This is a genomic window from Amycolatopsis sp. NPDC059235, assembly GCF_042754125.1.
GTDB classification, from domain to species: Bacteria; Actinomycetota; Actinomycetes; order Mycobacteriales; family Pseudonocardiaceae; genus Amycolatopsis; species Amycolatopsis albidoflava.
The window spans coordinates 1-56048 of sequence record NZ_JBHZAG010000061.1 but is presented as its reverse complement, the minus strand read 5'-3'; the positions used below and the strand labels follow the sequence as shown (position 1 = coordinate 56048).

53 protein-coding genes (1 of these 53 running past the window's edge) are annotated in these 56048 nt (G+C 68.3%); 29 read left to right on the top strand and 24 right to left on the bottom strand.

The annotated features are described in order from the left end of the window. Positions 1-458 carry the 5' portion of a SigE family RNA polymerase sigma factor gene (locus ACFXI3_RS31945; RefSeq protein ID WP_354740876.1) on the bottom strand. Its footprint begins 52 nt before the window's first position, so only the first 458 of its 510 coding nucleotides appear in the window; it begins with the start codon at positions 456-458; the stop codon falls past the left edge of the window. Between the two features lie 141 nt (positions 459-599). Here ACFXI3_RS31945 and ACFXI3_RS31940 point away from each other — a divergent pair, with 141 nt between their 5' ends. Further along, the gene (locus tag ACFXI3_RS31940) at positions 600-1616 is read left to right on the top strand and encodes a threonine aldolase family protein (RefSeq protein ID WP_378404552.1); all 1017 of its coding nucleotides are present in this window, start codon (positions 600-602) and stop codon (positions 1614-1616) included. A gap of 16 nt (positions 1617-1632) precedes the next feature. After that, positions 1633-2214 (top strand): HAD family phosphatase, encoded by a 582-nt coding sequence (locus ACFXI3_RS31935; RefSeq protein ID WP_344266391.1) that lies wholly within the window; start codon positions 1633-1635, stop codon positions 2212-2214. Positions 2215-2281: 67 nt separating this feature from the next. Here ACFXI3_RS31935 and ACFXI3_RS31930 read toward each other — a convergent pair whose 3' ends face one another. Further along, a complete protein-coding gene (locus ACFXI3_RS31930; protein ID WP_344266394.1) occupies positions 2282-2467 on the bottom strand; it encodes a hypothetical protein in 186 nt (61 codons plus the stop codon). 362 nt (positions 2468-2829) lie between these two features. Here ACFXI3_RS31930 and ACFXI3_RS31925 point away from each other — a divergent pair, with 362 nt between their 5' ends. Together ACFXI3_RS31925 and ACFXI3_RS31920 are read left to right on the top strand one after the other, a co-directional pair. Next, positions 2830-4005: a peptidase S8 gene (locus ACFXI3_RS31925; protein WP_378404550.1), complete on the top strand. Its 1176-nt coding sequence runs from the start codon at positions 2830-2832 to the stop codon at positions 4003-4005. 184 nt (positions 4006-4189) lie between these two features. Continuing rightward, positions 4190-5167 carry a hypothetical protein gene (locus ACFXI3_RS31920; protein WP_378404549.1) on the top strand — a complete coding sequence of 326 codons (978 nt, stop codon included), beginning with the start codon at positions 4190-4192 and terminating at the stop codon, positions 5165-5167. Positions 5168-5265: 98 nt separating this feature from the next. Here ACFXI3_RS31920 and ACFXI3_RS31915 read toward each other — a convergent pair whose 3' ends face one another. The 8 genes from ACFXI3_RS31915 to purD form a co-directional block, all read right to left on the bottom strand. After that, a complete protein-coding gene (locus ACFXI3_RS31915; RefSeq protein ID WP_378404547.1) occupies positions 5266-6432 on the bottom strand; it encodes a pyridoxal phosphate-dependent aminotransferase in 1167 nt (388 codons plus the stop codon). A 41-nt stretch (positions 6433-6473) separates the two neighbouring features. Then, on the bottom strand, positions 6474-7628 hold the full coding sequence (locus ACFXI3_RS31910) for a transglycosylase SLT domain-containing protein (RefSeq protein ID WP_378404545.1): 1155 nt from the start codon (positions 7626-7628) through the stop codon (positions 6474-6476). A gap of 22 nt (positions 7629-7650) precedes the next feature. Next, entirely contained in the window at positions 7651-7962 is a 312-nt protein-coding gene (locus ACFXI3_RS31905) for a hypothetical protein (protein ID WP_370933142.1), read from the bottom strand. Between the two features lie 188 nt (positions 7963-8150). Then, positions 8151-8909 (bottom strand): ESX secretion-associated protein EspG, encoded by a 759-nt coding sequence (locus ACFXI3_RS31900; RefSeq protein ID WP_378404543.1) that lies wholly within the window; start codon positions 8907-8909, stop codon positions 8151-8153. Then, complete coding sequence (locus tag ACFXI3_RS31895) at positions 8906-10534, bottom strand: hypothetical protein (RefSeq protein ID WP_378404541.1); 1629 nt, start codon at positions 10532-10534, stop codon at positions 8906-8908. The genes ACFXI3_RS31900 and ACFXI3_RS31895 overlap by 4 nt, the downstream gene beginning before the upstream one ends. Before the next feature lie 9 nt (positions 10535-10543). Beyond that, a complete protein-coding gene (locus tag ACFXI3_RS31890; protein WP_344266421.1) occupies positions 10544-11146 on the bottom strand; it encodes a DUF3558 domain-containing protein in 603 nt (200 codons plus the stop codon). Next, entirely contained in the window at positions 11127-11516 is a 390-nt protein-coding gene (locus tag ACFXI3_RS31885) for a PE domain-containing protein (protein WP_344266423.1), read from the bottom strand. Before ACFXI3_RS31885 ends, ACFXI3_RS31890 begins: the two co-directional genes overlap by 20 nt. Before the next feature lie 100 nt (positions 11517-11616). Next, entirely contained in the window at positions 11617-12876 is a 1260-nt protein-coding gene (gene purD / locus ACFXI3_RS31880) for a phosphoribosylamine--glycine ligase (protein WP_344266427.1), read from the bottom strand. Between the two features lie 241 nt (positions 12877-13117). Between purD and ACFXI3_RS31875 the strand changes: the two genes are divergently transcribed. After that, on the top strand, positions 13118-14254 hold the full coding sequence (locus ACFXI3_RS31875) for a glycerophosphodiester phosphodiesterase (protein ID WP_378404538.1): 1137 nt from the start codon (positions 13118-13120) through the stop codon (positions 14252-14254). A 51-nt stretch (positions 14255-14305) separates the two neighbouring features. On the opposite strand, the gene ACFXI3_RS31870 is transcribed toward ACFXI3_RS31875, so the two are convergent. Further along, a complete protein-coding gene (locus tag ACFXI3_RS31870) occupies positions 14306-14752 on the bottom strand; it encodes a nitroreductase family deazaflavin-dependent oxidoreductase (RefSeq protein WP_378404536.1) in 447 nt (148 codons plus the stop codon). Between the two features lie 272 nt (positions 14753-15024). Here ACFXI3_RS31870 and ACFXI3_RS31865 point away from each other — a divergent pair, with 272 nt between their 5' ends. From ACFXI3_RS31865 to ACFXI3_RS31855, 3 genes are all read left to right on the top strand, one after another. Next, positions 15025-16368: an FtsX-like permease family protein gene (locus ACFXI3_RS31865; protein WP_378404534.1), complete on the top strand. Its 1344-nt coding sequence runs from the start codon at positions 15025-15027 to the stop codon at positions 16366-16368. A gap of 229 nt (positions 16369-16597) precedes the next feature. Then, positions 16598-18133 (top strand): amino acid permease, encoded by a 1536-nt coding sequence (locus ACFXI3_RS31860; RefSeq protein ID WP_344266439.1) that lies wholly within the window; start codon positions 16598-16600, stop codon positions 18131-18133. A gap of 569 nt (positions 18134-18702) precedes the next feature. Next, positions 18703-20340 carry a Na+/H+ antiporter gene (locus ACFXI3_RS31855; protein WP_344266442.1) on the top strand — a complete coding sequence of 546 codons (1638 nt, stop codon included), beginning with the start codon at positions 18703-18705 and terminating at the stop codon, positions 20338-20340. Here ACFXI3_RS31855 and ACFXI3_RS31850 read toward each other — a convergent pair. Further along, positions 20321-21223 (bottom strand): TIGR03564 family F420-dependent LLM class oxidoreductase, encoded by a 903-nt coding sequence (locus ACFXI3_RS31850; protein WP_344266445.1) that lies wholly within the window; start codon positions 21221-21223, stop codon positions 20321-20323. The two genes, ACFXI3_RS31855 and ACFXI3_RS31850, sit on opposite strands and share 20 nt — an antisense overlap. 149 nt (positions 21224-21372) lie before the next feature. On the opposite strand from ACFXI3_RS31850, the gene ACFXI3_RS31845 reads away from it, so the two are divergent. Next, positions 21373-21870, top strand: coding sequence for an OsmC family protein (locus ACFXI3_RS31845; protein WP_378404531.1), 498 nt, complete (start codon positions 21373-21375; stop codon positions 21868-21870). A gap of 52 nt (positions 21871-21922) precedes the next feature. Here ACFXI3_RS31845 and ACFXI3_RS31840 read toward each other — a convergent pair whose 3' ends face one another. Further along, a complete protein-coding gene (locus tag ACFXI3_RS31840) occupies positions 21923-23209 on the bottom strand; it encodes an adenylosuccinate synthase (RefSeq protein ID WP_037808782.1) in 1287 nt (428 codons plus the stop codon). Positions 23210-23285: 76 nt separating this feature from the next. On the opposite strand from ACFXI3_RS31840, the gene ACFXI3_RS31835 reads away from it, so the two are divergent. The 3 genes from ACFXI3_RS31835 to ACFXI3_RS31825 all read left to right on the top strand — a co-directional run bounded on the left by ACFXI3_RS31835 (position 23286) and on the right by ACFXI3_RS31825 (position 25696). Beyond that, positions 23286-23957: a hypothetical protein gene (locus ACFXI3_RS31835; RefSeq protein WP_378404529.1), complete on the top strand. Its 672-nt coding sequence runs from the start codon at positions 23286-23288 to the stop codon at positions 23955-23957. Between the two features lie 151 nt (positions 23958-24108). Beyond that, entirely contained in the window at positions 24109-24747 is a 639-nt protein-coding gene (locus ACFXI3_RS31830; RefSeq protein WP_344266455.1) for an HNH endonuclease family protein, read from the top strand. A gap of 49 nt (positions 24748-24796) precedes the next feature. After that, on the top strand, positions 24797-25696 hold the full coding sequence (locus ACFXI3_RS31825; protein ID WP_378404527.1) for a glycosyl hydrolase family 18 protein: 900 nt from the start codon (positions 24797-24799) through the stop codon (positions 25694-25696). On the opposite strand, the gene ACFXI3_RS31820 is transcribed toward ACFXI3_RS31825, so the two are convergent. After that, positions 25686-27563: an FAD/NAD(P)-binding protein gene (locus tag ACFXI3_RS31820; RefSeq protein ID WP_378404525.1), complete on the bottom strand. Its 1878-nt coding sequence runs from the start codon at positions 27561-27563 to the stop codon at positions 25686-25688. The genes ACFXI3_RS31825 and ACFXI3_RS31820 overlap by 11 nt on opposite strands. Before the next feature lie 317 nt (positions 27564-27880). On the opposite strand from ACFXI3_RS31820, the gene ACFXI3_RS31815 reads away from it, so the two are divergent. The 3 genes from ACFXI3_RS31815 (at position 27881) to ACFXI3_RS31805 (ending at position 31296) form a co-directional block, all read left to right on the top strand. Further along, complete coding sequence (locus ACFXI3_RS31815; protein ID WP_344266464.1) at positions 27881-29140, top strand: MFS transporter; 1260 nt, start codon at positions 27881-27883, stop codon at positions 29138-29140. A gap of 323 nt (positions 29141-29463) precedes the next feature. Beyond that, entirely contained in the window at positions 29464-30648 is a 1185-nt protein-coding gene (locus tag ACFXI3_RS31810; RefSeq protein ID WP_378404523.1) for a GGDEF domain-containing protein, read from the top strand. A gap of 141 nt (positions 30649-30789) precedes the next feature. Beyond that, the gene (locus ACFXI3_RS31805) at positions 30790-31296 is read left to right on the top strand and encodes a GNAT family N-acetyltransferase (protein WP_378404521.1); all 507 of its coding nucleotides are present in this window, start codon (positions 30790-30792) and stop codon (positions 31294-31296) included. Here the strand turns inward: ACFXI3_RS31805 and ACFXI3_RS31800 are convergent. Then, positions 31277-32170 (bottom strand): Scr1 family TA system antitoxin-like transcriptional regulator, encoded by an 894-nt coding sequence (locus tag ACFXI3_RS31800; protein WP_344266468.1) that lies wholly within the window; start codon positions 32168-32170, stop codon positions 31277-31279. The two genes, ACFXI3_RS31805 and ACFXI3_RS31800, sit on opposite strands and share 20 nt — an antisense overlap. A gap of 107 nt (positions 32171-32277) precedes the next feature. Further along, positions 32278-32688 (bottom strand): DUF3151 domain-containing protein, encoded by a 411-nt coding sequence (locus ACFXI3_RS31795; RefSeq protein ID WP_378404519.1) that lies wholly within the window; start codon positions 32686-32688, stop codon positions 32278-32280. 234 nt (positions 32689-32922) lie between these two features. Between ACFXI3_RS31795 and ACFXI3_RS31790 the strand changes: the two genes are divergently transcribed. Next, positions 32923-34092: a hypothetical protein gene (locus ACFXI3_RS31790; RefSeq protein WP_378404517.1), complete on the top strand. Its 1170-nt coding sequence runs from the start codon at positions 32923-32925 to the stop codon at positions 34090-34092. Positions 34093-34099: 7 nt separating this feature from the next. Continuing rightward, the gene (locus tag ACFXI3_RS31785) at positions 34100-36010 is read left to right on the top strand and encodes a UvrD-helicase domain-containing protein (protein WP_378404515.1); all 1911 of its coding nucleotides are present in this window, start codon (positions 34100-34102) and stop codon (positions 36008-36010) included. Here the strand turns inward: ACFXI3_RS31785 and ACFXI3_RS31780 are convergent. Then, the gene (locus ACFXI3_RS31780) at positions 36007-37758 is read right to left on the bottom strand and encodes a hypothetical protein (protein ID WP_378404513.1); all 1752 of its coding nucleotides are present in this window, start codon (positions 37756-37758) and stop codon (positions 36007-36009) included. The genes ACFXI3_RS31785 and ACFXI3_RS31780 overlap by 4 nt on opposite strands. Before the next feature lie 201 nt (positions 37759-37959). On the opposite strand from ACFXI3_RS31780, the gene ACFXI3_RS31775 reads away from it, so the two are divergent. Beyond that, complete coding sequence (locus ACFXI3_RS31775; protein WP_378404511.1) at positions 37960-39396, top strand: alpha-L-fucosidase; 1437 nt, start codon at positions 37960-37962, stop codon at positions 39394-39396. 215 nt (positions 39397-39611) lie between these two features. On the opposite strand, the gene ACFXI3_RS31770 is transcribed toward ACFXI3_RS31775, so the two are convergent. The 5 genes from ACFXI3_RS31770 to ACFXI3_RS31750 all read right to left on the bottom strand — a co-directional run bounded on the left by ACFXI3_RS31770 (position 39612) and on the right by ACFXI3_RS31750 (position 44407). After that, complete coding sequence (locus ACFXI3_RS31770) at positions 39612-40205, bottom strand: hypothetical protein (RefSeq protein ID WP_378404509.1); 594 nt, start codon at positions 40203-40205, stop codon at positions 39612-39614. Between the two features lie 98 nt (positions 40206-40303). Beyond that, positions 40304-41233, bottom strand: a complete 930-nt coding sequence (locus ACFXI3_RS31765) for an alpha/beta hydrolase (protein WP_378404573.1) — start codon at positions 41231-41233, stop codon at positions 40304-40306. 708 nt (positions 41234-41941) lie between these two features. Beyond that, a complete protein-coding gene (locus ACFXI3_RS31760) occupies positions 41942-42259 on the bottom strand; it encodes a type VII secretion target (protein ID WP_378404507.1) in 318 nt (105 codons plus the stop codon). 190 nt (positions 42260-42449) lie between these two features. Next, a complete protein-coding gene (gene fbaA / locus ACFXI3_RS31755; RefSeq protein WP_378404505.1) occupies positions 42450-43481 on the bottom strand; it encodes a class II fructose-bisphosphate aldolase in 1032 nt (343 codons plus the stop codon). Positions 43482-43585: 104 nt separating this feature from the next. After that, positions 43586-44407, bottom strand: coding sequence for an LLM class F420-dependent oxidoreductase (locus ACFXI3_RS31750; RefSeq protein WP_378404503.1), 822 nt, complete (start codon positions 44405-44407; stop codon positions 43586-43588). A 62-nt stretch (positions 44408-44469) separates the two neighbouring features. On the opposite strand from ACFXI3_RS31750, the gene ACFXI3_RS31745 reads away from it, so the two are divergent. The 3 genes from ACFXI3_RS31745 (at position 44470) to ACFXI3_RS31735 (ending at position 46838) form a co-directional block, all read left to right on the top strand. After that, entirely contained in the window at positions 44470-45384 is a 915-nt protein-coding gene (locus ACFXI3_RS31745) for an aldo/keto reductase (protein WP_344266506.1), read from the top strand. Between the two features lie 81 nt (positions 45385-45465). Further along, positions 45466-46356 carry an SDR family oxidoreductase gene (locus tag ACFXI3_RS31740; RefSeq protein ID WP_344266510.1) on the top strand — a complete coding sequence of 297 codons (891 nt, stop codon included), beginning with the start codon at positions 45466-45468 and terminating at the stop codon, positions 46354-46356. An 8-nt stretch (positions 46357-46364) separates the two neighbouring features. Beyond that, the gene (locus ACFXI3_RS31735; protein WP_378404501.1) at positions 46365-46838 is read left to right on the top strand and encodes a pyridoxamine 5'-phosphate oxidase family protein; all 474 of its coding nucleotides are present in this window, start codon (positions 46365-46367) and stop codon (positions 46836-46838) included. Here the strand turns inward: ACFXI3_RS31735 and ACFXI3_RS31730 are convergent. Then, a complete protein-coding gene (locus tag ACFXI3_RS31730) occupies positions 46835-47884 on the bottom strand; it encodes a zinc-binding dehydrogenase (RefSeq protein WP_378404499.1) in 1050 nt (349 codons plus the stop codon). The two genes, ACFXI3_RS31735 and ACFXI3_RS31730, sit on opposite strands and share 4 nt — an antisense overlap. Before the next feature lie 68 nt (positions 47885-47952). Between ACFXI3_RS31730 and ACFXI3_RS31725 the strand changes: the two genes are divergently transcribed. The 4 genes from ACFXI3_RS31725 to ACFXI3_RS31710 all read left to right on the top strand — a co-directional run bounded on the left by ACFXI3_RS31725 (position 47953) and on the right by ACFXI3_RS31710 (position 52117). Further along, entirely contained in the window at positions 47953-48720 is a 768-nt protein-coding gene (locus ACFXI3_RS31725; protein ID WP_378404497.1) for a helix-turn-helix transcriptional regulator, read from the top strand. Positions 48721-48795: 75 nt separating this feature from the next. Then, positions 48796-50265, top strand: a complete 1470-nt coding sequence (locus ACFXI3_RS31720) for a flavin-containing monooxygenase (RefSeq protein ID WP_378404495.1) — start codon at positions 48796-48798, stop codon at positions 50263-50265. Next, the gene (locus ACFXI3_RS31715) at positions 50262-51122 is read left to right on the top strand and encodes a metal-dependent hydrolase (RefSeq protein WP_378404493.1); all 861 of its coding nucleotides are present in this window, start codon (positions 50262-50264) and stop codon (positions 51120-51122) included. The genes ACFXI3_RS31720 and ACFXI3_RS31715 overlap by 4 nt, the downstream gene beginning before the upstream one ends. Beyond that, entirely contained in the window at positions 51119-52117 is a 999-nt protein-coding gene (locus ACFXI3_RS31710; RefSeq protein ID WP_378404491.1) for a PDR/VanB family oxidoreductase, read from the top strand. The genes ACFXI3_RS31715 and ACFXI3_RS31710 overlap by 4 nt, the downstream gene beginning before the upstream one ends. On the opposite strand, the gene ACFXI3_RS31705 is transcribed toward ACFXI3_RS31710, so the two are convergent. Then, entirely contained in the window at positions 52114-52398 is a 285-nt protein-coding gene (locus tag ACFXI3_RS31705) for a YciI family protein (protein WP_344266529.1), read from the bottom strand. The two genes, ACFXI3_RS31710 and ACFXI3_RS31705, sit on opposite strands and share 4 nt — an antisense overlap. Positions 52399-52595: 197 nt before the next feature. Here ACFXI3_RS31705 and ACFXI3_RS31700 point away from each other — a divergent pair, with 197 nt between their 5' ends. From ACFXI3_RS31700 to ACFXI3_RS31685, 4 genes are all read left to right on the top strand, one after another. Beyond that, entirely contained in the window at positions 52596-53171 is a 576-nt protein-coding gene (locus tag ACFXI3_RS31700) for a SigE family RNA polymerase sigma factor (protein WP_051172562.1), read from the top strand. Positions 53172-53223: 52 nt separating this feature from the next. Further along, complete coding sequence (gene nagA / locus ACFXI3_RS31695; RefSeq protein ID WP_378404488.1) at positions 53224-54414, top strand: N-acetylglucosamine-6-phosphate deacetylase; 1191 nt, start codon at positions 53224-53226, stop codon at positions 54412-54414. Between the two features lie 32 nt (positions 54415-54446). Further along, positions 54447-55058: a hypothetical protein gene (locus tag ACFXI3_RS31690; protein ID WP_344266542.1), complete on the top strand. Its 612-nt coding sequence runs from the start codon at positions 54447-54449 to the stop codon at positions 55056-55058. Between the two features lie 142 nt (positions 55059-55200). Beyond that, a complete protein-coding gene (locus tag ACFXI3_RS31685) occupies positions 55201-55905 on the top strand; it encodes a DedA family protein (RefSeq protein WP_378404486.1) in 705 nt (234 codons plus the stop codon). Positions 55906-56048: the final 143 nt, after the last annotated feature.

The following is a 56048-nucleotide window of genomic DNA, read 5'->3' as shown; positions in this document are numbered from 1 at the left end:
CCGCGCGCCGTTTGACTCTTCACGTTGCCTTCGCTGCAGCCCAGCGCCGTCGCCGCGGCCCCGACGTCCAGTCCGTCGAAGAACCGCAGCACCAGCACCGCCCGCTGCTTCGGCGGCACTTCCTTCAACGCCGCGAGCAGGTCCTCGCGCGTCGCGACGCGTTCGGCGAGCCCCGGTCCGTCGTCCACGGGCTCCGGCAGCACTTCGGTCTGCCGCTCCCGCCGCCACGGACGGCGAGACTCGTCGATGACCGCGCGCACCAGCGTCTTGCGCACGTACGCGTCGGTCGCCGCGCGGTCTCTGATCTTCTTCCACCTCCGGTGCAACGCGACGAACGCCGTCTGCGCGAGGTCGTCGGCTTTGTGCCAATCCCCGCACATCAAGTAGGCCGTCCGGCGCACGGCGTCCCTCCTCGCGGCGAAGTACTCCGCGAACTCCTGTTCGTCGCGCTGGTCCACGCGCTTTGCAGCTCCGCTCTGGCCATGTCCGGTGAAGGGACGGATCCGGGGGCGTCCACGGTTGCACGTCCGGCCGGAGACGTTCCACCCCCCGTCGCATTGATGCCGCGCCCACCTGTGTGATGTGATCGGACTGTGACCATGACTGGGCAGCTGATCGACTTCCGTTCCGACACCGTCACCCGCCCGGACGCGATCATGCGCGCGGCCATGGCCGAGGCCGAGGTCGACGACAACGTCATCGGCACCGACCCGACCATCGCCGAGCTGGAGCGCCGGGCCGCGCAGACGCTCGGCATGCCCGCCGCCCTGTGGACGCCGAGCGGGACGATGGCGAACCTGATCGCGCTGAGCGTCCACCTGCGGCGCGGCGACCGGTTCCTCGCCACCCGCGGCGCGCACGTGCTCACCAACGAACTCGGTTCGGCCGCCTGGCTGGCCGGCGGCATGCCGGACATCCTCGAACACGACGCGGGCCCCGGCCGGTGCCTGCCGGAGACGCTCGAAGCCGCGATCGGCAACCCCGGCCCGTACTTCACGCTCCGCACCACGCTGTTGTGCCTGGAGAACACCCACAACGCGGCCGGCGGCGCGGTCACTCCGCCGGACGAGCACGCGCAACTGCTGTCCGTCGCGAAGCAGGCCGGGCTCACCGTGCACCTTGACGGCGCGCGAATCTGGCACGCGGCCGTCGCGCTGCAGGTGCCGCCCGCCGCGCTGACGGTCGGCGTGGACTCCGTGTCGGCGTGCTTCAGCAAGGGCCTCGGCGCGCCGGTCGGCTCGGTCGTCGCGGGCAGCGTCGAGTTCGTCGAGCAGGCCCGCCGGATGCGGCAGATGCTCGGCGGCGGAGTGCGTCAGGGCGGGGTACTCGCCGCGGCGTGCCTCGTCGCGCTGGACCGCGTCGACGAACTGGCCGAGACGCACGAGTTCGCGAAGCGGCTGGCAGACGGCCTTTCCGAGCACGGCTGGGACGTGCGAACGCCGGACACCAATATCGTTCTGGCCGGGGTGCCGGACGTGCCGACCGCGCTGAACTGGCTCGGCTCGCTCGGCATTCAGGCTCTGCCCATGGCGGGCAAGGTCCGGTTCGTGACGCACCGGGACCTGTCGTCCGCTGACATCACCGAAGCACTGCACCGGATCAAGGCCGGTGCCTGACCCCTGGGGGACTCGGGTGACCAACTGGATCGTTTTCGACTACGGCGAGGTGCTCAGCGTCCGCACCACCGCGGTGCCGAAGCTGGCCGCCGCCATGGGCGTCTCGCTCGAGACGTTCGAGCCGGTGTACTGGAGCGTGCGCGACGCGTACGACCGCGGCTGCCCTGACCTGGAGTACTGGACGTCGATCGGCGACCAGGTGGGCGCGAAGGTGGACGACGCGCTGTCGGCCGAACTGACCGCGCTCGACGTCGCGGGCTGGGGACAGCTCGCGCCGGGATCGCTGGACCTGCTGCGGTCGCTGTCCGAGGCCGGCGCCTCGCTCGCATTGCTGTCGAACGCGCCGTCGGCGTTCGGCGTCTGGGTGCGCGAGCAGGAGTGGTCGAAGCTGTTCAAGCACACGCTGTTCTCCGGAGACGTGAAGGTCGCGAAGCCGGACGCCGAGATTTTCCAGCTGCTGCTGGACAAACTGGGTGCGAAGCCGGACGAGTGCCTGTTCTTCGACGACCGCCAGATCAACATCGACGGCGCCCGCGCGGTCGGACTCCGCGCGCACCTGTGGGACGGCGCCGAAGCCGCCCGCGCGGCGCTGGCCTGAGCCGTGAACGGCTCCCGCACCTGCGCGGTGCGGGAGCCGTCGAGTGCTCAGTATGGTTCGGCGCCGGTCAGCGGCTGATGCGCTTCGACTGCTTCTTCCCGGTGATCGCCCCGTAGGCCGCGGTGCCCAGGAACAGCACCCCGCCGATGATGCCGATCCACAGCACGGCCTTGAACACGAAGCCGATCACTGACCCGAGCACCATGAAGGCGATCCAGGCCACGACGAGCGCTCCGACGATCTTCCAGAACATGGCTCCTCCGATGCCGTTTCCGCGCCACGTCGGCCCGGTGCCCTCCAGCGTGCCATCCGTGCGACGGAAACTCTCTCCATCCTGCCAACGTTCAGGGTCTTTTCCGGGTTCCCCCTGAACCAGCTTTCCTGGTCGTCTCGTCCAGCGGGTCCGGCTCGGGCTCCGCCGGAGCGGCCGGCTGGCAGGTCGCGGAGCAACCCGACCCCCTTGGTCACCGGACCGGCCGAGACATCACGGAATGCGGTTTTTACGGCTTTACGACTGTCCGTTGAAAGGCACCTACTATCGGCCCGTTGTTCATTCGGCACCCCGGACCAATTATTAATGGTGAATTATTCACCACTGAGTCGGGAGCAAAATCAATGCGCAAGAAATTGATCGCAGGCGGTGTCTTCGCCGTCGCGCTCGCCCTCACCGCCGGTGGAACTGCCACCGCGCAGCAGTTCTCCGCCGCCCCCGCGGCCACCGGTGGTCCGACGGTGAAAAACGCCTGTGCGCAGGTGCGCGCGGCAGGCCGCATGTCCTGCTTCGCACAGGTGCGCACTGACATCAAGCAGGCCCGGCGCGCCCCCGGCGCCGCTCCTTCCGGCTACGGCCCCGCAGAGCTGCAAGCCGCCTATCAGCTGAAGGCCGACGGCGGTGCGGGCCAGACGATCGCCGTCACCGAGTCCGGCGATTACCCCTCTCTCAAAGCGGATTTGGCCGCCTACCGCAAGCAGTTCGGATTGCCCGCCGGCGACGTGCAGATCGTGAACGAAGACGGCCAGGAGAGCCCGCTGCCGGCCGCCGACCCGGACTGGGCCGTCGAGACCGCGCTGGACGTCGACATGATCGCGGCGACCGCGCCGAACGCCAAGATCCTCGTGGTCGAGGCCAAGCAGGCCAGCACCGACGACCTGGGCAAGGCGGTGGACACCGCGGTCAAGCTCGGCGCGAAGTTCGTCTCCAACAGCTGGGGCGGCGACGAGTCCGAGGGCGGCGCGGGCGACGCGCACTTCAATCACCCCGGCGTGGCGATCACCGCGTCCAGCGGTGACAACGGCTACGGCGCGAGCTGGCCGGCGTCCTCCCCGTACGCCGTCGGCGTCGGCGGCACGACCCTGACGAACAGCGGCGGCTCGTACACCGAGACCGCGTGGAAGGGCGCGGGCTCGGGTTGCTCCAGCTACGCGGCGAAGCCCGCTTTCCAGACCGCCGCGACCGGCTGCGACAAGAAGGCCATCGCGGACGTCTCCGCGGTCGCCGACCCGGCCACCGGTGTCGCGGTGTATGACACCTTCCAGCAGAGCGGTTGGCAGGTCGTCGGCGGCACCAGTGCTTCGTCGCCGATCATCGCGAGCGTCTACGCCGATGCCGGCACCCCCGGTGCGCAGGACTGGCCCGCCCAGTACCCGTGGTCGCACACCGACCAGCTGACCGACGTCACCTCGGGCAGCAACGGCAGCTGCGACACCAAGCAGTGGTGCAACGCGGGCACCGGCTGGGACGGCCCGACCGGGCTGGGCACCCCGAAGGGCACCGCCGCCTTCACCAAGTAAGAATCGACAATTTCAGATAGTTCACCTTAATCGGGCATAATAGCGACCAGCGGTCGGGCGGAACAAATACGACGTTCCCCCCGATCGCTTGTCGTTACCTTTTTCTAGCCCCCTTCACTCGATAGGGTTCCGAACGAGGGAAGGTGCCACCGGCACGGGGAGTCGCAGCGGAGGTGACGCGCGTTTGACGCTCCACGATTATTCGGACGCACGGCACAGTCCCGACCAGCGGAACAATTTCGACTCCCTCGACCCGGCCGGGCCCTCCTTCGCCGACACGCTGCGCGGCGCGATCGATGCCAGCGGCCTCACCCTGGAACGCATCCGGGCCAGGCTGACCGAGCGCGGAAGCCGGGTCAGCCTGGCGACGCTGAGCAACTGGCAGTCCGGCAGTCGCCAGCCCGAACAACGCCGGTCGATAGAAGCGGTGCGCCAGCTCGAGAACGTCCTCGAACTGCCGATGGGCAGGCTGTCCGGCAGGCTGGGACCGCCCCGGCCGAGGGGCAGGCAAGTCGCCGCCGAGGAGTCCGCGGTGCCCGACGAGCAGTGGCTGGACTCCAGTGGTCTGTCGGCACTGATGACCGACGCCGACATCGCACCGCAGAACGGACTGCGCCGGATCAGCTTGCACCTGCGCTGTCACCTCGACTCCGGCCGGGCTGTGCACCGGATCAGCTACCGGCACGTCCTGCGGGCCGAACGGGACGGCCTCAGCCACGACCTCAACCTGCTGGAACTCTCTCCTGGCACCCGACGGCGGCCGACGCTCATCTCGACGCACAACTGCAGGCTGGGCCGCCAGTCGGTGAGCGAAGAGAAGCACCTGATGATCAACGAACTGCTCTTCGACAGTGCGCTCCGCCGTGGCGAAACCGTGGTCATCGAATACGAGATCGAGCTGTACCCCGAGCCGGGACAGCCGTCCGACAACAGCTGGACCGCCAGTTTCCGGCTGCCCATCCAGGAATTCCTGATCGAGGCCCAGTTCGGTCCCGGCGCCGTCCCAGTCCGCTGCCGGGAGGTCCGCCGCCCGTTCAGCGATCCGACCCCGACCGAACGACCTGTGCGCATCAGCGAATCGGCCAACACGCACGCCGTCATGCTCGGACTGCGCGCCGGGAGGTACGGGCTCGAATGGGACTGGCCCGAGCAGCACGGCTGACCGGACCGGTCAAGCCCGCGCGGCGGAACCACGCTGCCTCGACGCACCAGCAGGTCAGCGGCCGACGGCCAGAGATCTCCGGGTTCCCCTGACCGGTTTCACCCCAGCCAGCCGCCGAGCCGACGCAGCCCCTCGGTCACGTCCTCGGTCGCGCCGGCGAAGGAAAACCGCACGTAGCGGCCGCCGTCGACCGGGTCGAAGTCGATTCCCGGAGTGATCGCGAGTCCGGTGTCGGCGAGCAGGCGCTGGCACCAGCTGAGGCTGTCGGTGGTGTGCTCGGAGACGTCGGCGTAGGCGTAGAACGCGCCGTCGGCGGGGGCGAGCTTGTCGAGGCCGATCTCGCGCAGACCGGCGAAGAGCAGGTCGCGGTTGCGCCGGTAATGCTCGACGTGCGCGTCCGCTTCGGCGTAGGACTCCGGGGTGAACGCCGCGACGGCCGCGTACTGCGAAACCGCGGGCGGGCAGATGGTGAAGTTGCCGGTCAGGACGTCGACCGCGCGGTGCAGCCGCTGCGGCACCAGCATCCAGCCGAGCCGCCAGCCGGTCATCGCGAAGTACTTCGAGAACGACCCGAGCACCAGCGCTTCCCGGCCGTACTGCCAGGCGCAATCGAGCTGCTTGCCATACGAGATGCCGTGGTAGATCTCGTCGCTGATCAACTGCACGCCGTGCGACGCGCACCAGCCGGAAATCGCGGCCAGCTCACCCGGCGGCAGCACGGTCCCGGTGGGGTTGCTGGGACTCGCGACGATGAGCCCGTCGATCGGCCCGAGCCGGTCGAGCTGCTCGACGGTCGGCTGGAAATTCGTCTCGGCCGTGGTGGCGAACTCGACGACCTCGCAGCCGAGGACGTTCAGCAGATTCCGGTAGGCCGGATAGCCCGGACGGGCCATCGCGACCCGCGCGCCCGGGTCGAACGCGCTCAGGAACGACAGCAGAAACCCGCCGGACGAGCCGGTGGTCATGACGACGTCGGACGCGGCCACGTCGACGTCGTAGGTGCGCCGGTAATGCCCGGCGACGGCTTCGCGCAGCTCAGGAATGCCGAGCTGCTCGGTGTAGCCGAGGGTGTGCTGTTTGAGCGCTTCCTGGGCGGCTTCGAGCACCGCCGCCGGAGCGGGCACGGACGGCTGCCCAGCGGCCAGCGAAATGAGGTCGCCGTGGCTGCGCTGCCGGGCCTGAGCCGCGGACAGCACGTCCATCACGTGAAAAGGAGGCACGCCTGCCCGCAACGCGGGCCCGCCGAAAGCACCGATGTCGACCATGCGGCCAGGCTAACCGGCGGAACCGCGTGCGGGGTGAGCCGTCAGTAACCGCGGTACGCGCCGCCGTGCGCCATCGCCGCGATGCCCGGGACGTTGGACATCGAGCCGTACCGGTCGAGCGAGTACCGGACTCCCGCGATGATGTTGTCGACCGGGTTGTAGATGTTGTCGTGGCCGGGCAGCTTGTGCGCGTTGAACGTCGAGTCGATGCACTGCATCAGGCCCTTGGACGGATGGCCCGCGGCGGCATTGGAATCCCAGTTGTTGATCGCGTTCGGATTGCCGCCGGACTCGTGCTGGATGATCGCCCAGATGTTCTTGATGTCCGCGTCGGTCACGTTCACGCCCGCGGCCTGCAGTGCCTTGATGGCTTCCTGGATCCACTGCTGAACATTGCCGGGCGGAGGCGAGGAGGGCGGACCGCCGCTCGGGCCGAGACCACCGCCGCCACCGGACGCGCCGCCACCGCCACCGCCGCCGTGGTGGCCGCCACCGCCGCCACTTCCGCCACCGCCGTGTCCGGTGTGCAGACCGCCGGTGCTCTGCGGGACGGTGCCGTCCGAGTTGGGCAGCGGGACCTTCGAGTAGCCGCCCTCGATCTGGGTCTTCATCAGATCCTGCGACTTCTTGACCATGTCGTCGGCCTGCTTCAGCAGCGGGTCGATGGTCTGCTCGGCAGTCGTGGCGTCCGTTTGGTTGGCCTTGTTCGCGGCGTCGATGATCGACTGCGACGTCGGGCTGGGCGGCGGGCCCTTCTTGTCCGACTTGTCGTTGGCGTACGCCGCCTCGGCCGCCTGCGCCTTCTGCGCTTTGTCCGACTCTTCCTTGATCCGCTTGTCGATATTCGTCTTGGCGGTGTTGAAGGCCTCGGTGACCTTGCTTTTGATCCCGCCGAGGTCAGACGACAGCTGCGTCAGGTCCTTGCCGACGTCGTCAAGATGCCCCTGCACCTTGTCGCCCGCCTTGGTGATCTGCGTGACGTACTCGACGAAGGAGTCCGCCGCCGGACCTTCCCACACTCCGCCTGACAACGACTTCGTGGAATTGTTCAGCGCGGCACTGTGGTCGCCCGCCTGCTTCGCGGCGTCGGTGAACTGCTTCCCGGCGTCGCTGATCACGCCCGGGTTGATCTTGTCGACCTTCTTAGCTTTATCGACAATGCCGTTCCAGTTCGGCGGATAGTCGATCAGCGCCATGCTCTAGCCCCCTCGTGCCTGCTCAGCGGTCTTCGTGGACGGTCAGGTCGGTCTTGTGGACCTGATCGGTCTCCTGGATCAGCCCCGCCGCCTTCTTGATAATGAAGCTGGTCGCCTCCATCAGCTTCCCGGCCGCGTCGAACTCGCTGTGCACGCCCTGCTTGAACGTGCCGACCGCGCCGTGCACGTCCTTCGAGCCGCCCATCGTGCCGAACGGGCTCTCGTGCTCCTCGTCAACGCCGGTGAGATGCTTCTTGGACTTCTCGAACTCGTCCTTCAGCTTCTCCACGTTCCTGGCGGCAATGGCCATGGAATCCGGGTCGTAGACAGGCACCGTTCGTCATCCCCTTCGCGACACTCGCTTCCCGACCAGTTCGGACGCTCCGCTCACCGAGTCGGTTCCCTGCTTACTCTAAGACTTCGAGCGCGTGCCGTGTGCAGTTCTCCGCGACTTCGGGGCGCGAACCCCCGGACCGGGTTATAGCGCGAACGAAAAGGGAGAAAACGGTCAGCCCGAAGGCGTCAAATCGCGGCCTGCAACTCCCGCACCCGCTCCGCCAGCACCGCGTTGTCCGCCGGACTCACCGTCGCCCACGTATGCCCGTCCGAATCGTCAGTGAGCTGGAACAGATACCGCCCGGAATCAGTGTCGTAGAACGCCGCCACATGCGGCGACCGGCGCACCGTTCCGTCCCGCAGCACCCGTTCCGCGCAGAACTGGCCGCGCGCCGCCTGTCCCATCAGCATGCCCGCCAGCTCCTGCGCCTCCCACAACGCCACGCCCCGGTCCTCCAAAGCCGTGACCAGCGCTTTCGGATCGCCAGCGGCAGCCGTATCCGCGGCGACGAGCGTGCTGTGCGGGACCGAGATCGACTGGCCGACCCCGGCGTCGAAATCCCCGGCGACCCGTACCGCGGCGTCGGCGAGCGTGTCCGGTTCGGCGTCGATCAGCCACACCTCGTCCCGGTCGACCACCGCGAGCACGGCTTGGCTGCCCCGGCTCACCGCGCGCCCGCGGATCTCGCGGTCCGCCCACACCCAGACGTCCAGGGCCTCCCGTGGACGCGCCAGCAAATGCAGCTGATCCAGCACCGTCCCGGATGGCCGACGGCCGCGCGCAAGCCTGCGCTGTGCCAGCGAATCCCAGACGGACTCGATCAGTTCGGCCCGTTCGGTGTGCGTGCGCCCGGGCGACGGAACCGCGAGCGCGGCCGGGCGTCCGCCCAGGTCCAGCGATTCCCACAGCACGTCGAATTCGAGGGCGGTCAGTACCAGGTTCACGGCCGGCGCACGTCTCCCGTGCCGTCGCCGAGGACGTCGCGCGTCACCATCCGGCCGTCGGCGAACAGGTCCTTGTCGTCGACACCGAAGCGGCGCACGTGCTCGTCGTCGGTTTCCTGCGGAGCGGCTTCGGAGAGGTACTTGGCGTCGCCGCTGCCTGATTTCGGCGCGATCTGCTCGGCCTTCCGCAGCGCGACGGCTTCTTCCTCGGGAAGCTCGTCCACCGGCAACGGCCGGACCGGGCCCTTCTGCTGACCGTCTTGCGCGCGGCCTTGCCGTTCGCGGTCGCCGGAAAGCGCGCCACCGGCCACTCCTGCGCCCAAAGCCGCAGCGCCTGCCCCGATTTCGCCAGCCGACGCTCCTCCGCCGCGCGGGGCCGGAGCGTTGCCGGGAGTTTCGGCGACGGGAGCAGGCGGCGGCTGTTGGACGCTGCCGACCAATCGACCTCGTTGCAGCGCTTGGTTTTCGTGTCCGCCACCAGGGTCGCTTCCGCCCGCGCCGCCGCCGGGATTTCCTCCCGAACCACCGCGACCCGTTGTGCCGCCGAGACTTTCGGAACTGCCGACAGTGCCGCGATTAGCCGGACCACCGCTGTCGGATCCGCTGCTCGTCCCGCGCGGACCAGTCGGCAGGAACGTGCCGGACTCCCCGGGACGCACCGCGCCAGGAACCCGTGTCCCGCCGGAAGTGCTTGGCGCACTGGGGATTCCCGGCGCGTTGGTGGAGCCACCCGACCGAGGCGCGCCAGGCGATCCCGGCTCGCCGCCCCGAGCTGCCGGTGCTTTCTCCCAACCCGACGGCGGCGGCGCGGACGGCGGCACATAGCTGGCCTCGACCACCGGCGCGGCTGGCCGAGAAGCCGGCGCCTGCGAAGCCGTGCCGTACGCAGGCGTCGGCGGATCCACCACCGGAGAGACCGAAGGGGCCGGAGGTGGTGGCGGCGGAACATACTGCGACTTCACCGACGCCGCGGCAGGCCGAACCTGGCCGTCCGGCGTCACGTCGACCGCCGCGGCCGCGCGGTCGACCGGGCTCGGCCCGCTGCCGGGCTGGACCATCGCGAGCGACTGCGGCTGGCTCAACGGTTCGGTGGACAGCAGGTTTTCCCCGCTCTGCTGGGCATACGCGTTCAACGCCTCGACCGCTTGGCCGCGCGCGTTGTCCGCGGCGTGCACCTGTGCCGCGTGATCAGTCTCGAAGCCAAGGAAGCTCGCCACCGAATCGACGATCGTGAGGCTCTCCGCGCCTTTGCGCACCGCCGCCGGATCAGGCAGCTTGTACTTGGTGCGGTTGAACGCTTCCCCTTGTGCGAAAAGCATTTCCGCGGTGTGCGTGACCTTCTGCATCGCGTCCTGGGAGAAGCCGGCCTGATCTGAGAGCACCTGCCCGGCCTGTCCGCCCGCCTGGCTCTGCCATTCCACGCCGAGCTTCGCCAGCTGGTCGCGCAGCGTGCGGTCGGTGCCCGCGAGCGCGGTCGCGACCTCCCGCAGCGCCTCGACCGCGGTGGCGATGCTGGCGATTCCGTCGCCGGTGCCGAACTTCTCGATCTCGTCGGCGATGGCGGTGTCGGTCCACCCGTCGAAACGGTGGTCGCGGATCCTGCCCGCGAGTTCGGAGATCTCCACGCGCCCTCCCTAGGTCCGGTTCTTCAGGCCCTGCACGGCCAGGCCGGCGGCCTGGGTGGCGATTTCGCACAACTGCGGCTGGCTGAACGCGCCCGCGGTGACCGCGAACTCCTGTGCCGCCATGGTTTGTCCCTGCGCGACGCCGACGAGCACCTCGCAGTCGGAGGGCGTCCCCGCCGCGCGGTAGTTCGTGATCGCCGGATAGCCCTCGACGCTGGTGGCCGCGGTGGTCATGCTGTTCTTTCGCCGCGAGCCGGTGAGCCATTCCTGCACGTCCGCGCCGACGATCCGCAGGTGCAGCGCGTGGAACGGCTCGGTCTTGTCCGAATCGAACACGCAGGTGGGGCCGTCCTTCGCCTCCGCGGCCTTGCGCGGCACGCTCGTGACCTTCAGCAGGTCGAGCTGCGCCTGGCCGAGCAGGTCGCACGGATCGGTCCCGGCGATCGGCAAATCCGACGGCCGCTGCGGCAATGCGGCCGCCTTCGTCTGCTGCGCGAGGGAACTCATCGCGGGCTGTACGGGGTACGCGGTGCCTTGCTCGCCCGACGAGCAGCCCGCGACGCCGAGTACCGCGACAACCGCGAGGATCGGCTTAGTGGATGCCGTGCGCACCGCGGTCCCCGAAAGCCGCGGCCTTGTCCGCGTCGCTGGCTTCGTACGTCTTCGCTGCTTCGCGCAGCTGTCCGACGAGCTTGTGCAGATTGGCGACGTACGCACGCACCTGGGCGGCGTACGACTGATCACCTTCCGCGACAACGGTGTTCCACGCGGCCATCGCGTTCACGCTCACCGCGTCCGACGAAGGAGTGTCGACGCGCAGTTCGCCCAGCCGCGTGAGGAGCTTGTCTTCGAGCGCGCTGACCTGCTCGTCGACCACCCGCGCGACCTCAAGCAGCTTCGCCGGCTCGACCACGATGTCCGCCACACCCGGCGCTGCCGGTACCGACGAAGCCAGGTCGGTGAGCGGTGTGCTTCCCGGCATGCGCTAACCCCTCCCGTGATACGGACGGTGACCGTACGGACCCGTTTCGAGGCTACCAACCGGCGCGTGAACCCGAGGCGAACTTCGTGGGAGAAAGTGCTCAGGCGGGAGCGCTTACTTCCCCGTTGGCCGCGCGCAGTGCGATATCGGTGCGATGGTGCGAGCCAGCGAGGTGTACGCGCTCGACAGTCTCGTACGCGTGCTTACGCGCCGCCTTCAGCGACTTACCGGTGCCGACGACCGACAGCACGCGTCCGCCGGCCGAGATCACCGCACCGTCGTCGCGACGCCGCGTACCCGCGTGAAGCACGCCTTCGATCTCTCCGCCGGTGATGACGTCCCCAGTGCGCGGCTTGCCCGGGTACCCGTCCGCGGCGATCACGACGGTGACCGCGGCCCCGCCTGACCACTCCAGCGGCGGCAGCTCAGCCAGCTTCCCGGTCGCCGTCGCGTTCAGGACGGACGCCAGCGACGTACGCAGCAGCGCCAGCACAACCTGGGTCTCGGGGTCGCCGAAGCGGCAGTTGAACTCGATCACCTGCGGGCCTTCCGAGGTGAGCGCGAGACCGGCGTAGAGCAGGCCGGAGAACGGGCTGCCCCGGTCGGCGAGCTCGTCCACGACCGGCTGCACGACCCGCGCGACGACGTCGTCCACCAGGTCCTCAGGGGCCCACGGCAGCGGTGCGTACGCGCCCATGCCGCCGGTGTTCGGGCCGGTGTCGCCGTCGCCGACGCGCTTGAAGTCCTGCGCGGGCAGCATCGGCACCACAGTGCGGCCGTCGACGAAGCAGAACAGCGAAGCCTCCGGACCATCCAAAAAGGACTCCAGGAGGACCGGGTGCCCGCCGTCGAGCAGCATCAGCGCGTGCTTGCGCGCGACCTCGACGTCCTGGGTCACGACGACGCCCTTGCCCGCGGCGAGACCGTCGTCCTTCACCACCCAGGTGGGCCCGAAGCGCTGAAGCGCGGCGTCGAGACGCGCGGGAGTGTCAACAACCTCACTGCGCGCCGTCGGCACCTTCGCGGCCGCCATGACGTCCTTCGCGAACGCCTTCGATCCCTCGATGCGCGCAGCCGCGGCAGACGGTCCGAAGCAGGCGATACCGGCTTCGCGCACCGCGTCGGCGACGCCCGCGACGAGCGGCACCTCCGGCCCGATCACGACGAGGTCGGCCTTCCACTCCTTGGCCAGGGCCGCGACGGCCTCCGGCTCGGCGAGCTCGACCCCGAGCTGCTCGGCGACCGCAGTCGTGCCGGCGTTGCCGGGGGCGCAAGCGAGCGCCGTGACCGCGGGGTCGCCTGCCACCGCGAGGACGAGTGCATGCTCCCGAGCGCCGGAGCCGATTACCAGTACGCGCACGCCGGACAGCGTAACGGTGCGTGTCGCGCCGCGGCAGCGCGCCGTCCGCGACCCCGGCCCGGACCAGGTGCGCGACTGGTCCGGTCCAGGGAGAACGGTGTCCGGATTCGGCCGCCATCCACCGTTTACCCGGTTGTCAACCGCCCGTCCGGCTGGTGCCGCGCGCCCGACGCTTGCGGCGGTGAGGGTGACGCGGTAGTCGTGGCGAGCTGCGGATCGCCCGGTAGAGAAAGGTCCCCCCATGAAGCGCAAACGCCTCGGCGTGCTCGCCCTGTCCGGCCTGGCCCTGCTCGGCGTCGCCGGCCTCGCGATCGGCCCGGCCGCCGCGAGCGAGGACACGGCCGCGGGTGCGGCCGCGAGCGGCGCCCGGCACGATGGCCCGGTGATCGTCGGACACCGGGGCGCGCCCGGCTACCGCCCGGAGCACACGCTCGCGTCGTACGAACTCGCCTGGCGGATGGGCGTGGACTACGTCGACGTCGACCTGGTGCCGACCAAGGACGGCCAGCTCGTCGCCCGGCACGAGCCGGAGATCGGCGGCACCACCGACGTCGCGGCCCACCCGGAGTTCGCCTCGCGCAAGACCACGAAGGTCATCGACGGAACCAAGATGACCGGCTGGTTCACCGAGGACTTCACCCTCGCCGAGTTGAAGACGCTCTACGCGAAGGAGCGGATCCCGCAGAACCGGCCGAACAACCAGCTCTACGACGGCCGCTACCGGATCGCGACGTACCAGGAGGTGCTCGACCTGACCCGGCGGCTCGGCCACGAGCTGCACCGGACGCTGGGCACCTACCCGGAGGTCAAGCACTCGACGTACTTCTCCTCGATCGGCAACCCGACCGAACCGAAGCTGGTGTCGATCCTCAACCGCAACGGCCTGAACCGGCCGAACGCGCCGGTGATCATCCAGTCGTTCGAGGTGTCGAACCTGCAGGAACTGCACAAGCAGGTGCGCGTCCCGCTGCTGCAGCTGACCGAGGCGAAGGGCGCGCCGGCGGACTTCATCGCGAAGGGCGACAAGCGCACCTACGCCGACCTGGTCACGCCCGCCGGCCTGCGCGAGATCGCGAAATACGCGAAGTACCTCGGCCCGGAGAAGGGCCAGATCATCCCGCGCGACGCGCAGGACAACCTCGGCAAGCCGACCACGCTGATCGCCGACGCCCACCGCGCCGGGCTCGAGGTGCAGCCCTACACCTTCCGCAACGAAAACCCGTTCCTGCCGGCGAACCTGCGCTCCTCGGCCAGCCCGAGCGCGTTCGGCAACGTGTTCGCGGAGGAAGCGGCATTCCTGAAGGCCGGGGTCGACGGATTCTTCGCCGACCAGCCGGACACGGCGCTGGAATCGGTGCGGGACTTCACCGGTCGCTGATTTTCTTTTCTTCCCGGCCCGCCGGTGACGTTCGCGTCGCCGGCGGGCCTTTCAGTTTCGCGGAGCGAGCAAAACGATCGGGATTACGCGGTCGGTTTTCCGCGCGTACTCGTCGTAGAGCGGGAACATGTTCGCCATCTGAGGCCAGAGAATCTCGCGCTCGTCCGGTGCCGCGACGCGAGCGCGGGCACTGAACCGGCGGTCGCCGACCTGCACGCCAACGCTCGGTTCCGCCGCCAGGTTCTTGAACCACTCCGGATCCTCGTCGGCACCGGCTTTGGAAGCGACGACAACGAATTCGTCGCCTGAGGTGCCGTAGATCAGGCAGGTGCGCCGGGGAATGCCGGTCTTGCGTCCGGTCGTGACGAGCAGGAGCGTGTAGAGGCCGTTGGATTCGTGGCCTTCCGCGCCGTTCGAGGCCAGGTACGCCCGGGTCTGCTCAGCGACCCAGTCCCACTTCGAGTCGGTCGCACGGTCGAGGTCTTCGGCGACAGCCATGACGGCGGTCCTTTCTGGTGCGGGCGGCGGTTTCTTGCCCGGAGACGGAGCCGCCCCGATGTTCTCGACATTCTGGCCCGACGTGCCGGTTCAGCCGGACGGAGGTAAGGCGGACCCCACCCCGTAACGGGGGGTGCAGGCCATCGTCGTCGTGCCGTCGAGAGCCCTAGCGTTCGTTGCGCAGGCTGTCGAGGGGAGAAGACAAGTGGCTGGAATTGCGGTGCAGACCGCGCGATGGGAGTCGGTCAGCACGAGCGGACGGTGGTAGGCCGATGATCATCTTTCGGCTAGCGCTGCGCTCGCTGCGGCACCGCCCCGCCAGCTTCGCGGCGAGCTTTGTCTCGCTGTTCCTCGGCGCCACAATCCTGATGACTTTCGCTTCATTGCTGGACACCCGCGCCAACGTCGACGAATCGACCGGACGCATCCTGACCATCATGGCGAGCGCGGTCGGAGGCTGGGGCCTGGTGCTTGTCGTGGTCGCGGTGATGTCCACACTCGGTTTGCTGGTGCGGCAGCGGGACACCGAACTCGCTTTGCTGAAAAGCATCGGCGCGACCCCTGCCCAGATCGGCAAGCTGATCGTCGGCGAAGCGGTGTCCATCGCGATCGTCGCGTTTCTCGCGGCGATCACGCCAGCCGTGTTCACCGGCCGGCTGGTGGTCGGCCTGCTCAAGAACGCCCAGCGCCTGCCTGAACGCGTGCCCGCCGAATTCGGTCCATTCGCGATCAGCATCGGCCTCGGGATCACGCTGCTCGCGGCCGCGATCGCAGCCGCGGCGACGGCGTGGCGCAGAGCCAGAATCGGGGTGCGGGAAGGGCTGCTCACCGCGTCGATCGGCGACGCTCGACCAGGTCGGGTCCGCCTGGTTGCCGGAGTTCTCGTGCTCGCCACGGGCATTTCCGCCGGAGTGCTGACCGCGACCGTGTTCACCGGCAGGGAGGCCGCCTTGATGGCTATTGGCGGCCAGGGCGCGATCCTGTCCGCGGTCGGGTTCGCGCTGCTCGCGCCCTCGCTGCTGGCGGTGATCACGAGGGCGGCGGCCAAGCCGCTGAGGCGAACGGGAGCCAGCGGCTACCTAGCCGTGCTCAACCTTCACGGGCAGACTCAGCAACTGGCCGGAGCCCTCGTGCCGAACATCCTGTTCACCGGAATGGCCACCGGCACCCTCTACATGCAGAGCATCGAGAACTCCGCGGCGACCGGGGCGCGGACCGAGATCGCGCGGAGCATCGAAACGCTGAACTACGTGGTGGTCGGCATGGTCGCGTTGTTCGCCGCGATCATGCTCGTGAACACGCTCATCGCCACCACCATTCACCGCAGGCGGGAGTTCGGCCAGCAACGTCTCGTGGGTTCGACACCACCGCAGGTGCTCGGGATGGTCGGGCTGGAGGGAGCCGTGCTGGCGTCGACCGGGGTGCTGTTCGGCTCGATCGCCTCGGTTGCGACCGTGGTCCCGTACAGCCTGGTGAAGACCGGCTCGGTCCTGCCCCACGCCACGATCACGATCTACCTCGGCGTCGTGCTCATCGCGTGCGCGCTGACCCTGGCCTCCAGCGTCGGCACCGCCCGGCAGGCGATCCGCGTCCCGGCGGTGCAGGCCTGCCGCTGACCGGCCCGCCGCGTGCGGCTGGCCAGGAGACGACCGGTTCGAGTGATGCGCTCTCGAACATTCGTTCGACATACTGGTTCTATGTTGATCACCCAGACCCGGACCGCCCTGCGCCGTTCGGAGGAGCTTCCGCCCAGCGACCAGCGAAACCTTGACACCCGCGAACGGAGAGGGCTAACTTCTGCGCACTCTCAATGGTCTGTCCGCATACCTTTCAGGTGGGTGCCCGATGGATGTCTCCGACCAGCAGACCGGACAACCCGACGAAGACAGCGCTCGCCTGCACGCGCTCGGCTACGCGCAGGAACTCAAACGCACGATGTCGGCGTTCTCGAACTTCGCCGTGTCGTTCACGATCATCTCGATCCTGTCCGGCTGCCTCACGCTGTACGGCTTCGGCATGAAGACCGGCGGCCCGGCGGCGATGATCTGGGGCTGGCCGCTGGTCGGGCTGTTCGTCGTGCTGGTCGGGCTGGGCATGGCGGAGGTGTGTTCGAGCTACCCGACGGCGGGCGGGCTGTACTACTGGGCGGCGAAGCTGGCGACCCGCAACGGTCCCGCGTGGTCGTGGTTCACCGGCTGGTTCAACCTGATCGGGCAGATCGCGGTCACCGCAGGCATCGACTTCGGCGCTGCCCTGTTCCTCAACGCGTTCCTCGATCTGCAGTGGGGCTTCAGCGCGACGCCGGGGCACACGATTCTGTTGCTGGCCGTCATTCTCGTGGTGCACGGGGTGCTGAACACCTTCGGCGTGCGCGTGGTGGCGGTGCTGAACAGCGTCAGCGTGTGGTGGCATCTGGTGGGCGTGCTGGTGATCGTGGGCGTGCTCGTGTTCGTGCCGGCGAAGCATCAGGAAGCGTCGTTCGTGTTCGGCAGCTTCGTGAACCAGACCGGCTGGGGTTCCGCGCCGTACGTGTTCCTGCTGGGTTTGCTGCTGGCGCAGTACACCCTCACCGGCTACGACGCCTCGGCGCACATGACGGAGGAAACCAAGAACGCCGCGAAAGCGGGTCCGCGCGGAATCATCAACTCGATCCTCGTGTCGCTCGTCGCGGGCTGGATCCTGTTGATCGGCCTGACCTTCGCGATCCAGGACTACGACGGAGCGGTCAACTCGGCCACCGGTGTCCCGCCAGCGCAGATCTTCATCGACGCGACCGGCGCGGTGACCGGCAAATTCCTGCTCCTGATCTGTATCGGCGCCCAGCTGTTCTGCGGCATGGCTTCGGTGACCGCGAACTCCCGCATGATCTACGCCTTCGCCCGCGACGGCGCGATCCCGGGTTCGAAGATCTGGCACAACATCAACAAACGGACCCAAACCCCGACCAACGCGGTATGGCTGGCAGCCGGCGGCGCGCTGGTGCTCGCGCTGCCGTACCTGTGGAGCGCGACGGCTTACGCAGCAGTCACTTCGATCGCGACAGTGGGCCTGTACGTCGCATACGTGATCCCGGTCTTCCTTCGCGTCCGCCGGGGCGACAGCTTCGAGAAGGGCCCGTGGAATCTGGGCCGCTGGGGCAAACCGATCGGCATCGTCGCGACGGGGTGGGTCGTGGTGATCTTCGTGCTCTTCATGCTCCCCCAAGCAAGCCCCATCACGGTCGACACATTCAACTACACGCCGATCGCCTTCCTGGTCGTCCTGGGCGGAGCCGCCCTGTGGTGGGTCTTGTCGGCCAGGAAGTGGTTCACCGGCCCGAAGGTGCAAGGGTCGGCGGAGGAATTGGCCGCGGTGGAAAAGGAACTCAAGGAACTCGGTTAGCCCTGCGGATTCTCGCGGCGACTGGCCGTTCTCCACCCGGCGTTGCTCTGCCCAGCATCGCCCTGCCCGGCAAAGCTCCACCCGGCGTTGCGCCACCTGGCACCGCGCTGCCCCGGCATCGCTCCGCCGACAAGCATCGGGCTGGGCTTACGAGCAGGGCCTGACCAAACCCACTCGCCGAACCGCCGTGCGCAGACGAGTTCAGCAGCACCGGCGGGCGACCCCGCCCATCACTACCAACCACCCATGCCCGCGCGCCGTCCACCAACCGCCCCCACATCCGCGCCGTCCACCAATCACCGTCGTATCCGCGGCGTCCGCCAACCAGCCGGTGTCCGCGCCGTCCACACCGTCATCCGGCGTCAGCGCCGTCCACACGGCCTGCCGACCACTCCTATGCCCGCCGTCCGCCGCCAACTCCGTCGCCTCCGTATCGCGCTGGAATGCGGACCAACCACCCACGAACCCCTGCCCGCCTCGACCTCACCCGTCCGCCTCACCCCGAAGGGAGTCCCGACACGAACCCAACCATCCGCGCCTCGCGCTACCCATGAGTCAAGATGCGAAGCATGGAGACCTTGACGCTGGTCGGCGTGCTCGCCGGGTCGCTCGGGCTGACTGCGATCGCCCGGCGGTTCAACCTGTCCGCGCCGCTGCTCATCGTGGTGGTCGCGTTGGGGATCGCGCTGATTCCCGGCGTTCCGCGGGTCGAGCTGGAGCCCGAGCTGATCCTGACCGTCGTGTTGCCGCCGCTGTTGTACTCGACGTCGCTGGAGAGTTCGATCTCCCACTTTCGTGCGAATCTGCGGCCGATCATCACGCTCGGCGTGCTGCTCGTGGTGGCCACCGCGTTCGTGATCGCCTTCGTCGTGCATTTGCTGCTGCCCGATTTGCCGTGGGCGTCGGCGCTGGTGCTCGGGGCGGTCGTGTCTCCGCCGGATGCCGTGACGGCTGTCGCGATCGGGCGGCGGCTGGGGTTGCCGCGGGGAGTGATGACGGTGCTCACCGGCGAGAGCCTGGTCAACGACGCGGCCGCGCTGACGCTGTACAAGGTCGCGCTCGCCGCGGTGGTCGGGACGGCGGGGTCGCTCGGGCACGGGTTCGCGGTCTTCGCCGTCGCGACGGTGGTCGGCATTCTGGTCGGGCTGGTCGCGGGCGGGGTCGTCGAGCTGATCCGCACGCGGCTGGACGATCCGCTGCTCGAATCGGCGTTCGGGATCGTCGTGCCGTTCGCGGCGTACGTCACCGCGGAGCATCTGCATCCGTTCGGGGCCGAGTTCAGCGGGTCCGGCGTGCTGGCGGTCGTCACGGCGGGGCTGTTCCTCGGGCACCGGTCGCTGCGGGCGTCACCGGCGACGCGGGTGCAGGACCGGTCTGTCTGGGCGTCGATCGACGTCCTGCTCGAGGCGCTGGTGTTCGCCTTGATGGCGCTGCAGCTGCCGTTCGTGCTCGACGGGGCGCAGCATGCCGCGCGGGACAACGGGACGCTCGCGTTGTCCGCGGTCGTCGTGTTGCTCGCGACGATGTTCGTGCGGATACCCGCGGTATTCCTGTCCAGCTATCTGCCTCGGTCGCTGCAACTTCTCAGACGCACCAAACACGATCCGCCGGCGTGGCGTTCGCTGGCGGTGATCTCCTGGACCGGCATGCGCGGTGTCGTCACCATCGCCGCCGCGTCCGGTGTTCCGGCGGATACGCCTGGGCGTGCCGAGATCCAGCTGTTCGCGTTCGCCGTCGCGGTCGGGACTGTGCTGATCCAGGGACTCACGCTGCCGCCGCTGATCCGGTTGCTCAAAGTCCAGGATCCGGACGAGGACGCCCGCGATCAGGCCGAGGAGCTGGCCGCGCGCAAGGTCGCGCAGAAGGCCGCGCACGAACGGCTGCGCGAACTCGCCCGCGACCAGCTGTCCACATTGGACATGGAGCCGGAGAAAATGAAGCGGCTCGAACAACGGCTGGAACGCGTGGTGGACACCCGTTACCGGTTCGCGCAGGCCGCGATCACCCTGTCCGGCGAGGAACGCCGCGACAGCCCGCAGGCGCAGTTCGCCAAGGCGCGGCGGGAACTCCTCATCACCCAGCGGGCGGCGATGATCGAGGAGAACCGCGCCGGCCGCCTTGACGACGACGTCCTGCAGAAGGTGCTGCGCGAACTCGATCTGGAGGAAATGTCAGTGACGACAACCCTTACGAACCGGATGAGTTGAGCTCGCCCGCCAGCCGCCAAGTACGCCGCCGGTCCTCGTCGGTGTGCAGGGCGGTCTGGGTGAGCAACACGTCGGTCGCGCCGGCGTCGAAGTAACGCCGCACGCCGGCGGCGACCGTCTCCTCGTCGCCGATCAGCACCAACTCCGCCGCGTTTTCGATGCCGCCTGCCTCCAGAACGCGCCGGTACGACGGAATCGAACCGTAGAAACCGAGTTCTCGCGCCGCGATCTCGCGCACCGCGTCGACGTCGCTGGTCACCACGGCCGGAACCGCGGCGATCACTCGCTTGCCGGGACCGATCCCGGGGACGATCAGCTCCGAGAGCGCCCGCGGGCTGGCCAGGTACGGCAGCGTGCCATCAGCCAGTTCTCCGGTGACGCGCAACGCTTGCGGACCCATCGCCGCGACGATCACCGAAATCGGCGCCGCCGGCGCGGGCTCCGACAGATGCACCTCCACCGTCGAGCCGGTGAAGTCGACCTGCTCCCCGGCGAACAACGCGCGCAGGACAGTCAGGTACTCCCGCAGGTGCCGCACCGGCGGCGGATACGGCGTGCCGTAGACGGGTTCGAGAAAGTTCTTCGCTCCCAGGCCGATTCCGAGGGTGAACCGCCCGCCGGACGCCTCGCTCGCCGTGCGCGCGGCAGAGGCCAGCACCAGCGGATGCCGCGGGTAAATCGGCACCACCGACGTCCCGATTTCGACCCGCGAGGTCACCTGCCCGGCCAGCGCGGCCGACGCCAGCGCGTCATAGCCCTCGGGCAGCTGAGCGAACCAGATCGACGCCGCACCAGCCTCCTCGGCCTCGCGTGCCTGGTTCAGCAATTCGGTCACCGTGATGTGCTCCCGCGGAAGTGCGGGCAAGGTCAGTCCGACGCTCATCTCTTCAAACTATTCGGGAAAGCCCCGGTTTCTCACCATCCGAACCACGTGCGCGGCTTTGTGCCAGCCGCCTTCCCATCCGACGAGAGCCCCTGCCCGACGACCCGGCGGACCCGCACCCTGGACGCCCGACGACCCCAGGAGGACCGATGTCACTGACCGACGTCATCGACGGCACCCGCCAAGCCGTGCGAACGGACCGGCACAACGCGGCGGTGTCGTTCAGTGTCGACCACGCACTGGCCCCGAACACGGCGACGGTGGTGGACGTCCGGGTGCGCGACCACGCCTTCACCGTCGACGAACCGCCCGCCCTCGGCGGCACCGACCAGGCGGCGAACCCGGTCGAGTACGCGCTGGCCTCGCTCGGCTCCTGCCAGGTGATCACGTACCAGTTCTGGGCGGCCCGCCTCGGCATCCCGCTGGACGCAGTGCGCGTGAAGGTGGACGGAGACCTCGACCTGCACGGGTTCTTCGGCTTCGACGAATCGACCCGCCCCGGCTTCAGCGACGTCCGGGTGTCCGTGGAACTCGAAGGCCCGGCTGCGCCCGAGGTCTACGAACAACTCCGCCGCGCGGTCGACGAACATTGCCCGGTGCTCGACCTCTTCCGCAACCAAACCCCAGTCACCACAACGGTTCGCTGACAAAAACGGCCAGGCCGGTACGAAACCAGCCTGGCCGCTCAAGCGAAAAAGATCAGGCGAACTCGTGCCGCACGATCGTCTGCTCCCGTCCGGGACCGACGCCGATCGCCGAAACCCGCGCACCCGACAGTTCCTCGATCCGCTCGACGTAAGCCCGCGCGTTGGCAGGCAGCTCGTCGTACGTGCGGCAGTTCGAGATGTCCTCGAACCAGCCCGGCAGCTCTTCGTAGATCGGCACCGCGTGGTGCACGTCGGTCTGGGTCATCGGCATGTCCGAGGTGCGGAAGCCGTCCACCTCGTAGCCGACGCACACCGGGACCTTCTCCAGGCCGGACAGCACGTCCAGCTTGGTCAGGAAGTAGTCGGTGATTCCGTTGACCCGCACCGCGTAGCGGGCGATCACCGCGTCGAACCAGCCGGTGCGCCGGGAGCGGCCGGTGGTGACGCCGAACTCGCCGCCCTGCTTGCGCAGGTACTCGCCGGACTCGTCGTCCAGTTCGGTCGGGAACGGGCCGGAGCCGACGCGGGTCGTGTACGCCTTCAGGATGCCCAGCACGGTCGTGATGCGGCCGGGGCCGATGCCCGAGCCCGCGCTCGCGCCGCCGGACGTCGGGTTCGACGACGTGACGAACGGGTACGTGCCGTGGTCCACGTCGAGCAGCGTGCCCTGCGAACCCTCCAGCAGCACCGTCTCGCCGCGCTCCAGCGCCTGGTTCAGCTGCAGCCGGGTGTCGGCGATGCGGTGCGCGAACTTCTCGCCCGCCGCGAGCACCTCGTCGGCGACCTGGTCCGCGTCGAGCGCCTTGCGGTTGTAGACCTTCACCAGCACCTGGTTCTTGAACTCCAGTGCCGCCTCGACCTTCTGGCGGAAGATCTTCTCGTCGAGCAGGTCCTGCACCCGGACGCCGACGCGGGCGATCTTGTCCTGGTAGCACGGGCCGATGCCGCGGCCGGTGGTGCCGATCTTGCGGCTGCCGAGATAGCGCTCGGTGACTTTGTCGATCGCCACGTGGTACGGCATGATCAAATGCGCGTCGGCCGAGATCAGCAGCTTGCTGGTGTCGACGTCGCGCTCCTCGAGACCGGCCAGCTCGTCCAGCAGCACGCCCGGGTCGATGACCACGCCGTTGCCGATGACGTTCGTCACGCCCGGCGTCAGGATCCCCGACGGGATGAGGTGCAGCGCGAAGTTCTCGCCGTTCGGCAGCACGACCGTGTGGCCCGCGTTGTTGCCGCCCTGGTAGCGGACGACCCACTGGACGCGGTCGCCGAGCAGGTCGGTGGCCTTGCCCTTGCCCTCGTCCCCCCACTGGGCACCGATCAGCACGATGGCCGGCATGTGACACTCCAGGTGTTCGGCAATAGGAATAGTGACCCCGGACGGGGGCACGGGTGGCGCTGGTAAATGCCGGTGCATGACTTTAACGGAGGACGCCGGAGTGCGCGGAATAGTGGTGGCCTGCGGCACCGCGGCGGATCTCCCCGCACGGCTCGGCGACGTCCCGCTGGTGCATGCCGGACCCCGTCCCGGCAAGGCGGAAATCGACCCCTTGCTGGGGGAACACGACCGGCTCGTCGTGTTGGGCTCCGACGCCGACCTAGCCGCCGTGGTGGTGCGTCTCATGCGCCGCGAACTCCTCCCGGGCGTGTCAGTCGGTTTCGTGGCCACTGAGGCCGGCTCTCGCGTCGCCGCGCGCTGGCGGCTGCCTTCGGACCCGGACGAGGCGTTCGCGCTCGCTTGGAAGGGCGAGGACGCCGAGAGCTCCCTCGTGCGCGACGACACCGGCGGCGTGCTCCTCGGGCACGCGACCCTGCGGGATGTCAAGGGCCAGGCGTATTGCGACGAACAGGTGGCTTTCGACGGATTCGTTTCCGGCATCGAGGTCGCACCGGACGACTCCGGTGTCACCGCCCGAATCACCCGCGGCAAGCTCCTCAAACGGTCCTCGACGTATCGCGGGCGCGCCTTCCAGCTCGGCTGCGTTCCGACGTTTTCGCTGGTCATCGACGGTGTTCCGCAGGAACGCGAGATCACCCGGCGGACCTGGTACCGGCACACCGCCGATCTCCGCGCGGTCCGCGGCTGACCCGGCGGTGCGGACGAGGTTCAAGCCGACTTGGACTCTCGGTGACTTTCCGTTTACTGAAGGTCGGTTTCCTGTCACCTGACGGTGTTGCGCACGCCACTTTCGTGGTCAAAGGTGAATCAGTCCCGCATCTGACCAGGAAGGCAGCAATATGCCGACCACACGTACAGTTCGCAACTCCTTGACCGTCCTGGCCGGCGTCGCGCTGCTCGGCTCGGTCACGGTGGGCGTCGCCGATGCCACCCCGCCCGGCATCCCGTCGGCGGACACCGCGAAGAGCCAGCTCGCCGGTCTCACGGTGAAGCCGGACGGCTCGCAAACCGGGTACAGCCGCGACAAGTTCCCGCACTGGATCGACCAAGGCAACAGCTGCAACACGCGCGAGATGGTGCTCAAGCGCGACGGCACCAACGTGAAGGTCGGCTCCGACTGCGCCCCGACCTCGGGCACCTGGACCTCGCCGTACGACGGCGCGACCTGGAGCTCTCCGTCCGATGTGGACATCGACCACGTCGTGCCGCTCGCCGACGCGTGGCGCACCGGCGCGTCGTCGTGGACCACCGCGCAGCGCCAGGCCTACGCCAACGACCTGACCGACCCGCAGCTGATCGCGGTGACCGACAACGTGAACCAGGAAAAGGGCGACAAGTCGCCGGACCAGTGGAAGCCGCCGTCCACCGGATACTGGTGCACCTACGCCAAAATGTGGGTAGCGGTCAAGGCCAAGTTCAAGCTCACCGTGAATTCGGCGGAGAAGTCTGCGCTGACGGACATGCTGGGGCGCTGCTGACCCGATCAGCCCTACCGCGGGCGCCGCCGCCGTCTTATGGTCCAAACCCATGAGGAAGATCACGGCGGCGGTGCTGGCGGTGTTCCTGGTGCTCTGCGGAGCGGTCCCGGCGACGGCGGCGACCGGGCGCAGAGTCGTTGTGTACTACCAAACTACGCACCAAAACGGGTCGTACATCTCCCCGCTGGGGCTCACCGACCACGACGCGGGCGTCACCGACGTGATCGTCGGAGCCGTGCACCTCAACGACGGCGGAACCATGACGCTCAACGACGATCCGCCCTCGGACGGCAAGTTCACGCAGATGTGGGCCGATCTCGCCACGATGCAAAGCAAAGGCGTGCACGCGCTCGCTTTCGTCGGCGGTGCGGCGAAGGGCAGCTTCCAGCGCCTGGAGCAGGACTTCGACACTTACTATCCGTTGCTGCGCAACCTGATCCGCGACCATTCGCTGTCCGGCATCGACCTCGACGTCGAGGAACAGATGTCGAACGACGCGCTGAACCGGGTGTTCGACGCGCTGCGGGGCGACTTCGGCCCGGATTTCCTGATCACCCTCGCACCGGTCGCGACCGAACTCAGCGGCGGCGGCGGTCTTTCCGGCCTCGACTACGACCGGCTCTACCGCGAGCGCGGCGACCAGATCTCCTGGTTCAACACCCAGTTCTACTGCGGCTGGGGTTCGCTGGCGGACACCTCGGGTTACGACCAGATCATCAGCCACGGTGTCGTCCCGGCGAGCAAGGTCGTCGCCGGAACGGTCACGAATCCGGCTAACTGCAACGGTTACGTCGACATGCCGACACTGAAGAACACTGTCGGCAGTCTCGTCCAGAAATACTCGGACTTCGGCGGCATCGACGGCTGGGAGTACTTCAACTCGCTGCCCGGCGACACCGCCGCACCGTGGGAGTGGGCGCAGCAGATCGCGCCGACGGTCAAGGGTTAGCCAGCCGCAGGATTTCCCTTGCCAGCGCGTCGTTCTGCCGGAACGAAATCGCGTTCGTGCGCGGCCGGGTAAACGCGCCCGCCGATCGGACGCTCGTGTGCGGGCCGACCGCGAACCGTCGCGGATGCGCCCCACCGTCCACAGTGACCAGTCGAAAGTCGTTGATCGTCGTGGCAATCCGCCCGGAAGGCAACGTCGCGCCGTCGACATCCGGCACAGTCTCCTCGGCCAGCGCACCGGTGTCCCGCAGGCTGCGCAACAGCGGATCGGACACTCGCGGAACGCTGGCGTTCGGCAGTCGCGCCTCGATCAACGTGCGCGCGGCGACCGTATCCGGGTGACTGACGCTCGATGCGACGAACGACCCGGCCGTCTCATCGGCGGCGATCGAAATGTCCGCACCGAGGAACGACACGACGCCAGCGTCCTCCAGCGCGAGCAGTTCGTCGAGCCGACGCGGCGGCGGACCGCTTGCGTAGTAAGAGAAAAAACCGTGGAACCAGCCGTCCATATCGGACACTTGGGAAGCCGCAGTCAGCCGTCCGGTCGCGAGCAGCGCGGGCAGCTGACCGATCACCGAAAGCAACGCCATGAACGCGCCGAGGTCCGCGCTGTGGTGCACATCCGCCCGTCGCGCCAGGTCGGACTCGACGTATTTCCGCACCGCCTTCCCGAATTCCTCGCCGGAATCGAAACGGCGGCCAGCGAACGGGCGGTCCAGCCGCTCCAGGTCGAGCCGATCTTCCAGGGCAGGAACGGCCGTCGCGATCAGAGCGTCCATTTCGGACGTTCCCCACGGCAGGTCGGCGAATTTGTCCGCGAACACCGCGAAATCCGTACGCACGCGGTCCGGATGTCCAGTGAACAGCTCGGTGTAATACGCCCAGGCGAGTTCCTTCGCGATCAGCGGCCACACATCCGCCCGGAAGTCGAGCGGGCCGGTCAAGCCGTCAATGGCGCGCTTGTCGAAGAATCTGGGCAGCTGCAACGGTTTCCCGCGCAGCCGATAACCGGTTTTCGCGTGATACGGCACCCCGCGCCGGGACCCGACGTGCAGCACCGGCTCGGCACCGCTCGGGTGATAGCGCAGACCGCCGCACGGCAGCTCCTCGAACCGGCCGCCGCGACCCTCCGTGAGCAACAGCATCAGGTCCACGAACGCCAGGCCGAAACCGCGAACCAGCACCGGTTCTCCGGCGGGCACCGCGGAGTAGTCGACGTCCGCCGTGTAGCCGGCGGGGTAGTAGGACAGCCCGCGCTGCTCGGCGAACGCCTCCAGCTCGCGTTCGCGAGAGTCGGGGACCGCGTCGAGATGGCCGACCGTCAGCACCACAGCGTCGGCAGTCACCGTCGTACCGTCGGAAAGCCGCACGGTCTCGTCGCTGTCGATGCTCTCGGCCGTGGCGAGGTGCTCGATCACCGTGATGCCGGGCGGCAATTCGGCCACCACGTTGCGGTAGAACCACTCCAGGTACCGGCTCTGCAGCCGCCGGGTCGGGAAATCCGTGGACGCGAGGGCCTCGAACTCGGCGCGGACGTCGTCCGGCACCGGATACGCGAGGGTGCCCGCGCGCACCTGCCGCACCCACTCGATCAGCGACGGACCCGGCCGCACCGGGCCGTCGATCCGGACGGTGTCGTCGGTGAACACGGTGACGTCCTCGGGCATCGAGTTCATCCGCAGCAGCGGCGACTGCTCGTACCGCCACACGCGGCCGGGGCCGGGCGGGAACGGGTCGATGAGATGGACTTCGGCTTGCCGGTCGCCGAGCAGTTCGGCGGCGTTCGCGGACAGCCGTTCGAGGACGCCGACCCCGCGAGGTCCGGCGCCCACGATGGCAAGCGTGAACGTCGGGAGAGCGGTCACCCGGGCGAAGCTACGCGGCCGGGTGGCCGAGCGGCGGCCGTTCCACTCTGCGGACGTCCGCCCCGAACGGATGTGGCACAAACCACAAAGATCGAACAGACCCCGGAGGAGAGTGCGGAGCGCTATCGTCTGGACACGTGGCGAACTGACCGTGACCTGACGGATACCGGCGAAAGAACCTAGAGAATCACCAACAGTCACGAGACACTGAGCTTGGCAACTCACTTCGTGTGACCGGCCCGTGACCAGGAGGATCTAGGGTCACCCGTTGGTCACTAGTGCGGCACAGTCCGCACACAGCAGCGGGGAGAACACGCATGACGACAGCACCACACCGGGTCACGTTCCGCGAGGTGTTCGGAGTCGCCGAGTTCCGCGCGATGTGGTTCGGCGAACTGCTGTCGATCGCCGGCGACCAGCTTGCCCGGGTCGCGTTGTCCGTCCTCGTCTACGCCAACACCGGTTCCGCGACGCTGACCGGCCTCACCTACGCGCTCACGTTCTTCCCGTCGCTGTTGGGCGGCATCTTCCTGACCGGATTCGCCGACCGCTTCCCTCGCCGGGCGGTCATGGTCACCGTCGACGCCACGCGCGCGGCACTGATTCTGTGCGTTGCGATTCCCGGACTGCCGTTCTGGGCGCTATGCGTGCTCGTCGGCTGTGTTTCACTGCTGAATCCGCCGTTCAAGGCGTCTCAGCTGGCGTTGCTGCCGCAGGTGCTCGAAGGCGACCGTTTCGTGGTCGGCATGGGCATCCGGAGCATGACGGTCCAGTCCGCGCAGCTGCTCGGTTTCGCCGGCGGTGGCGCGCTGCTGCTCGCGATGGACGCCCGCCTCGCCCTGGTGCTCGACGCGGGCACCTTCGTGCTCTCCGCGCTCTTCCTCCGCTTCGGACTGAAGTCCCGCCCCGCGGCGGCCAGCGGGGAGAAGCGCAAGCCGTTCCTCTCCTCGCTGAGCGCGGGCGGCAAGGTCGCCTTCGCGACCAGTGCGTTGCGGTCCTTGATGGTCTTCACGTGGCTCGCCGGCCTGATGCCGGTGTACGAGGGCATTGCCGCGCCGTACGTCGCGTCCTCGGGCGGCGGATCCGAAATGATCGGCTTCCTGCTCGCCGCCGACCCGGTGGGCAGCGTGATCTTCACGTTCGTCTACACGCGCTGGGTGCCCGCCGGGATCCGGCCGAAGCTGATCGGCCCGATGACCGCGCTCGCCGCGATCCCGCTGTTGCTGTGCTTCCTGCAGCCGGGCCCGGTCGTCTCGGTGATCCTGTTCGTGATCTCCGGCGGTTTCGGCACGATCGCGCTGCTGCAGGCGACGGCGTCGCTGACGGTCGCGGTCCCGGACGAGAGCCGGGCGCAGACGATGGGGCTGTCGAACACCGGATTGACCACGACGATGGGCGTGACGCCGTTGATCGGCGGGGTCATCGCGGACCACGTGAGCGCGCAGACGACGGTCGGGATCTTCGGATTGGCCGGGCTGCTCATCACGATTCCGATCGCGATCGCGTGGCAGCGGACCGTTTCCGGGCAGGCCGAAGAGGGGTCTGCGAAGGAAGCCACACGCGCCGAACATGCCTGATTACCCCGACATGCCCCGCGCGTGAGGCTCTGACCTGCGCGACCTTGCGGTGCTGCTACGCGGTCACTGTTCCTTGCTGCGCATCGCTGGTCACCCTTCATCCGGCGTGTTCGGGAAAAATGTACACACCTAAGGCCCTTGTGGACAGGCGGCAAACGGTCTGAAACTGTGAGTAAGGCGAGTGTCACTGGAGATCCGCGCAAGACCCGGGGGGAAGAATGGTCACATTGGGGGAATTTTCTGGTCTGGGGCTGCGCGATGCGGTTTCCCGGTGGTCGCTCTGGACTCGACCGCGGCAATGGGTCGCGGTCACGCTGACGAGCATGGCCGTCACGGTGGTGCTCACCGTGGTGAGCACGCTGGTGTTCCCGGTCAGCCTCGGCCAGCTCGGGATTCTCGGCATGCTCGCCGGACTGGCGATCGCGCAGACCGAGGTCACGCGGCAGATCGAGCGGCAGCGCCGGATGTTGAGCCAGGGCCCGCACATCACCGTCACCTCGGTGTGGCTGCTTCCGGCGGCGCTGCTGGTGCCGCCGCAGCTGGTGGCCGCGCTGGGCGTGATCATTTACGTCTACCTGGCGTTCCGCAGCTGGAACGGCACGCGCCCCGGTGAGGCGCACCGCGTCGCGGCCAACGCGACCACGATGATCCTGTCCGGCTTCGGCGCGGCGCTGGCCGGACATCTCGCGGACGGCCACAGCGTCACCACCGTGGTGGCGGGCGCGCTCGGGTATTTCCTGGTCAACACCGCCCTGACCGGCCTTGGCCTGTACCTGACCGACCCAGCAAAGGCGACCGCCGAGTCCTGCCTCGGCACGATGGACGACAACCTGATCGAGCTGGCGACTCTGTGCGTCGGCGGTCTGCTGGTGATGGTGCTGAGCCAGGAACCGCTGCTGTCGGTGCTGGTGATCCTGCCGCTGTACGTGCTGCAGCGCTCGATGCTGATCAAGCGGCTCGAGGAACTCGCGACCACGGACCAGAAGACGCAGCTGCTCAACGCCACCACCTGGCAGGACGGCGCGCAGCGCGAGATTTCCCGTGCCGAGCGCGAGAACGGCAGCTTCGGCGCGCTGATGATCGACCTCGACCACTTCAAACGGATCAACGACACTTACGGCCACCTGGCGGGCGATGACGTGCTCAAAACCGTTGCCGCCGTGGTGAAACAGGAGACCCGGGCGCACGACCTCGTCGGCCGGTTCGGTGGCGAGGAGTTCGTCGCGCTGCTGCCGTCGACGTCGAAAGAGGACGCGATTGTCACGGCGGAGCGGATTCGGCAGCGCATCAGCGAGCTGGTGATTCCCACGCAGACGAACGAAGGCGTGGCAGTCGCGATCGAAAACCGGACCGCGTCGATCGGGGTGGCGGCGTTCCCGATGGACGGGACAAGCATCGAGGAAGTGATGGCCGCGGCCGACGCCGCGGTGTATGCGGCGAAGAACAGCGGCCGAAACAAGGTAGTCGGCTCGGTGACTCCGACCCGGGAACTCGTGGCAGTCGCCTGACGACCTCGGACCCGGCCGGCACCCTCCCCCGGCCGGCCGGGTCCATCCTTCGTCAGGTTCACCACCGCACACGGCTCCGTCGTCCAGCTCCATTCGCGCGCGATGCCCAGCGAGCCGCCCACGACGTCCGGAAATTCGGAAGTGACACCTGTGCCGCTCACCGGGATCCGCCCAGCCCGCGCCGACGAACTCCCCGTCGTCGCCGCGCTGCGCTGGCGGTGGGTCGCGGACCAAGACGGCCTGCCGCACCAAGATCGAGCCGGGTTCATCCGCGAGTTCTCCGCCTGGACCCAAGCGCACGCCGACACCCATCGCTGTCTGGTAGCGGTGCGGGACGAGCACGTCCTCGGGATGGCGTTCCTCGCCCTCACCCCCAGAGTGCCGACGCCGCATGACTTTTCGCGGGTCTGCGGCGACGTGCAATGCGTGTACGTCGTGCCGGAAGCACGCGACAGCGGCGTCGGCGGGCTCCTGATCGAGGCGATTCTGCGGCTGGCCGCGGAACTCGGGCTGGAGCGGGTGACCGTGCACTCCTCGGAACGCGCGATACCGGCCTATGTGCGGCACGGCTTCTCCGCGGCGAAGAACCTGCTCCAGAGCGAACTGCGGATCGCGACCGACGTCCCGGCTAACCGAACGTATTCCTAGGCCCCTCCGCGGTTTTCCCCTGCGCGAGCTCCCGGAACTGCTGTGCGGTGCGCTGCACGAACGCCGCCGACTGGCGGGAGTCCAGGGAAAAATCGCGGATCCGGTCCGCGACCTCGCAGTAGGTGTCGTTCCCCTCGTCGAGGAGGAAGGCCCCCGAGTGCTGGTGCTCGAAGTAGACGATCGGATCGCCGACCTCCACGTAGTACACGCAAAACCGACCGGCCAGTCCCGAATGCCCGCCGGAGCCGGCGGGCACGACGCGGACCGACAGCTTCGCCGACGTCGCCATCAGGTCGGCGAGAAACCGCAGCTGCCGGGCCATCGTCGCGGGCCCGCCGATCGGATTGCGCAACGCCGCCTCGCCCAGCAACACCTCGCACGGAATCGCGCCGGGGCCGACCACCAGCGGCCGCCGCATCATCCGCAGCTCCGCCTGGCGTTCCGCGTCCTTCAGCGGCAATCCGTCGGCGAGGAACAGCGCCCGCGCGTAGTCCGGGATCTGCAGCAGCCCCGGAATCAGCAGCGGCTGCCATTCGACGACCGACGTCGCGGCGCGTTCGCAGGCGAGCAGCCCGCCGAGGTGGTCCGGGTCGGACTGTTTGCCGCGGGCGACCCAGCCCGGTTCGGCGGTGCCGCGCGCCAGTTGCAGGATCCGCTGTTTCTCCGCGCCGACGACGCCGAGCGCGCCGAGGATGCCCGCGACGTCCTCCAGCGCGGGAACCCGTTGTCCCAGCTCCCAGTTCGACACCAGCGCGGGGTTGGTGCCGACTCGCCGGGCGAGTTCGCGCAGTCCGAAACGGGCGTCGACCCTGGCCTCGCGCAGTGCGGTGCCGAGGGTGCGGATCCTGGGGGTGAGCATGGCCGTGCCTCGCATGGCCGTCTTTGTAGGTGTCACCAAATGCGAACACCTCTAGCTGTCACCCGAAGGTGGGCAACGGGCCGGTCGCGCCCGGGTTTCCGGGACGCGACCGGCGGCCCGCGTCACTTCAGACCGGTCGCCTCGGCCGCGGCCGGGTCGGAGTCGGCGAGGAACGTCTTGCAGCGCTCGTGCTCCTCGGACTCGCCGATGCGCTCAGCGGCCAGGCCGAGCGCGGCGAGCGCGCGCAGGAAACCCTGGTTCGGCCGGTGCGCCCACGGCACCGGGCCGAAGCCCTTCCAGCCGGCGCGGCGCAGCTGGTCGAGGCCGCGGTGGTAGCCGGTGCGGGCGTAGGCGTACGCGGCGACGGTCTCGCCGTCGGCGAGCGAGCGCTCGGCGAGCGTGGCCCAGGCCTCGCTGTAGTCGGGGTGTTCGGCGGCCACGGCGGACGGATCCGTCCCGGAGTCGAGCGCGGCCTGCGCGTCGGTGTGCTCGGGCAGCAGCGTGGGCTCGGGGCCCAGCAGGTTGTGCGTCATGCCGCCATTGTGCCCACGCTGCTCTCGGCCTAGAGGAACAGGCTGGTCAGCACGCCTCCGCCGGCCAGCACGAGAGCTGCGATCAGCACGGCGGCGACGGCTCGTTTCGGCATCATGGGCCGACACCCTGCCGTGCCGGGCCGGGCGGGGGCAAGTCCGCCACCCGTAGGGGTGAACCCCGGTTTTTGCCCCTTTTCCCGCCGCGTCCTCTTGCGGCAGGGAATGATGGCGCCTATGACGAAGGCGGTTGAAGACGTCGCCGGCCCCGCGGTCCCGCGCGGACCAGTGGGCAAGACCAGGCTTTTCTTCGCGACGCACTGGCACCGCGGCGCGCCGGGACAGCCGACTCCGGCGTGGGTGCTGCGATTCTGTTACGGCATGTGGCTGACCGCGTTCGCGTTCAAGCTCGTCGGGTCGTCGTGGGACATGTCGTGGCACTTCAAGTGGCTGCGCGACGACCTCGCCCCGCCGCACCTGATCAACACCGTCGGCACGGTGATCATCATCGTGCTGGTGGCGATCCACAGCTACACCGGCCTCGGCTGCGACCGGCGCTCGCTGCGGCTCATGCAGGCCGGGCTGATCGTGTTCCTGGTCGCCGCGCCGCTCGACGTGATCAACCACCGCGTGAACGGCCTCGACCTGACCGCGTGGAGCCCGTCGCACATGATGCTGTACCTCGGCACCGGCATCATGCAGGCGGGCGTGCTGCTCGGCTGGCTGCGGCTGGCCCCGCCGGGCCGCTTCCGCACCGGGGTGCTGCTCGCGCTGTGGGCGTTCTTCCTGGAGAACACCTTCTTCCCGAACGGACAGCAGGAGTACGGCATCCTCGGCCTGCGAGCCTGGGAACGCGGCACGCCGGAGGCGGAGCCGACGCTGCTTTCCTTCGCCGCCAACCAGATCGGCCACCCGGTCGACCGGGCCGCGGTGCTGCACTTCACGATGCCGATCCCGGAGTGGGTGTATCCGCTGTGGGGGATCGGGGTTTCGGCGCTGATCCTGGTGCTGGCGCGCAAAACCGCCGGACGGCGCTGGGCCGCGCTGACCGTGGCCGGCGCGTATGTCGCGTACCGATGCGTGATGTGGCCGCTGCTGCTGGCGCTGGGCTTCCCGGTGTCGACGGTGCCGTTCTATCTGCTGGCTGTCGGGGTCGCGGTGGATCTGGCCTTCCTGCTGCCGCGACCCGCGCTGTCGGGGGCGGTTTTGGTGACTGTGCTCGGGTACGGCGCGTTCTGGGTACAGTCGCAGTTGCGGCCTTGGCTGCTCGGGGACTCGCGGACGGAGTCGGCGCCGCCGGTCGCGTATTGGACGGCTTTGGTCGCTGTGGTCGCGATGTTCGCGTTGTGGGCTGGGGCCGGTCCGGCGAAGGAATGGTGGGCTTCGCGACGCTCGGTCGCGGCGTAGCGCGGAAGTGGGACTCAGCGCGCACGCCCGGCGCCACGTCCAGCGGCAGGCCACGAAGCTGATCGCGGAGCGGTTCCGGGATCCGTTGCGGCGCAACGCGTTGGCCGGGTTGCTGGAGCGGACCGCCGAAGGCTGGCACCTGGCGGTGCGCACCGGGGACCCGGGAACCGCCGATGCCTTCCTGATCGGGCGCGCCGGGGTGTTCGCAGTTGTTGTCACCGATCCGCCGCCGGACGAAGCGGCGATGCGCGAGGTGGCCCGGGACGCCGAAGAACGGTTCGCCGGGCTGCCCGGCCCGGGCGGGCAGCGCATCGCCCGGAGCGCGGTGACCCTGGTCGCGATCGGCGGCGCGGGCTCCGCCGGGCCGTTCTGGTCGTTGCCCGCGGGCAAACTGGACCAGCTTTTCCGGCGCGACACGGTGCATCTGACCGCTCGGCAAGCCGCCAGGATCGCTTCGGGGCTCGCTGCGCGGTTGCGTGGCTACGAGTGGCTGACGGTCACGGCCCCGGAGAAGGAAGCCGGGTCACTCGAGCTGCTCTCGGCGGAGAGCGTCGCGGACGACCAGCTGCTCGCGGCAGTGGAGCGGCCGTTCGAAACGTGGATGACGTTCCTGCATCCCGATCAGGCCGCGCTGGCGTCGCGCAATTATTCCGGCCCGGCGCGGATCAGCGGTCCGGCCGGGACCGGGAAGACGGTGGTCGCGCTGCACCGGATGCGGCACGTCGGCCGCCGGAGCACCGGCCCGCTGCTGTTCACGACGTTCGTACGCACTCTTCCGCCGGTCAACGAGACCACGTTCCGGCGACTGGCCCCGGAGCTCGCGAGCCGGGCCGAGTTCGTCAGCCTGCACGCGTGGGCCCGGGCGTTCCTCAAGCGGCGCGGTATCGAGCTGAACACCAATCCGCGGCTCGCCAAGGACGCGTTCGCGCGCGCTTGGCGGGAGCATCGCGAGCCCCTTGAGCGGCTGGGGCCGAACTACGACTACTGGGAAACCGAGGTCCAGCGCATCATCAAGGGCCAGGGCATCGCGACGCTGGAGATGTACCAGTCCATCCACCGTGCTCGACGAGGGCTTCGGCTGGACCGGGGCCAGCGCGCGAAGGTCTGGCAGCTGTACGAGACCTACGCGGGAAATCTGGCCGCGAACGGGTTGTCCGACTTTCACGACCTGTTGGCTCGGGCCGGCGCTGAACTCGAACGGCAGCCTCTCGAAGAGCCGTATGCGGCTGTCGTGGTTGACGAAGCGCAGGACATGACGTTGACCGGCCTGCGGCTGCTGCGCACGATCGCTGGTGACGGGCCGAATCAGCTGCTGCTCGTCGGCGACGGACAGCAGCAGGTCTATCCCGGTGGCTGGCGGCTGTCCGACGCGGGGATTCCGATTCAGGGCCGGGGCGAGGTGCTCAAGGTCAACTATCGCAACCGTGCGGGCATTCTCGACTTCGCCCGGCGGATCAACGCGGTGGATGATCTGGACGGTGCGGCGGGGGTCGCGCTGCGCGACGCGGATTCGGTCAACGAGGGCGGCGTTGTGCAGTCGTGGGCCGGTACGCAGGCCGAGCTTCCGGGTGCGCTGACTGCCGCCGTCCGCGACTTGACCATTCCGCGCGGCGAGACGGCGCTGATTACCTTCAGCAATGCGGATGCCGAGCTGTGTCGGCGTTTTCTCGAAGCTGCGGGGATCCCTACGCGTGCGCTCGAACGTTACGTCGGGGAGGCCGAGGATCGGCTGCATGTCGGGACCGTGCACCGGGCGAAGGGGCTCGACTTTCGCGCGGTGCTGGTTGTCCAGTTGCCGCGGCCTTCGCCGGAAGACCCTGCGGAGCAAGAGGAACAGCGTGAGTTGCTCAGTCGGCAACGGCTGGTGGCCGCGACCCGGGCGCGGGATTTTCTGTGGTGGGGCGTCGTGCCGTCCTAACTGGACAGCAGGCGGCGGTAGTAGTCGGTGGCCGGTTTGATGCCGTGGTCCGGGTCGGCGTTGTACAGCCCGTCCGGGCCTTTCGGGCCGAAGCTGTACGGTTGATACAGCGTCGCGCAGGACGGTTCGGTTTTGGCGAGTCGTTGCCAGCGTTGCCATTCCGCGTCGTAGCGGGCCAGGTGGTAGCGCATGACCGCTTTGTCGTGCCCGCCAGCGTAACCGCGCAGCATCACTTCCCAGCCGTGATGCACGACGCGGTGCCAGGATTGGCCGTAGCGCGCGGATACTCGCAGATACGTCCGGTCGGCATGATCGCGCAACGGCAGCGTGGCGGACAACGCGACGATTTCGTCCCACATCCGGGCGGCGCTTGCTTTCTCGGCGAGCACCGGCTCGACCCGGCCCGCTGCGATGATTGCGTCGTAATCGCTGGTCAGGTCCTTGTCTGAGCCGCCGAGGAACTGGTCGCGGGTCCACATCAGCCTGCCCATCGGGTGCACCACGCTGTAATGCCCGCGCAGCACGGCCGCCGCCGACAGCAGTGCCAGGCGGCGGAAGCGGCGGACTTGATCGCCGTGCAAGCCGAGCCGCGTTGTCGCGTATTCGGTGAACGCGCCTTCCTCGCCGAGGCCGGTGTCGCGGGCCCAGCGGGCGATCACCCAGGTGTTGAGGTCGCACCACAATTCGTTGTGGAGATACGGTCCGCGCCAACCGCCGCCGCGGGACCAGGTCCAGATCCCGGCTATAATGGGATTGCTGACGACCTCGGCGAGCCCGATCGGACCGGTGCGCGGCTGGGTGCGGAATTCTTCGAACCCGTTGACCACGCCGTCGATCACGTAATTCGGGAAAGCGCCCTTGCCCTCGTATTCGCGCTGGCATTCCACTTCGATGATCTGCCGGTGCTTGCCGACGCCGATGGTCCGGTTGAACGGGATAGTCCGCCAGAAGTCTTTCGCGGTGTGCTTGATCGAGAAGACCAGGTTTTCGTGCGTTTCGACCTGATCGGTCACCTGCCGGTAGAAGTCCGGGTCGCTGGTCAGCTTGTCGCTGCCGGTGGACCAGGTGCGGTAGAAGACTCGCTTGCCGCGCAAGCACATCTCGTCGCGCAGGATGCCGAGCAGCGTCAGATGACTCGTGGCGCCGTTGGTGATCGGGTTGTTTCCAGTGTGGAACGGCACGTTCTGCACGTACGTCTCGCCGGTTCTTACGACAATTCCGTCCAGGCCGGGAAAGCGAGCGTAGATCTCGCGCAGCATCAGGCGGTGGATTTGCTGCGTGAGCGGACGGTCGAAGCTGATGCGGCCTTGGCTGTCGAGAATTTGGTCGCCGTACAGCTCGACCAGGCGTTTCGGCAGTACGATGATGTCGGTGAAGAAATACGCTGCGATGCCTGCCGCGTGCGCTCGCGCGATGTGTGCGTCGATCTTCTTCGCCGCCGCTTCGGCCCAAGCGCGACCCGGCGAATCCGCGGGGAAAATGCGCTCGTCGAAGGTTGCGAAGGTGATCGCGGTTTGCGGCGGGGTGAACTCGTTGATCACCTGACCGTCGTAGCCGTAGCTCTTCAACGTCGCGGGATCGTTGAAGCGACTGGAAAACAGCGGTTCGCCGGGATTGTTCTGAACCATGTCGAGCAGAAACGGCAACCGCCGGCCGCCGGGTTTCGCGAAAGCTGTCCCGGTGGTGGCCGCGAGAGCCGCGAGGGCGATCCCGCCGCGCAACGCCGTCCGCCGACTGGTTTCTCCCATTACGGCCACCCTTGATAGATCTGATGAATTCCCTCGACCATAAGAACGGTGTCCAGTCGAGTCAATCGGCCAACCGTCGCGTTCATGCTTGTGAACAACTGTCTTGACCAGACAGGATGCTTGCCGGTCGCCCGGCGAGCTGGTACCCCTGGTAGACCGATACATCCGATGACCGCCGCCGCAACCGGGAGTGGATGCGTCATGGACCAGGCAGGACTCAGCCGCCGCAGCGTGCTCGCCGCGGCCGGCGCCGCCGGACTGCTCGGACTCACCGCGACTTCAGCACAGGCCGCCCCCGCCGCCACCCCGTGGTACCCCTCCGCCAAATTCGGCATCTTCATCCACTGGGGCGCTTACTCAGCCGCGGCCTGGGGCGACGCGAAACACGCCGCGGAATGGTACCTGTACGCCATGAACGTCACGGATCCCGCGCGCGGCACCGGAACCCGTGACCATCACCTGCAAACCTACGGCGCGGGCTTCGCGTACGACCAGTTCATCCCGCGCTTCACCGCCCGCCGCTACAACCCGCACTCCTGGGTACGCCTGTTCGAAGAGGCCGGAGCCCGGTATTTCGTCCTGACCTCCAAACACCACGACGGCTTTCAATTGTTCCGCAATGACGTTTCCGACCGCAATTCCGTCCGCCTAGGCCCAGGCCGCGACCTGGTCGGCGAACTCTTCTCCGCGGCCGCACACTCCCCACTCAAGCGCGGCCTCTACTACTCACTGGGCGAGTTCTACAACCCCGCACTAGGCACCGCTCCCCGAAACCCTTACACCGGAACGGAAATCCCTTACACCGGCTACCGCCCAGTCGCCGACTACGTGACACAATACGAACACGCACACCTGAAAACCCTGATCGACCACTACGATCCGGACGTCCTGTGGGCAGACGGCCAGGGCTACCACGAATTCGGCGGCGGCCCGATCTTCCGGCCGAAGATGTGGGACTGGCGCAGCGACGAAATCCTGTCCTACTACTACCGACACGCCGCCGACCGTCCGCACCCGAAGAGTGTCCTGGCAAACGACCGCTTCGAGGCTTCGCACGCGGATTTCGTTACCGTGGAAGGAGATAACAAGAAGTACGTCCTGCGCCCGGATCCTTGGGAAGCCTGCCTGAACATCGGAAAGTCCTGGGGTTACAACGAAAACGAGGACCCGGCGAAGATCAAATCTTCCGTTCAGCTGATCCGCTTGCTCGCCGAGGTGGTGAGCAAGAACGGAAACCTGCTGCTCAACATCGGCCCCCGCGAGGACGGCACGATCGCGGACTGGATGAGTTCGCGCCTGCTGGACATGGGCCGCTGGCTACGCCTGAACGGCCGCGCGATCTATGGTTCGACGCCGTGGATTAGAGCAATGGACGGCGACCTGTGCTATACCCGCACACGCGGCGCGTTCCACCTGATCCCTCTCTATTGGCCCGGCGCGCGGCTTCTTGTGCCGGGAGATGTCCCGGTCAGCGATCGGTCACGAATCCGGCTGCTGGGAGGGAATTCCCGGCCGTTGTCGTGGACCCGCACTTCGGAGGGGATCGTGATCGACCTGCCTCGGCATCGGACGGACGACTTCGGGGAGGAGTTCCCGGCGGTGCTCTCGGTGACTGGTTGGTATGCGGCCGAATCGTGAAGGAGTCGCTTTCCGCCAGCCTTCGACTGTACCCAACCTGGCATTGTTCAAGAGGTGGACGGCCATAACGACTTCGGCGAGGACCAGCTCGTCACGTTTACCGAGAACGGTGAGGTCACCGGCGGCCTGGTCAAGATCCAGATCGTGTCCTTGACGTGGCCGGGGGAAGCCCGAAGCCGTCTCCCCGGGCAAACAGGAACCGTTGAGCAGGAGGCTCAGTACGCGCTGTCGTCAGTCCAGTCAGTCTGCGAGAAATCCTCTTCATCGTCGGCTGCTGGCCGCGGCCGTTGGCGAGCCTTGCGTGGTTGCCCAGGCCCCGCTTCAGCAGCGGGCTCCGGCGGCCGCGGATCGCCCTGAGCAACGCCGGGTTCGGTCGTTGGTTCGGCAGCGCCCTGCGCTTCAGGGACCGGCGTTCCGTTCGGCCATACGCAGGGCGAAGTGCTGGTGAGGAACAAGCCACCTTGCGGATTCGCTTCAAGCGCCATCCGAAAACTGTCCGTGTTGTTCTCGACCCAGAGGTACTCGTTAGGCGGATTGTTGTCGAGCACCCGGAAGTTGTGGTTCTGCCACCAAGTGCGAAGCGCATCGAAGTACGTGGGGATCTTGTCCTTTGCCAGCCCCTCGACCCGGTAGGTGCGGCTGGCCAGAACCCTGTTCTTGGGACCGTTGTCGCTCGGGTCGTTGCAATCGCCCCGCTGTTCCGATGCGAACAACGAGTAGCGAGCCTCCGCGGGCAGTGCCTCGCGTGCCTTCTTCGAGTACTCCTCAACCTGCTGGTTGGCCTGTTCGATGGTGATCGTTGGCTGCATTCCGTCTCCTCCCGTATCGCACGCGCTCAGAGACCACGTCAGGACGGCGACTGCCGCCAGGCAGATCACGGCGGTGGGTTTCCGGCGGCTTTTCACGGTTAGAAGGTCGGCTGGCCGGCGATGACGCGACCCATGTTGTTGAGCGCCTTGTTGCCGGGATCCCAATACATCGAGTGAGCGGCTGCGTTGTAACCGAATGCGTACCACGGCCCTTCGGTGCTCTGCTTCGGATCGCTTGGTCCCGAGCTGAACTTGGTGGCGTCGCTGAAGTTCTGCGGTTCGATGCCGTGCACCGGCGCGAGCTGGATCGGATCGTGCGGATCGACCGTGGAGTGAACGTGTCCTGCCGGAATCCCGAGTTCGCTGGCCTGGTTGACGCCGACTCCAGGACTGGCAACGAAAACGATGTCGTCGACATTGAGGTGCTCGTCGCGTGCGGCATGGCCGATGACGGTGGTTCCGTAGCTGTGACCGATCATCGTGTTGTGCGACGGCGCACCCTGGTGGGTCGCCCTGAGCCCGTCCTGAAAGCGGTCGAGGTCCTTCTTCGCGTCGTCCGCGTAGTCACCGCTCATCGCGTTGGGCACCACATCATCCGGTGCGTCGTAGCCGACCCAGGAGACCACCGCCGTGGACGCCGACCCGGCCTTCGCCGCCGAGTCGAACATGCGGTCGGAACGGTCCATTTCGCCTTTGATCTTGCCGAGTTCCGCACCAGTGCCGGGAACGTAAGTGGCGACGTTCTTCGCCGTGTCCGGGTTGCCTACCGAGACGATCGCCTTGCCGTCCCCGTTGGTGTCCAAGCCAATCAAGAAAGTCTGCTTCCCGCCAGGACCGATGTTGTCGAGCCGATCCTCGATCGCGCGCAGGCCGTTGAGCTTGCCCGCGATCTCGTCGAGCTTTTCCTTGCCCGGCCAATCGGCCTGATGCGGGGAACGGCGGGTCGTTCGGATTGGCCCTGGAGATCTCCGTCGCTTCTGCTTGGAGGTTGTCGGTTTCCCGCTGGAGCACCGCCCGGTTGGCCGCATCGCGATCCACGATCGGAATGCCGTCCAGGTTGCGGACCAGGTCTGGCGAGTCCCGCAGGACCGTAGCCTTCGCGGTGTCGGAGAGGGTGTCCCACCAAGCCTTGTTGTCGCCCGGGGTACCGCCTTCGGGCGGACCGATGATCGAGAGCCCGCTCTGCGCGGCACCCGCCGCGGCTGCCTGAGCGAGCGTGCCCGCGTCCCGCTCGGTTATCTCCCCGCGCAGCGTCCGGGTCAGGATCGCGGCAAGATCAGCATCCACGTCGTTCGCTCTGCGGAGGATCTGCTCGACCCGGTCCACGAGTTCAACCCGGATTTTCTCGCGCTGTGCCGCCACGTCCGGGGGCGGGGGCGGACCGGATGTCGGCGGTGCCACCACCGCGCCGTCGCCTCCGATCACCCACGAGTTCGTCCGGGCGAGCTCGTCGGTCTCGGCCACCACGGCCGTAATGCGCTCGACCGCGATTTGCGCCTCGTGCGCGCCTCGGCGGACTGCGGACGCTTCGGCTGCCCGCTGCTCCAGAGTCGAGGTCAGCGAGTTGCCCCTGGCCGACGCGGCACCTGCGGCATCGCCCGTCCAGCCATCGAACTTCGCCACGTTCTCCACGTCATCGTTCAGCGCGAGCAACTGGTTGCAGCGCTGGTTAAGCGCGTCAGAAACTCCGCCGATCGCCGCGGCGTTCCAGCGCCGTACATCCGCCCACGCGACCATCAGACCGGCCTCGGCCCACCGTGGACAGGGATTGCCCGCAGATCATGTGCTGCCGCCTGGTCGTCCGTTCGGTAGCGGCGGGCCGCCACGGTGAGCTGGTCGGCGTACTCGTCCATGTTTTTCGTCCAGGCAAGCAGCTCTCGCTCCCACCTGTCGCCGAGCATCCGCGCCGCCTCGATTGCTGTCCCGCCGGGCAACCCCTGCGCGACACCGACCAGAGTGCTCGCCAGATCAACAGATCGCGCACCGGCGGCCGACCGCCTCGCGGCCTCCGAGGACTTCTCGATCGCATCGATCACGACCTCGAACCCGCTCATCGCACTCCCACCCGCTGTGACCCTCCGACCACACTATGACCTGTGTGCGGCGAAGAAGCCCGTCGAAGTACCCGAAAATTACCCTGGTGACCGTTTCGGAAGTGCGGCAAAGAGGGGTCTCACACGCGAAAAAGCAGGGAGGCCACCCCGATCAAAAGATCGAGGCGGCCTCCCCGCAAGAAAACCCCCGTCAGCCCAGCTTCTGGCCAGCCGAGCCCAGTGCCTGCGTAGCCTCGACCACCCGGGCAGCCATGCCCGCTTCAGCGGCCTTCAGGTAGCTGCGCGGGTCGTAGACCTTCTTGTTCCCGACCTCGCCGTCGATCTTCAGCACACCGTCGTAGTTCTTGAAGAAGTGGTCCGCGATCGGGCGGGTGAACGCGTACTGCGTGTCGGTGTCCACGTTCATCTTCACCACGCCGTACGACACCGCCTCGCGGATTTCCTCCGGGAGGGAGCCCGAGCCGCCGTGGAAGACCAGTTCGAAGGGCTTCGAGCCGGCGTCCAGGCCGAGCTTCTTCGCCGCTGCTTCCTGGCCGCCCTTGAGGACGTCCGGGCGGAGCTTCACGTTGCCCGGCTTGTACACGCCGTGCACGTTGCCGAACGTCGCGGCCAGCAGGTAGCGGCCCTTTTCGCCGGCGCCGAGCGCGTCGATCGTCTTCAGGAAGTCGCCCTCGGCGGTGTACAGCTTCTCGTTGATCTCCGCCTCGACGCCGTCTTCCTCGCCGCCGACCACGCCGATTTCGACCTCGAGGATGATGTTCGCGGCCGCGGCCTTGGCGAGCAGTTCCTGCGCGATCTCCAGGTTCTCGTCCAGGTCGATGGCCGAACCGTCCCACATGTGGGACTGGAACAGCGGCAGCCCGCCACCCCGCACGCGCTCGGCGGAGATCTCGATCAGCGGGCGGACGAAGCCGTCCAGCTTGTCCTTCGGGCAGTGGTCGGTGTGCAGCGCGACGTTGACGTCGTACTTCGCCGCGACCACCTGAGCGAACTCGGCCAGCGCGGTCGCGCCGACAACCATGTCCTTCACCTTCTGCCCGGACGCGAACTCCGCGCCGCCGGTGGAGAACTGGATGATCCCGTCGCTCTCCGCCTCGGCGAACCCGCGGATCGCGGCGTTCACGGTTTCCGACGAGGTCACGTTGATGGCCGGGTAGGCGAACTCGTTCGCCTTCGCCCGGTCGAGCATCTCCGCGTACACCTCGGGGGTGGCGATGGGCATCGGTTCCTCCTCGAGACGACTGGCTTCTACAGCGGCATCGTACGAGGTGGACCGGCCGGGCCGACCGGTCCTACCTCACACGAGACGAAACCGACTGGAGCGATTCAGAGCAGCTCGGCCGCGATGGCCCGGTAGGCGGGGAACGGATCCTCGTCCAGCGACTGCACGCTGACGTGGTCCGCTCCCGCGTCAAGGTGCGCCTGCAAGCCCTTGGCCAGCGCTTTTCCGTCCCCGTGGACGGCGAGCGCGTCGATCAGGCGGTCGCTGCCCTTCCCGGCGATGTCCTCCTCGGAGAAGCCGTGCTTGCGCAGGTTCGCGGTGTAGTTGGACAGGCCGAGATAGAACTGCACGGTCTTTCGGCCGGTCTCGCGCGCCCGCTCCGGATCGGTGTCGAAGACGACCTTCTGCTCGGGCGCGAGCAGCGTGGCGGCACCGACGATCTCGCGCGCGGCCCGGGTGTGCTCCGGGGTGGTCAGGTACGGGTGCGCGGCGGCGGTGCGGTCGCGGGCCAGTTCGAGCACCTTCGGGCCGAGCGCGGCCAGCGCGCGCGACTCCTTGGGCACCCCGGCCGCGTCGAGTGCGTCCAGGTATTCGACCAGCGCCGCGTACGGCTTCTTGTACTCCTGCGTGTGCTCGCGGTGGCCCGCACCGACGCCGAGCAGGAACCGTCCCGGGTGCTTGTCCTCGATGCGGCGGAACGCCCGCGCGACGTCCTCGGGGGCGTCGGCCCAGATGTTGACGATCCCGGTGGCGACCTTGATCCGCTCGGTCGCGGCCAGCAGTTCGTCGACGATCGCCAGGTCGCCGCCGGGAGAACCGCCGAGCCAGATCGTGCCGTAGCCCAGCTTCTCCACCTCGGCGGCGAACTCGCGGTCCACCGCGGCCGACATCCGCCAAACGCCTAGCTTGCCCAGTTCGATAGCCATAACCCGCCCAACGCGCGATAACCCGGTTTTCCTCCCGTCCCGGCCGGATTAGGTTCGAAAGCATGACCAAGCTCGGCACCACGGAACTGGACATCCACGGCCTCAACCTCGGCTGCAACGTCTTCGGCAACACAGCGGACGAACCCACGTCATTCGCTGTTCTCGACGCGTACACCGCGGCCGGCGGCAATTTCCTCGACACAGCCAACACCTACGGCGGCGGTGGCGGTTCCGAAACGATCATCGGCAACTGGTTCGCCAAGCGCGGCCGCCGCGACGACATCGTCCTCGCCACCAAGGTCGGCATGGGGGACCAGCGGCCCGGCCTTTCCGCGAAGAACATCGCCGCGTCGGTCGAGGAATCGTTGCGCCGCCTGCGAACCGACCACATCGACCTGTACTACGCGCACAAGGACGATCTCGACACCCCGCTCGAAGAAACGCTCGCCGCGTTCGACCAGCTCGTGCGCGACGGCAAGGTCCGCTACATCGCCGCGTCCAACTACGAACCGGACCGGCTCGCGTCCGCACTGTCCATTTCGGACCAGAACAACCTCGCCCGATACGTTGCCCTGCAACCGCATTACAACCTGGTCGAGCGCGACTACGAGCGGGAGCTGGCCCCGCTCGTCGCCCGCGAGAACCTGGTCACGCTGCCGTATTTCGGGCTGGCCAAGGGATTCCTCACCGGCAAGTACCGCTCGAAGGACGAACCGGGCGACTCGCCGCGGGCTCCGCGGGCGCTGGCGTACCTCGACGCCCGCGGCGAACGAGTGCTCGCCGCGCTGGACGAAGTGGCCGCCGCGCACCACGCCTCGGTCGCCAGCGTCTCGCTCGCTTGGCTTCGCCAGCAGCCGACCGTCGCCGCGCCGATCGCCAGCGCGCGGATCCCGGAGCAGCTCGTTGACCTGCTCGCTTCCGTCGAGCTGACCCTGACCGACGCCGAACTCACCGCTTTGGGCGAAGCGTCGAACTGATACTTACCGAAGAGTAGCTTACTGCGGGTAGGTTGTTGTACGGTGCCCTCCGGACAGGCAAAACCGGCTCAGGAGGGCACCGTGGCTCAGAAGCAGGTCGACGGCAAGGTCGTGCTCATCACCGGAGCCGCTCGCGGGATCGGAGCCGGCCTGGCCGAGCGGCTCGCCGCGCGCGGAGCCAAGGTCGCGCTCGTCGGGCTCGAAGCCGCCGAGCAGGACGCGGTCGCCAAGCGGATCGGGCCGAACGCGAAGTCCTGGGAAGCGGACGTGACCAGCTGGGACGACCTCGAACGCGTCACCGAGGGCGTGGTCGAGCACTTCGGCGGCATCGACATCGTCATCGCCAACGCGGGCATCGCGACCGCCGGATTCGTGCGGTCGGTGGACCGCACCGCGTTCGAGCGGGTGATCGAGGTCGACCTGCTCGGTGTGTGGCGCACGTTCCGCGTCACGCTCCCGCACGTGATCGAACGCCGCGGCTACCTGCTCGGCATCTCCTCGCTCGCCGCGATCACGCACGCGCCCGGCATGGCGAACTACGCCGCGGCTAAGGCCGGCGTCGAGGCGTTCTGCAACAGCCTCCGCGCGGAGGTCGCACACCTCGGCGTGAAGGTCGGCGTCGCGCACCCGACCTGGATCCGCACCGACCTGGTCGAAAGCGCCGACGCGCACCCGGTGTTCGGCAAGCTGCGTTCCGGCATGCCCGGCCTGCTCGGCAAGACCTACCCGCTGGACGTCGCGCTCGACGACCTGGAGGCCGGGATTCTGCGCCGCGCCAGGACGATCCACGTGCCACGCTGGGTCGGCGGACTGAAGCTGCTGCGCTCGTTCCTGCCGCCGATCGTCGAACTCGGCGCGCGGACCCGGGTGCCGGCGGCGGACCGGGCCGCGCTGAAGGACGTCGAGGAACGCGGCGCGTACGAGTCGTCGGTCACCGGCCACGGCGGGCGCGCGGCCACGAAGCGCAGCTGAGGAGCGCCATGTCCCGTCGCGACCAGATCCGGATGACTCCGGACGAGGTGCAGGCCTACCTGGCCGAGCAGAAGGTCATCAACGTGGCCTCGGTCGGCCCGAACGGCAGGCCGCACCTCACCGCCCTCTGGTACTACCCGCACGAGGGCGGGGTCGCGACGTGGACGTATGGCACCTCGCAGAAGGCGAAGAACCTGCGCCGGCTGCCCGAGGCGACCGTGCTGGTCGAAAGCGGCGACGCGTACGACCAGCTGCGCGGGCTTTCCTTCGAGGCGGACGTCGAGTTCGTCGCGGACACCGACCAGGTCACGGCGATGGGGATCGCGCTGATGATGCGCTACTCCGGAGCCGAACCGGGTGCGCCGGTGCCAGACGAGCTGCGGACCTTCATCGAACGGCAGGCGCCGAAGCGGGTCGGGCTGATCCTGCGTCCGACGAAGATCGCGAGCTGGGATCACTCGAAACTGGGCGGCACCTACTAGGGGACGAGGGCCACGAAGCTGAGCCCGGAAGTGCGTTCTGCCAGGTCAAGAGCGGTTTCCGGGTCGTCGAGGCCCACCTTCAGCAGCTCCACCGCGGAGAGGTCCAGCACGCCCGAGCGGACCAAATTCCACACCCTCGTCACCGTTTCGTCGTCGCTCATCCAGGAGCCGCGCAGGGTGAGCCTGCGGTGCATGAAGTCGCCGTAGGGAATGGCGAGGTCCTGGCGTACGCCGCCGACGAGCACCAGCGTCCCGCTCACGCGCAGGCTGTCGTAGGCGGCCATCGTCGCGTCGGCCGTCGGCGTGGCGCCGAGAGCATCGAGGGCTATGTCGACCGGGCCGATCGCCGCCGCGTCCGTCGCGCGATCGCCGGTCAGCTGATGGGTACGCACTCGCGGGCTGAGTTCGGCCAGCCGGTCGAGCGCGACCTTGTTGCGGCCCACCGCTGTCACCGTCGCCGCGCCTTCCGCCAGCGCCAGCATCACCGCCGCGCCGCCCATCTGACCGGTCGCGCCGATCACCGCGACGTCGCGCCCGGCCAGCGGACCTGCCGTACGCAGTCCTGCGGCGGCAACGCAGAGCCACGGCAAAAACGCCAGCCGCGCCGGGTCCGGGTAATTCTCGGCACCGGGTAGTTTGACCATAGTTTCCTTGGCGCACAACGCTTTCTCCGCGAAGGCACCGTCACGCCACACCTCGCGCATGCGGTCAGTGCGCGCGCTGCCGCCTGAACCGCCGAGGCCGACCCAGCCGACCAGGATTTCGTCGCCGTCGCCCGCGTTGAGCAACGCCGTGTCCAGCACGACGTCGCCGGGCGCGACGTGGAAGACGTCCGGCGCGACGTCAGTCACGCGTCCGATGCACGACGGGCCAAGGATCAGCGGGGTCAGCAGGCCGCCGCGACCGCCCGTCACCACCGCTTTCGTGTACGCCGGGAGGTGCGCGGCGAGCACCTCCACGACCACGCCACCGCCCTGGAGCGCGGGTTCCGGGACCTCGGAGAGGCGCAGGTCGTCGTCTTGTGAAGCAACAGTCCAAGCTCGCATACGACAACCCTCGCGCGCCGTTAAGCTGGTATCCAGAATCGCTTTATTCTGGTACTGGAGGTTCTAGGGTGAGCGTCGAACTGGGCACTTTCCTGCGCAGCCGCCGCGAGCGGATCGCCCCGGCCGACGCGGGCCTGCCGATCACCGGACGCCGCCGCACGCCCGGGCTGCGCCGCGAGGAGCTGGCGTTGCTGGCCGGAATCAGCGCCACCTGGCTCACCTACCTCGAACAGGGCCGCGACGTCCGCCCGTCCGACCAGGTGCTCGACGCCCTGGCCCGCGCGCTGCGGCTGACCAGCGCCGAGCAAGAACACCTGCGTCGCCTCGCCGACGGCGGAAAGGCCCCGGAAGACGCTCCCGAAGAGGCTGCGCCCGAGGTCGCGGGCGTCCCGGCGATGCTGGGCGACAACCCCGCGTATGTCACCGGCATCTGCTACGACCTGCTGGCGTACAACGACGCCGCCGCGGAGCTGTTCCGGAACATCGAACCGGGCACCAACGTCGTCCGCTGGATGTTCACCGAGCCCGCCGCGCGCGAAGTCCTGGTCGACTGGGAGCAGGAGGCGCGCAACATCCTGGCCCGGCTGCGCGCGATCGCCGGAGGGCATCCCGATCACCCGCGCGTGACCCGGCTGGTGGCCGAGCTGACCGAGGCGAGTCCCGAGGTGCGCGAGTGGTGGCCGCACTACGAGATCCAGTTCAGCCACGCAGGTCACAAGCGCTTTCGACACCCCCGGCTCGGCGTGGTCACCGCGTCGCACGCCGCGTTCCACGTGGCCGAGCGGCCGGAGCAGACGTTGGTGGTCTACCGGCTGCCGAGTGGTACTGGCGAGTAGGAAGTACTTTGAAGTAACTGTTACCTGAGGTAACATCAACGCCGCCAGACCCCCAGCGCAGCGGAGGCCGACAAGATGACCGAGCGGTTCAAGGTCGTGATCGTGGGCACCGGGTTTTCCGGGCTCGGCCAGGCGATCCAGCTCGAAAAAGCGGGCATCCGGGACTACGTGATCCTGGAGAAAGCCGACGAGGTCGGCGGCACCTGGCGGGACAACTCGTACCCGGGCTGCGCGTGCGACGTGCAGTCGCACATGTACTCGTTCTCCTACGCGCAGAACCCGGACTGGAGCCGGTCGTTCTCGCCGCAGCCGGAGATCTTCGACTACCTCAAGGGCGTCGCTGACTCCTACCGGCTGCGCGAGAAGATCCGGTTCGGCGTCGAGATCACCGGCGCGCACTGGGACGAGGGCGGACGCCGCTGGACGATCGAGACCAAGGGCGGCGCCGAGTTTTCCGCGCAGTTCCTCGTCGCCGGCGTCGGCGGGCTGCACATCCCGCAGATCCCGAAACTGCCGGGGATCGCCAAATTCAAGGGCCAGACCTGGCATTCGGCGCAGTGGAACCACGAGTTCGACCTGGCGGGCAAGCGGGTCGCGGTGGTCGGCACCGGCGCGAGCGCGGTGCAGTTCGTGCCGAAGATCGCGCCCGAGGTCGGCGAACTGACGCTGTTCCAGCGCACGCCGCCGTGGATCATGCCGAAGCCGGACCACGCGATGCCGGGCTGGGCCAGGCAGTTGTTCAAGCGCGTGCCGGGCACGCAGCGGCTCTACCGCAACGCGTTGTACTGGATGCTCGAATCCCGCGCGATCGGGTTCAACGGGCACCCGAAACTGATGCAGGCCGCCGAGGTTCTCGCGCGCAGGCACATCGCGAAGGGCATCAAAGACCCCGCGCTGCGCCGGAAAGTCACGCCCGACTACACGATGGGCTGCAAACGCGTCCTGCTGTCGAATGACTATTTCCCGGCACTCGACCGCCCGAACGTCGACGTGGTCACCGACGGTATCGCCGAGGTTCGCGCGCACAGCATCGTCGACACCGCCGGGGTCGAGCACGAGGTCGACGCGATCATCTACGGCACCGGCTTCAAGGTGACCGACGCCCTGGAGTACCTCGACATCACCGGCGTCGAGGGCCGCAATCTCGCGAAAACCTGGGCCACCGAAGGGATCCAGACGCACAAGGGCATCACCGTGTCCGGATTCCCGAACCTCTTCTTCCTGCTCGGCCCGAACACCGCGCTCGGCCACAACTCCGTGGTGTTCATGATCGAATCGCAGTCCCGCTACGTGGTCGACGCGATCCGGCTGGCCGACTCGCGCGGCGCCGCGGCGCTCGACGTGCGGCCGACGGTGCAGGACGAATTCCAGGAGCAGATCCAGGACAAGCTCGTCAAGGGCGTGTGGACCCAGGGCGGCTGCAAGAGCTGGTACCTCGACGCGAAGGGCGTCAACCGGACGATCTGGCCGGGCTTCACCTGGCGGTACTGGCTGGAGACCCGGCGCGTCGAGCCGAGCGACTACGAACTGAGCGGCCGGTCATGAGTGCCGATCACGAACAGATCGTGCTCCACGCCCGTGACGTGGAGTTCGATTGGTCGAAGCTGCCGATGCACTGGATTCCCGGGCAACCGCAGGCCACGCACAGCATCAACGTGCTCCATCTCGCGCTGCCCGAGGGCGAACGCTGGTTCGTCGAGGTGTTCAAGCAGGCCGTCCCGCTGATCCGCGACGAGCGGCTCAAGGAGGACGTGCTCGGGTTCATCGGCCAGGAGGCGATGCACGCCGAGGCGCACGACGGCGCGGCCGAACACCTGGAGTCCGCCGGGGTTTCCGTGCGGCCCTACATCGCGCAGATGGAGTGGATGTTCCGGCGGCTGCTCGGCGACCGGCCCGGATCGAGCCGGGAATGGCTGATCGAACGGCTCGCGCTGGTCGCGGCGATCGAGCACTACACCGCGTTTCTCGGCCAGTGGATCCTCGACGCGAAGGAACTCGACGCGGCGGGCGCCGACGAGACCATGCTGGATCTCCTTCGCTGGCACGGCGCCGAGGAAGTCGAGCACCGGTCGGTGGCCTACGACCTGTTCTGCCACCTCGACGGCCGCTACGGTCGGCGGGTGCGTTCGATGATCGTGGTGACGCCGGTGCTGGCGTGGGTTTTCCTTCGCGGGACGCGGTTCCTGATGAAGAACGACCCGACGCGCCCCGGCCGCACCAGCTGGCGGGCGTACGTGCGCGCCGCCCGCCGGGGACTGCTGCCGGGACCGCGCGAACTGCTGCACGAGATCCGGCCGTACTTCCGGAAGTCCTATCACCCCACCGAAACCGGCAACACCGACCAGGCGGTGGCGTACCTGGCGAGTTCGCCCGCGGCCAAGGCCGCCGACGCTCCGCGATGACCGCACCGCAGTTCCCGCCCCGGCTCGACGGCAGCGGCAGACGCGACCGGCTGATGTCCACTTTGGTCGCGGTCACCGCGACTTATCGGCGGCTGGCGGAGATTTCCGGCCGAAAGCGTCCGCCGGTGCGGGAAGTCGACCGTCGGCTGCCCTTGGTCGTGGACGCCGTGCGCACCGAGGCCGACGGTGTGGTGAGCCTGCGTCTCGTGCGGCCCGACGTTAACCCGTTGCCTGCCTGGCGTCCTGGCGCGCACATCGACCTGATGCTGCCTTCGGGCGAAGTGCGGCAGTACTCGCTGTGCGGCTCGCCTTCGGACCTGTCGCACTACCGGATTGCCGTGCGGCGCATCGGTTCCGCGTCCGCCGAGGTGCACGCGCTCACCGCCGGAACTCGCGTCACGGTGCGCGGGCCACGCAACGCTTTCCCGTTCGTCACCGCGCCCGCGTACCACTTCGTCGCGGGCGGAATCGGGATCACGCCGATCCTGCCGATGGTGCACCGCGCGGAGGCGAGCGGCGCGGACTGGCGGCTGGTCTACACCGGCCGCGACCGCGAGTCGATGCCGTTCCTCGACGAGCTTCCGGCCGAGCGGGTGCGGATCCGGCCGGACAAGGAGTTCGGCATTCCCGCGTCCGGCGCGGAATTGCTGGAGGAAATGCCTTCAGGCGCTTCCGTGTACTGCTGCGGCCCGGTGCCGATGATCACCAGCGTGCGCGTCGATCTGGCCCGCACGGACGCCGCCGCGGTGTATTACGAACGGTTCGCGCCGCCGCCGATCGTGGACGGCGAGCCGTTCCAGGTGGTCCTGCGCCGCAGCGGCCGCACCCTCGACGTGCCTGCCGACCGCTCCACGCTCGACGTGGTGCGCGAGGTGCTGCCCGACGTGCCGTACTCCTGTCGCCAGGGCTTCTGCGGCACCTGCGAGGTGGCGGCCGAAGACGGCGGGCGAGTGCGGATCTGCGTCGACCGCGGGCCCGCCGTCCTGGAGCTCTAGTTCTGCGGGGGGACCCAGTCGCCGAGCACCGGCTTGAACTCGCGGACGGTGCGCTCGGCCACCACGCCCTCGAGCGCGTACGGGTCGTTGTCGATCAGTTCGGCCAGCGCCGCCTCGTCCTCGGCCTGCCACAGCACCAGCCCGCCCGAGTTGTCGGCGAGCGGGCCGGCGACGGCCACGCGACCTGCCTCGACGTGCTCTTTCAGGTAGTCCCGATGGCGCGGCCGGACGTCGGCCAGCTTCTCCTGGACGTAGCGGATTTCGACGAGGTACCAGGCCATGCGCTTACTCCCGGGGTGAACACGACGGTGACGCCGCAGACGCTACCGGTGACGGCCGGGCGGACGCACCATGCGAGCGGTGGCAGCGGGAGGCCAACCCGATAGGCTAGGCGCGGGCGGAACCTGTGTGCACGCTGTGCCTATCGCGCACGCGTTGGGGCCTGCGGAGCGGACACGTCGAGGACAGGCGGGGATACATGCTGGAGGGGAACGCGGAACGCAGCGTCGAGGCGACCCTCGGCCACCTGCGGACCATGGACGGGCCGGTCCCGGCGCAGCCGCCGACCGCCCCGTTGAACCTGGAAGACCTCTACCGGCAGCACCGGATGCGGCTCGTGCGGCTCGCCATCCTGCTGGTCGACGAGCCGGCCACGGCCGAGGACGTCGTGCAGGAGGCCTTCACCGGGCTGCACCGCAACTGGGGCAGGCTGCGCGACGCCGCCGCGGCGGTCGGCTACCTGCGCACCGCGGTGGTCAACGGCTCGCGCAGCGTGCTGCGGCGGCGCAAGACCGCCCGCGAGTACGTGCCCCCGCACGCGGTGAACGCCCGGTCCGCGGAAAGCCTCGCGATGCTCTCCAGCGAGCACCAGGCCGTGGTCAACGCGCTGTCGAAGCTTCCGCCGCGCCAGCGCGAGGTGCTCGTGCTGCGCTACTACGGCGGGCTGAGCGAAGCGGAGATTTCGGAAGCCGCGGGCATTTCGAAGGGCACCGTGAAGTCAACCGCCAGCCGAGCGCTTGAGGCGTTGCAGAAGGCAATGCAGCCGCCCCAGTGACCTGGGCGGACCAATCTCGCGCTGGTCGGCCCTCTCTGGTCCAGACCAATATATGCTGGACCGCGTGAAACACCCCGGAGACTTCGTCATCACGGGCGGCCGCGTCGTGGCCCCGGACCGCGTACTCGACGACGGCTGGCTCGCCGTGTCCGGCGGACAGATCGCCGCGGTAGGCACCGGCACGCCCCCGAGCAGCCCGGATGCCACGACGGTCGACGTCGCCGGCGCGCTGGTCGTCCCCGGTTTCGTGGACACCCACTGCCACGGCGGCGGCGGTGCGTCGTTCTCGACGCTCGACCCGGACGAGATCCGCACCGCGGTCCGCGCGCACCGGCGGCACGGCACCACGACCATGCTCGCGAGCCTGGTCTCCGACCCGATCGACCTGCTCACCGAGCAGATCGCCGCGCTGCGCGAACTCGTGCAGGAGGGCGATCTCGCGGGCATCCACCTCGAAGGCCCGTTCATCTCGCGCGCCCGCTGCGGCGCGCACGATCCGGATACTCTGCGCGAACCGGACACCGGCACCGTCGAGAAGCTGCTACGCGCCGGCCACGGCTCCATCCGGATGGTCACGCTCGCGCCGGAGCTGAACGGCGGCGTGAAGGCGGTCCGGCAGCTCGCCGAGTCGGGCGTGATCGCCGCGATCGGGCACACCGACGGGGTCGCCGACCAGCTGGTTCCGGCCATCGACGCCGGCGCGACGGTCGCCACCCACCTGTTCAACGGCATGCGCCCGCTGCACCACCGCGAGCCGGGCCCGGTCGGCGTGCTGCTCGACGACGAGCGCGTGACCGTCGAGCTGATCTGCGACCTGGTCCACCTGCACCCGACCGTCGTGCGGCTGGCCGCGCAGCACGCGGGCCGCGGCCGGACAGTGCTGATCACCGACGCCATGTCGGCCACCGACGCCGCCGACGGCCGCTACACCCTCGGCAGGCTGGCGGTCGACGTCCACGACGGCGTCGCCACCTTGGACAACGGTTCGCTCGCCGGAAGCACGCTGACCATGGACAACGCCTTCCGCAACCTGGTGAAGGGTGCGAAACTCGACGTACTGGACGCCGTCCGGGCGACGTCGGCGCGACCGGCCGAACTGCTCGGCATCGCCGACCGCACCGGCGCACTGCGCCCCGGCCTCGCCGCGGACGCGGTGATCCTGGACGACGACCTGCGCCCATCCCGGGTACTGCACCGGGGCGAATGGGTGGCCGAGGCGGGCCGGGCTACCTTGAGTACGTGACGAGCTAGCACTTCGACAGGCGGACGGAGCGGATGAGCGAGCCGAAAGACCCGGAACGGTTACTGGCCGACGCGCTGCGTGCCCAAGCTGTCTTCGCTCCGCACGTCGCGGCGAACCCGGTCGAAGAGCAGGCCGGGACCGGCGCACAGGGCGCGGTCCAGCCCGGCGCTTCCGGCACGGGCTCGTTCAGCGCGGCCGGCGGTCCTGGCATTTCCGGCCCTGGTACTGCCGGAACCGGCTCGTTCAACGCGGCCGGCGGTCCCGGCATCTCCGGCCCTGGCACTGCCGGAACCGGCTCGTTCAACGCCGCTCCGGCTTCCGGCACCGGGTCGTTCGGCGCCTCGGCCCAGACCGGCGCGCCGTCGCAGACCGGCCCGACCACCGAACTGCCGCCCAACTACGGGCTGTTGTCCGGCGCGGGCGCGGACTCGCTCGCCCGCGAACGCGCCGCCCTCGACGCGGCCGACTACACCTCGCCCGGCACGACCGGCTCGATCCCGCCGGTCGGGGCCAGCGACGCGACCGTCCGCCGTCCCGCGCAGGCGGCGCAGAGCGGCCCCCTGCCCGCGCACTGGGTGCTGCTGCTGGCCGTACTGCTGGGGCTGGCCGCCGGGTCCGTCATCGGCCTGCTGACGCTGATCTGAGGCCCGAAACCGCCCTGGCTTGCCCGGACGGCCACCGCGGGAGGGCACTCCCGGGCCGAGTTCTTAACCCCGATCCCACACCGATGACCTGCGATTCCTTGCCCGATGAGGCCACCGTGAGTCACCCTGTACCGTTTTCGGTGTGATTCTCGCCCAGAACACAGTGACCACCATGTCCCTGCTGCCGTCGTGGCTGGACCCGCAGCATCTGCTGAACGGGCTGACGGCGCCAGTGATCGCCGTGCTGTGCTTGATCATCTTCATCGAGAGCAGCATCTTCCCGGTGCTGCCCGGCGACTCGCTGCTCTTCACCGCGGGCCTGTTCATCGCGAACGGCACGCTGAAGGCGCCGCTGTGGCTGGTGTGCGTGCTGGTCACGGTCGCCGCGCTGCTGGGCAACGTCGTGGGGTACTACCTCGGCTACTTCGTCGGGCCGAAGCTGTTCAGCAGGCCGGATTCGAAGTTCTTCAAACAGGAGTACGTCGACAAGACGCACAGCTTCCTGGAGAAGCACGGTCCGAAGGCGGTCGTGCTGGCCCGGTTCGTGCCGTTCGTGCGGACGTTCATCACCTGGATCGCCGGCATCGGCCGGATGGACCCGAAGCGCTACTTCACGTACACGGTCCTCGGCGGCATCCTGTGGGCCGCGGGCATCACCGTGCTGGGGTCGCTGCTGGGCAACATCGGCTTCATCCGGGACAACGTCGACGCGATCTTCGTCCTCATCGTGCTGGTGTCGGTGGTGCCGATCGCCATCGAGTACCTGAAGAGCCGCCGCGAGAAGAAGGCGCGCCCGGCCGACGATTCCGCCGACGTCACGCAGCAGATCCCGCGCGTGCGCGACTGAGGTTTTTCTTCGCTGATCGAAGCGGGGGGCGGGCTTTACGGTCGCCGCGGGCATAGGTTGGGGGGGGAGTAGGGGATAGAGAAAAACAAGCCCCGGTTGTATATTGTTTAAGGGGGGGGGGGCGGTTTTTTAATGCGGGGGAA

Coding starts and splice junctions, on each gene's coding strand:
- ACFXI3_RS31940 (WP_378404552.1), top strand. CDS start 600: ATGACTGGGCAGCTGATCGACTTCCGTTCCGACACCGTCACCCGCCCG.
- ACFXI3_RS31930 (WP_344266394.1), bottom strand. CDS start 2,467: ATGTTCTGGAAGATCGTCGGAGCGCTCGTCGTGGCCTGGATCGCCTTC.
- ACFXI3_RS31925 (WP_378404550.1), top strand. CDS start 2,830: ATGCGCAAGAAATTGATCGCAGGCGGTGTCTTCGCCGTCGCGCTCGCC.
- ACFXI3_RS31915 (WP_378404547.1), bottom strand. CDS start 6,432: ATGGTCGACATCGGTGCTTTCGGCGGGCCCGCGTTGCGGGCAGGCGTG.
- ACFXI3_RS31910 (WP_378404545.1), bottom strand. CDS start 7,628: ATGGCGCTGATCGACTATCCGCCGAACTGGAACGGCATTGTCGATAAA.
- ACFXI3_RS31885 (WP_344266423.1), bottom strand. CDS start 11,516: ATGCCGGGAAGCACACCGCTCACCGACCTGGCTTCGTCGGTACCGGCA.
- ACFXI3_RS31875 (WP_378404538.1), top strand. CDS start 13,118: ATGAAGCGCAAACGCCTCGGCGTGCTCGCCCTGTCCGGCCTGGCCCTG.
- ACFXI3_RS31870 (WP_378404536.1), bottom strand. CDS start 14,752: ATGGCTGTCGCCGAAGACCTCGACCGTGCGACCGACTCGAAGTGGGAC.
- ACFXI3_RS31865 (WP_378404534.1), top strand. CDS start 15,025: ATGATCATCTTTCGGCTAGCGCTGCGCTCGCTGCGGCACCGCCCCGCC.
- ACFXI3_RS31860 (WP_344266439.1), top strand. CDS start 16,598: ATGGATGTCTCCGACCAGCAGACCGGACAACCCGACGAAGACAGCGCT.
- ACFXI3_RS31855 (WP_344266442.1), top strand. CDS start 18,703: ATGGAGACCTTGACGCTGGTCGGCGTGCTCGCCGGGTCGCTCGGGCTG.
- ACFXI3_RS31850 (WP_344266445.1), bottom strand. CDS start 21,223: ATGAGCGTCGGACTGACCTTGCCCGCACTTCCGCGGGAGCACATCACG.
- ACFXI3_RS31845 (WP_378404531.1), top strand. CDS start 21,373: ATGTCACTGACCGACGTCATCGACGGCACCCGCCAAGCCGTGCGAACG.
- ACFXI3_RS31840 (WP_037808782.1), bottom strand. CDS start 23,209: ATGCCGGCCATCGTGCTGATCGGTGCCCAGTGGGGGGACGAGGGCAAG.
- ACFXI3_RS31835 (WP_378404529.1), top strand. CDS start 23,286: ATGACTTTAACGGAGGACGCCGGAGTGCGCGGAATAGTGGTGGCCTGC.
- ACFXI3_RS31830 (WP_344266455.1), top strand. CDS start 24,109: ATGCCGACCACACGTACAGTTCGCAACTCCTTGACCGTCCTGGCCGGC.
- ACFXI3_RS31825 (WP_378404527.1), top strand. CDS start 24,797: ATGAGGAAGATCACGGCGGCGGTGCTGGCGGTGTTCCTGGTGCTCTGC.
- ACFXI3_RS31815 (WP_344266464.1), top strand. CDS start 27,881: ATGACGACAGCACCACACCGGGTCACGTTCCGCGAGGTGTTCGGAGTC.
- ACFXI3_RS31810 (WP_378404523.1), top strand. CDS start 29,464: ATGGCCGTCACGGTGGTGCTCACCGTGGTGAGCACGCTGGTGTTCCCG.
- ACFXI3_RS31800 (WP_344266468.1), bottom strand. CDS start 32,170: ATGCGAGGCACGGCCATGCTCACCCCCAGGATCCGCACCCTCGGCACC.
- ACFXI3_RS31795 (WP_378404519.1), bottom strand. CDS start 32,688: ATGACGCACAACCTGCTGGGCCCCGAGCCCACGCTGCTGCCCGAGCAC.
- ACFXI3_RS31790 (WP_378404517.1), top strand. CDS start 32,923: ATGACGAAGGCGGTTGAAGACGTCGCCGGCCCCGCGGTCCCGCGCGGA.
- ACFXI3_RS31780 (WP_378404513.1), bottom strand. CDS start 37,758: ATGGGAGAAACCAGTCGGCGGACGGCGTTGCGCGGCGGGATCGCCCTC.
- ACFXI3_RS31775 (WP_378404511.1), top strand. CDS start 37,960: ATGGACCAGGCAGGACTCAGCCGCCGCAGCGTGCTCGCCGCGGCCGGC.
- ACFXI3_RS31770 (WP_378404509.1), bottom strand. CDS start 40,205: ATGCAGCCAACGATCACCATCGAACAGGCCAACCAGCAGGTTGAGGAG.
- ACFXI3_RS31765 (WP_378404573.1), bottom strand. CDS start 41,233: ATGCGGCCAACCGGGCGGTGCTCCAGCGGGAAACCGACAACCTCCAAG.
- ACFXI3_RS31760 (WP_378404507.1), bottom strand. CDS start 42,259: ATGAGCGGGTTCGAGGTCGTGATCGATGCGATCGAGAAGTCCTCGGAG.
- fbaA (WP_378404505.1), bottom strand. CDS start 43,481: ATGCCCATCGCCACCCCCGAGGTGTACGCGGAGATGCTCGACCGGGCG.
- ACFXI3_RS31750 (WP_378404503.1), bottom strand. CDS start 44,407: ATGGCTATCGAACTGGGCAAGCTAGGCGTTTGGCGGATGTCGGCCGCG.
- ACFXI3_RS31745 (WP_344266506.1), top strand. CDS start 44,470: ATGACCAAGCTCGGCACCACGGAACTGGACATCCACGGCCTCAACCTC.
- ACFXI3_RS31735 (WP_378404501.1), top strand. CDS start 46,365: ATGTCCCGTCGCGACCAGATCCGGATGACTCCGGACGAGGTGCAGGCC.
- ACFXI3_RS31730 (WP_378404499.1), bottom strand. CDS start 47,884: ATGCGAGCTTGGACTGTTGCTTCACAAGACGACGACCTGCGCCTCTCC.
- ACFXI3_RS31720 (WP_378404495.1), top strand. CDS start 48,796: ATGACCGAGCGGTTCAAGGTCGTGATCGTGGGCACCGGGTTTTCCGGG.
- ACFXI3_RS31715 (WP_378404493.1), top strand. CDS start 50,262: ATGAGTGCCGATCACGAACAGATCGTGCTCCACGCCCGTGACGTGGAG.
- ACFXI3_RS31710 (WP_378404491.1), top strand. CDS start 51,119: ATGACCGCACCGCAGTTCCCGCCCCGGCTCGACGGCAGCGGCAGACGC.
- ACFXI3_RS31705 (WP_344266529.1), bottom strand. CDS start 52,398: ATGGCCTGGTACCTCGTCGAAATCCGCTACGTCCAGGAGAAGCTGGCC.
- ACFXI3_RS31700 (WP_051172562.1), top strand. CDS start 52,596: ATGCTGGAGGGGAACGCGGAACGCAGCGTCGAGGCGACCCTCGGCCAC.
- nagA (WP_378404488.1), top strand. CDS start 53,224: ATGCTGGACCGCGTGAAACACCCCGGAGACTTCGTCATCACGGGCGGC.
- ACFXI3_RS31690 (WP_344266542.1), top strand. CDS start 54,447: ATGAGCGAGCCGAAAGACCCGGAACGGTTACTGGCCGACGCGCTGCGT.